Genomic DNA, 48,255 nt, shown 5'->3' with positions numbered 1-48,255 from the left:
CGGCGCCGTGCCGCCCGGCGCCGGGGGTTATGTCCTGCCCGCGCCGGGCACCTTCACCTCCGGTTTCGGCAGCCGGTGGGGCACCTTCCACCGCGGTATCGATATCGCGGGCCCGATCGGGACCCCGATCTACGCCGTCGCGAGCGGCACCGTGATCGACGCCGGTCCCGCTGCCGGTTTCGGCCTGTGGGTGCGGATCCGACACGACGACGGCGCAATCTCCGTCTACGGCCATATGTACGACTTCTTCGTCTCGGTCGGGGAACGCGTTCCCGCCGGAATGCAGATCGCGCGCATGGGCAACCGCGGTGATTCCACCGGACCACATCTGCATTTCGAGATCATCTTGGACGGGCAACACGTCGATCCGCAGCGCTGGCTCGCACTGCACGGCCTCTCGTACAGCTGAATCGTCTTCATCATGGCAATTAACCAGAACTCGAAAGATCACCGACGGGATCACGGGCGAAGCTCGGGATTACATCCATGTAACTCCAGGTAGGCCGAGTTTTCTCAGCAGAATAAAACCCGAGGTTATTTTTTAGTTCACCTTTCGTTAATATTCCGCAATCAATCTGTGATCTGCTCGCAACGAATCGCAAGTTCGTTTGCCGCACGGTTATCAGTTCGTCCGAACATTCCGATGCGAAGGCTCGCCCCGGTGCTGCGATACGCCGTCCGGCCGCGGACAACTGAATCCCACTTCCACAACACAAGTCATGAAGAAACAGCGCAACGACAGCGCCGGCGGCCATGATCCACGGCGGCGGATACCCTGCGCGCTGAAGGAGAGCCGTCCCATGCGTTTACGAAACCTGTTACCGCTCGTCGCCGTTGCCGCTGCCGTCGTGGTCCCCACCCAGGCCCACGCCGACGCACCCATCGCCGGTGTGCCCGCAGTCCTCCAGGCCCCCGCCCAGCAGGCACAGCAGCAGATCCGCCAATGGCAGCAGCAACTGCCGCAGCCGCTCCCGGAAACACTCGGCACACCGTCCTACTCCAACGACCTGGACGGCTGGATCCGCAACGCCCTGGCGGTACTCGGCCAGCACGGTATCCCGGCCAGCTACGACGGCATCCACCGCAATGCCATGCGTGAGTCCGGTGGTGACCCCCGAGCGATCAACACCTACGACTCCAATGCCGCGGCGGGCACCCCGTCGAAGGGGCTCATGCAGGTCATCGATCCCACCTTCGCCGCCTATCACGTGGACGGCACCGCGTGGGATATCTACGACCCGGTCGCCAATATCGCCGCCGCCTGCAACTACGCCGCCCACCGCTACGGCTCCATCGACAACGTCTTCGGGGCCTACTGATCGGTCGGCCGGGAGACCGGCCGACCCCGGTGCGGGCGAGCGCGCGCCGCGGCGCCGGCCGCACCGCCGGTCTCAGAGCGAGATACGGCCCTCGACAGCGGCCAGACCGATATCGGAGCGGTAGTGGCTCCCGGTCAATTTGATACCGGCCAGACGGTCGTAGGCGGCCTCGCGCGCCGCCGCCAGATCGACACCGGTGCCGACGATATTGAGCACCCGTCCACCCGCGGAGATCAGCGCGCCGTCGTCCCGCAATGCCGTCCCGGCATGCAGTACCGTCGCCGCGTCGTCGGTCGCCGCGTCACCGGCTCCGCTGATCACATCACCGGACCGCGGCCGACCCGGATAGTTCTCCGCGGCCAGTACGACGGTGACGGCGGCACCGGTGCGCCAGCGCGGCGCGGGTGTTTCCGCCAGGGTGCCGGTGGCGGTGGCGTACAGCAGCTCTCCGAGCGGACTGTCCAGCAGGGCGAGCACCGCCTGCGTCTCCGGGTCACCGAACCGGCAGTTGAACTCCACCACCGCGGGCCCGGCCGCGCCCATCGCCAGCCCCGCGTACAGCAGCCCGCTGAAAGCGGCTCCGCGCCGGACCAATTCGGCGGCCACCGGAGCCACCACCTCGTCGACGATCTGCTCGACCGTACCGTCCGGCAGCCACGGCAGCGGGGTGTAGGCACCCATTCCACCGGTATTGGGCCCGGTATCGCCGTCGCCCACCCGCTTGTGATCCTGCGCGGGCAGCAGCGGCACCACCGTCTCCCCGTCGACCAGGCAGAACAGCGAAACCTCCGGGCCGTCCAGGAACGATTCCAGCAGCACCGGATGCCCCTGTTCGAGCAGTTCGGCGGCATGCCCGCGGGCCACCAGACGGTCGGGTGTGACCACCACGCCCTTACCCGCGGCGAGCCCGTCGTCCTTGACCACCCAGGTCGGGCCGAAACGGTCCAGCGCCGCGTCCAATTCGGCGGGCGAGTCCACCACCTCGCTGTGCGCGGTACGCACCCCGGCGGCCGCCATCACATCCTTGGCGAACGCCTTCGATCCCTCGATCCGGGCCGCCGCCGCGGACGGACCGAAACAGGCGATCCCCGCCGCGCGCACCGCGTCGGCCACGCCCAGGACCAGCGGCACCTCCGGACCGACCACCACCAGATCCGCGGCCACCTCCCGGGCCAGCACGACCACCGATTCCGCGGAACTCGCGTCCACCGGCCGCACCTGCGCGTGCTGGGCGATACCGGCGTTGCCGGGCGCGGCGACGAGCGCGCTCACCGCCGGATCACGGCGCAGCGCAAGGACGAGGGCGTGTTCACGGGCTCCGGAACCGATGACGAGTACTCGCACCCGGACAGCTTATAGGTGCCGTATCGATCCCCGGCGGGGTAGGTTCACCGCCGATCCCGGCCCGGTACCAGCGACTTCGCCCTATCGGTGGCCATCTGTGGATGATGGAGGAAACACCTTGAAGGGGTGGACAACCCGCGTGCCGGGGCCCAGCGCTCTCGGTGCGCGCATACGGGAGGACGTGCGCAATGGGTCTGATGGACGGAATCATGGGGAATGCCGGACAGGTGGAGCCGGCCCGGGCCCAGCAGGAATACCAGCGGCTACTCGGCAACGGCGAACAGGTCTACTCCGCCTACATCCTGGTCCGCGACGCCATGCTGTTCACCAACCGACGGCTCATCCTCATCGACAAACAGGGCCTGTCCGGCCGCAAGGTGAGCTACCACAGCATCCCCTACCGCTCGATCACCCATTTCGCGGTGGAGACAGCGGGCACCTTCGACCTCGACGCGGAGCTGGTGCTGTGGATCTCGGGCACCGACACGCCGTTGCAGAAGAAGTTCAACCGCCAGGTCGACATCTACGAGGTGCAGGGAATCCTGTCGCATTTCGTCGGATCGTGAGGGTGTGGACCTCCTGGTGTCCCACTGCCCCGTAACGCCACGGACGGCGCGGCAACACTAGTCTCGCCCCATGGCATCTGTTTTCAGTGCGATCATCGCCGGTGACCTGCCGGGCCGGTTCGTGTGGGAGGATGACGAATTCGTCGGGTTCCTCACCATCGCTCCGGTGACGCAGGGGCACACCCTGGTGGTGCCCCGCAAAGAGATCGATCAGTGGCAGGACCTCGAGCCCGAGGTCTTCGCGCGCCTGAACGGGGTCGCGCAGAAGATCGGACAGGCTGTGCGCGCGGCCTGGGACGCGCCGCGGGCGGGCCTGCTGATCGCGGGGCTCGAGGTCCCGCATCTGCATGTGCACGTCTTCCCGGCGTTCACCATGGGGAATTTCGATATCTCCGGCGCCGACCCGAACCCGGAGCCGGAATCCCTCGACGACGCGCAGGCACGGATCAAGCAGGCGCTGCGCGACCTCGGCTACGGCGCGAACGTTCCCGCCTGAGTCAGATCCGGCTCCCGCTGTCGTCCCCGGCGGCGGGGTCGGCCGGCTCCGGCCGGTCGCGCGGTAACCGGACCGTGAAGGTGGTGCCCACGCCGGGTTCGCTGCGTACCTCCACGGTGCCGCCGTGCGCGGCGACCAGTGCCTGCACGATCGACAATCCGAGTCCGGTACCACCGCTGCCCCGGCTGCGCGAATCGTCGGCCCGGTAGAACCGCTCGAAAACCCGCGCGGCCTGCTCCGGTGACATCCCAGGCCCGGTATCGGCCACCTCGAGCCGGACCTCGTCCCGGTCGGGCGTCAACCGGACCGTCACCACGGCCTCGGGTGGCGTGTGCACGAGCGCGTTGTTCAGCAGGTTCGCCAGCACCTGCCGCAGCCGGGCCGCGTCGCCCGGTACCTCCGCGGTCCCGGAACCGGGCCGTACTTCGAACCGGACCGTACGCTCCGGATCCCGCCGGCCCTGCGCGGTCGCGACCGCGCGCGCACTGTGCACCGCGTCACTGGTCAAGGCCAGCAGATCGACCGGCGCGTGTTCCACCGGACGCTCGGCCTCGAGCCGGGCCAGCATCAGCAGATCCTCGACCAGCAGGCCCATCCGCTTCGATTCGCGTTCGATCCGGTCGAGCAGCATATCGGTGTCCCCGGTGGCGCCCTGCCGGTACAGCTCGGCGAAACCCTTGATCGTGGTCAGCGGCGTCCGCAACTCGTGGCTGGCGTCGGCGACGAAACGGCGCATCTTCTCCTCGGACTGCCGCGCGGCCTCCTCCGAGGCCTCGGTCGCGGCGAACCCGCGCTGGATCTGGGCGAGCATCGAGTTCAGCGATTGCGCCAGCCGGTCGACCTCGGTGTTGGTTCCACGCATCGGCACCCGCCGGTGCAGATCCCCCGCCGCGATATCGGCGGCGGTCTCCTCCACTTCGACCAACGGGCGCAGACTGCGCCTGATCACGAAATACGCGGCCACCGCCAGCACCGCCAGCACCAGCGCGCCGATCACCACTTGGAGCACCACCAACCGCTCGACGATCGCCTCGGTCTCGTCCAGCCGCTGCGCCACCACACTGGTGCCTTTGGCGTTCACCGTGTACCGGACCCGCCACTGCCCGGAATCGCCGTCGGCCGATCCGGTGGTGAAGGTCCCCGGGCGCATGGTCTGCGGTAGCTCCGGTGCGCCGTTGCCCACATCGGACTGCAGGTACAACTTGCCCGACTCGTCCTCGACCCGCGCGTAGTACGGCACCGGCGGCCGTTCTCGCCCCGGCTCCCCCGGTAGTGGTATCGGCGGCCGGCTGCCGGGCCGCGCCCACGTCTGCGCCTGCTCCTGGAGCTGCTGATCCACGCGATCGATCAACGCGGCACGCAGCGCCGAGGTCACCGCCGCTCCGGAAGCCAGCAATCCCGCGGCGGCCAGCGCGACCAGCGCCAGCACCAGCGTCACCCGCAACGGGACGGCCGCGAGCCGACCCGCCATCCCTCCGCGCCGGGCCGGAACGGCTGCCGGCGCGCGCGGCGCGGTCTCGGCCGTCACGACCGGCCGGCGGATTCGCGCATCACGTACCCGACCCCCCGCAACGTGTGGATCAGCCGCCGCGGACCGGTGTCGACCTTCTTACGCAGATACGACACATACGTCTCCACCACACCGACCTCCCCACCGAAGTCGTAACGCCACACATGGTCGAGAATCCGGGGCTTGCTCAGCACCGTCCCCGCGTTCACCATGAAATACCGCAGCAGCGTGAACTCGGTCGGCGACAACGCCACCGGCTCCCCGGCCTTGAACACCTCGTGCGTATCGTCGTCCAGCTCGATATCGGCGAACCGGATACGCGAATGCTCGCGCGCCGGCGCGGTGGTCCCCGCGCGGCGCAGGATCACCCGCAACCGCGCGACGACCTCCTCGAGACTGAACGGCTTGGTGACATAGTCGTCGGCGCCCAGCGTCAGCCCGGTCACCTTGTCCTGGATATCGTCGCGGGCGGTCAGGAACAGCACCGGCGCCTGGATACCGTCGGCCCGCAACCGCCGCAGCAGCCCGAACCCGTCCATCCCCGGCATCATCACGTCGACGATCAACGCGTCGGGCCGGAACCCGCGCGCCACATCCAGCGCCTGGGCCCCCTCGGCGGCGGACGCCACCTCGAATCCCTGGAACCGCAAACTCACGGTCAGCAGTTCCACGATCATCGCCTCGTCGTCGACAACCAGCACCCGTGCCTCGGGTGCACCGCCCTGCGCCCCACTCATGCCACCCATACTGACCCACCCCGCTGGCATCACCCTGCGCACTCGCTGTGAACAAGCTGTGTTCAATCGGGGCGCCACCGGCGCCGCGGGATCGAGGCCCCCTCGGTCCCGCGGTTCAGGGCCTCGCCGAACCCGGCATCGAGCGGGCACTGCTGTTCGTGAAAGCGATCAGACCCGAGGCCTGCCATTCACGAGCCGGCCTCGGAACCCCTAGTCCCGGTAGTCCTCGTCGTCATGGTTCCCGTCGGGCATCAGCGCCTTCCCGGCGACCTGACCCTGGGCCAGCGCGTCCAGGAACGCCCGGGCCCACCGGTCCACATCGTGGGCCAGGACCTGGCGGCGCAGCGAGCGCATCCGCCGGCGGCGGGTTTCGCGGTCGTCGGTGAGGGCGGCGACGATGGCGTCCTTGACGCTGTCCAGGTCGTGCGGGTTGCACAGGTAGGACTGGCGCAGCTCGGCCGCGGCACCGGTGAACTCGCTGAGCACCAGGGTTCCGTTGAGGCCGGAGTGGCAGGCGACGTACTCCTTGGCGACCAGGTTCATCCCGTCGCGCAGGGGTGTTACCAGCATGACGTCGGCGGCCACGAAGAAGGAGATGAGTTCTTCGCGGGCGATCGGCCGGTGCAGGTAGTGGACCACGGGGTAGCCGACCCGGGCGAACTCGCCGTTGATGCGGCCGACCTGCCGTTCGATATCGCCGCGCATCTGGATATAGCTCTCGACCCGCTCCCGGCTGGGCGTGGCCAGCTGCACCATCACGGTTTCCGACGGGTCGACACGACCTTCGGCCAGCAGTTCCTCGAGGGCGTTGAGCCTGATGTCGATGCCTTTGGTGTAGTCGAGGCGGTCGACACCGAGGAGGATGTTCTTGGGACTGCCGAGTTCGGCGCGGATGCGCGCGGCGCGTTCGCGCACCGAGCGCCGGCGGGAATGTTCGTCGAGGCCGGCGGAGTCGATGGAGATGGGGAAGGCCCCGACCCGGACCGTCCGGAATCCGACCTGGACCACCCCCATCTTCGACCGCACCCCGACGGTGCCGCGCGATGTGGGCTGACCGGCCAGGCGCCGGGCCAGGTACAGGAAGTTCTGGGCGCCGCCGGGGAGGTGGAAGCCGATCAAATCGGCGCCGAGCAGTCCCTCCACGATCTCGGTGCGCCAGGGCATCTGCATGAACAGTTCCACCGGCGGGAACGGGATGTGCAGGAAGAAGCCGATGGTGAGGTCCGGCCGCAGCATCCGCAGCATCTTGGGCACCAGTTGCAGCTGGTAGTCCTGCACCCACACCGTGGCGCCCTCCGCGGCGACCTTCGCGGTCTCCTCGGCGAAACGCCGGTTCACCTGGACGTAGGCCGACCACCAGGTCCGGTTGTAGACGGGACGGACGATGACATCGTGGTACAGCGGCCACAGGGTGGCGTTGGAGAAGCCCTCGTAGTAGTCGGCGACCTCCTGCGCGGACAGCGGTACCGGATGCAGTTCCAGCCCGTCCTCGACGATGGGGTCGACCTCCACATCGGGGACACCGGCCCAGCCGACCCAGGCGCCCCGGTTGCTGCGCAGCACCGGCTCCAGCGCCGTCACCAGACCACCCGGGCTGCGTTTCCAGCGGCTGCTGCCGTCGGGCAGCTTCTCCAGATCGACCGGCAACCGGTTGGCCACCACCACGAAGCCGGAACCGGCTCCGCGTTCGCGCAGCGGTTCGGCATCCACCGCCTCGGGGACAGCCTCCGCCGGGTCGATGGGACTACCTGCCGGCCCGGAGCCGTTATGCTCTCCGGGCCGGTCCGCGGACACGGCGCTTTCATCCTCGAAGGTGGAATCGCTGGACGGCTGATCGGTCATCTGGTCCACTCACGCATCCTTTGCGCGGCGCTGAACGCCATGTAGTTGTGTGTGGGATCCGCCGACGTCGCCGTTGGCGCCGGCGGCTGTTTACTCGGTGCGAGCCCCGGGGCCGATACCGAGCATCGACAGGAGCATCCGGCATTCGTCGGCATCGGCGGCATAGGCGGCCACGACCCGCTGCGCCTGACGAGCGGTCTCGTCGGCGAGGGGTTCCAGATCGTCGTCGGCGATACCGTTGGCGCTGCTCTTCGCGGCCATCTCAGTCCTCCCGGCAGGTGCGCTTGTATGTGAAATGTCAATGGTATCTGTCCGGGGAAGTGGTCGCTTCCGGCGCGGGTAACGTGGCGGGGCCCCCCGGGCTATACCTTTGGCAGCAGAAACGATGAGGAAGGGGCCCGCAGCATGCCGTTGGCCACGGTGAACGGAATATCGCTCAACTATCAGGTCAAGGGAGACCGCGCCAAGGGCACCGACGTCAAAGGCGGCGGTCCGCTGGTGGTGCTCGTCATGGGTACCGGTAGCCCCGGCCGGGTGTGGGAGCTGCACCAGGTGCCGGCGCTGCTCGCGGCCGGATACCGGGTGTGCACGTTCGACAACCGGGGTATCGCTCCCACCTACGAGGCCGCCGACGGGATGACCATCCACGAGATGGTGGCCGATACGGCGGCCCTGATCGAATTCCTCGACGAGGGGCCCGCGCTCGTGGCCGGTACCTCGATGGGCGCCCGGGTGGCACAGGAGCTCGCGCTCGCGCGCCCCGAACTGGTGCGCAAGGCGGTGTTCCTCGCCGGGCACGGCCGGCTGGACCAGTTCCAGAAGACACTGTCGCTGGGCGAGCACGAGATGGACGCGAACGAGGTGCGGTTGCCGGCCAAGTACGAGGCCGCCCTGACCGCGGTGATGAATCTCTCGCCGGCCACCATGGCCGATACGAACAAGGCCCGCGACTGGCTGGATCTGTTCGAGTTCACCGGTGGACCCGTGCCGCCCGGAATCCGCGCGCAGCGCCGGATGGACCACGAGTTCGACCGCCTGCACGCCTACCGCGATATCCGGGTGCCGTGCCTGGCCGTCGGTTTCGCGGACGACCGGATGATCCCGCCGTACCTGGCCAGAGAGGTCGCCGACGCGATCCCGGGCGGCCGCTACCAGGAGGTTCCCGACGCCGGTCACTACGGCTATCTGGAGCGTCCGGACGCGGTGAACAAGATCTTGCTGGAATTCTTCGCCGCCTGAGGGGAGGGCCCACAGCTAACGCCGAGCTTGCTAGTGTCGACACATCGTTTGGGTTCGCGACACGGCAGCCGGATATCAGACCCGAGCCGCCGGGGTGGGCCCACACAGATCCGAATCCACAACCCATGAGCACCCCAGTGAGGTGAAATGAGCACCAACCCGTTCGACGACGAGGACGGCCGCTTCTTCGTACTGGTCAACGACGAAGAACAGCACTCCCTGTGGCCCGCCTTCGCCGAAGTGCCGGCCGGCTGGCGGGTGGTCTTCGGTGAGGACAGCCGCGCCGCCTGTGTGGAGTACGTGGAGCAGAATTGGACCGATATGCGGCCCAAGAGCCTGCGTGACGCCATGGCGGCCGACGAGGCGGCCCGCAAGTAGGCCGGATCTCCACGGGCCCGGCCGACGCGGGCTCCGCCTTTGGCGTGCGACTCCCTTCGCGGGCTCCGCGCGCCGAAGGCGTGAGCCCGCTGGCCGGGCTTTACATTTCGCGAACTCCCGAACCGCACCGTATGATCGGCTGCCGGGCGACCGTGTTCGCGGGCCCCTCCGCCGCCTTGGCGCAACTGGCAGCGCAACGTACTTGTAATGCGTAGGTTGTGGGTTCGAGTCCCACAGGCGGCTCCGCTCATTCCGGCCCACCGACATGTCGGTGGGCCGGAGTACTTTTCGCGCCATGAGGCACTGCCGGGGGTGTTCCGCGCTGTTGACCAAACGCAGCCAGAAGTTGTACTGCACGACGAGCTGCCAGCAGGCCACGCAGCGTGCGGATAAGACTCGCCTGTGGCTGGCGACAGGCGAGGCCGAGGTGGGTAGCTACCAGGGCCATTACATACGCGACTATCTCGCGCTGGCTCAGGACGGTCGCTGCGCGATATGCGGGATCGGCGGCGAATGGCGCGGAAAGCCCCTGGCGTTCGTACTCGATCATATCGACGGCGACCCGACCGCAAACCGGCGGGAAAACCTACGCCTCGTCTGTCCGAACTGCGATTCACAGCTGCCGACCTACAAGAGCCGTAATCGTGGTCGGGGCCGACATCTGCGTCGTACCCGCTATGCACGTGGCGAGTCGTACTGACCCATTCGGGTCGTCTTCTACCGGCCAGATCGGCCCTGCGACCCCACACCGGCAGCAGCTAGCGATCCAAAGGCAACTGAGACAACATTGCTGGCCTCAGCTTCAGTTCCCTGACGGGGAACGGACGCGACCCCGAGCCAGCGGCGGATGAGGTTCGGATCGATGCCGTGCTCATCGGATGCACGCGAGACAAAATGACGGCCATAAACTTTTTCAACTGCCTGTAAAAATAGCCGTGGCGCCTCGCGGGCTACCTCCACGGGCTCATTCGTCCGCCAGCCCTGGGAAGACATTTGAATGCTCAAGCTACGATACCGCGCTGGTGAGATGACTCCGATATCCTTGGCCCGCCGGACGATAGCCGCCACCGAGATGCCATAATCTGCTTTTATACGCAGGTAGCCGTGCAGCGAGAGCGTTTCAGACACTCGCTCGGCAACTACCCGTTGTGGCAGCAGCAACGCGCCACCAAAACGAAAAGCGCGAGATTCCTCTAGACTCCGCGTGCTTCCTATAGGCGAAGCAAGCTGCCGGTCAAAAATCCAATGAGCGGCTTCATGCCCGAGACTTAGGCGCTGCACAGCCCCTGGCAGCTGAGTCGTCAAGGCGATCAACGGTCGCTCGGTACCGGCATTTGGCCGCGAAACTCCAACATGATCCGATGCGCCCTCAAAGCTGTCGTCCAGGTCGTTGACCACACCGACGCCATGGCGTTCCAACAGCCGGGTGACGTTCTTAACCGGCTCGTCAGGGCCAAGCCCAGCCGAGCGCCGCAGCGCTTCGGCGCACTCCTCGGGGTCATTGTCGAACTCTTTTGGATCCGGAAGTCCGCTCGTGCGGAATCCGGATTCAGCGGATATCGCATTGAACAGCCGAGCAGCTTCGGAATATAGACGTTTGACACGCCGCTCATCACGAGCACTGGCGCGAGCACGTTTGCGGAATGTGAACTGCCCTACGTCGGTGACACCGTCCGTCACGGCGAAGAAGGACATAGGCAACGAGTACGTCCGGCACAACTCGAGAGCAAGTCCCTGCGGTAAGCCACGGGTGCCGTTCTGAACGCGCGACAAAAATGTCTGCGATACTCCGGCAGCCAGGGCGAGATCCTGCTGCGTCAACTCCTTCAGATCACGTAGGGCTTGAAGACGTGAGCCTAGGAGTGCACAGTTATCCGCACCGGTCATCCGTCATTTTCTTCGCGGTCGATTTGCGCAGTGCCGAAAAAGTCTTCGTCATCTACATCGCCTACGAACGTCATGCTCGTGAATATATCGCCACCCGGCTTCAACGCGATATCGAGGTCGAAGGGCACAGCTTTGCCATAGACGCCAGGGGCGAGCGGCCGGACTATGCGCAACGTAAAGCCCTCGCTGACCGAAGCGCTTTTCGCGTAGTCCCAGAGGAGCAGAAGTTCATACACCGATAGCTCGGCGTCCGCCGGGCGCAACTCCGACCGACTGAACAACACTCCCTGGCGCCACGCTTCTCGCCGGGCGCGGTTCTTACCTGCAACAGGCACTCCGCTGGGATATGTTCTCCGGCGTTCCTTCAGGAAGCGCAGCTTGAGACCAAGCGCCGGTGCCGAGAGGTACAACTGCCCCATGGCGGCAGGATTGCCGTCAACATTCCACTGTGGAGGAAGCCCCTCTTTCTCGAGGTACTCGCGGAAGGCGATCCGCGCAGCCAAGGGCCGGAAGTGAGGGTACTTGGCGTGCCCAAATCCCCTCGCCCGCGCCTCGGCGTCAGCCAACGCGGACGCAACGCCCTCATACATGCGAGGCGCCAAGACTTCGGCCTGACTCACCACAACGCTCCGCATTTCATTGGGCGTCATATTATGACCTCTCTGCCGTGTCACGTCATAATATGGTAGCCGATGAAAGACTGCGAATCTTGAACCGCGGTGTCCGCCGCCGACCCTCACCCGGCTCGATCGACAGCACCTCCACATGGCAAGAGCATCGAGCCGTTTATCGACCAGGGCTTGAACTCGGTGCCGGGCTTGCTGCCCGAGTAGAGCTATCGTCGATTTACTGGCCAGGTAGTCGGTTAACGGTCAGATCGGGGTGACCGAGGCGACCAGCCAGCGATCGTCGGATTTGTCGAGCGCGACCCGCACCCGGCTACCGGTGGTGGTGCCCTGCGGGCTTTCCTTGCTGGTGGTGACCTGGTTGAGGAAGAGCAGCACCACGGCGTGCGCACGGTCGGCCGAAACCACTCCCCCGGCCTGTGTGGTGGCCTTGACGGTGAGTTCCTTCTCCTTGGCCCCCGGCACGATCGCCTTGTCGATCAGCTCGAGATAGTCGGCCTTGAAGTCGGGTGCCAATTCCTCGGCGGTTTTCGGGAGTTCCTGGTCCACCGTTTGGAATTCGTAGCTGAACATGGCCGATACCGTGCGGGTCGCCGCGGCCACGGCATCGGTGCGGGACTGCTCCGACTGCCGATAGTCCCAGTACCGGTAGCCGCCGATCCCGGCCACCACCGCCGCCGCCACCACGACCACCGCGGTCACGCCGGCCAGGATCTTGTTACGCACGCTCATTCTCGGTTCCTGTGTTCGATTGCGCCGCCTCCGGCGCCGCGGGTCGGGGCCCTCGTGACCCCGGTTCTTCACTCCGACGCTCAGTCGCTGCGCTCCCTCGCTCTGTCGCTCCAGAACCGGGGCGGGCCCCGACCACGTATGCCGACCATCCGGAGAAGGTGAAAGGGGCTTGCAGAAGCGCACCCTGACCAGCCTGGGTAGGCTCACGACACTGTAAGTGCTCAACCCCGGTCATGCCACGAACTTGACGTCCGAGGCGGTCAGCGTGCCGTCCTCGGCCCGCTGCACGGTCACCCGGAACCGGTAGAACCGCTGCTGCTGTTCCTGCGACCCCGCGTTGGTGAGCGTCTGCTTCGCCGCCACCAGGATCACCGCCGAGTTCCCGTCGTCGCGTTCGACCGCGGCCTCCACCACCTCGCCAGTGGAGACGACCTTGGCCTGTTTCACGATTTCGGTGAACGGGTCCACCCGGCCGTCGAATTCGGTTTTGAATTCACCGGAGGCCATGGTGAGGATGCGGTCGATATCCTCCTTGGCGGTATCGGCGCGGATGGTGGTCAGGTTGAGTACCGTCTGCCGCGCGGTGGCCACGTATTCCGACCGGCGTTCGTCGCGCTGCTGGGTGGACTGCACGGCGAACACCGAGACCACGGCGGCGCCGACCAGCCCGATCACCAGCACAGCCGCCGCGGCGAGGGCCACGGCCCGTTTCCACGACCGGCCGGACGCCGGAGTCTCCGTGGTTCCGGCCTCGTCGGCCGCGGAGTCGTCGCCGGCCTGCTCTGTCGAATCGGTGGCCGCACCGGCTTTCGTCAGCCGCACGGTGTCCGCCGAACTCTCCGCTGCCCCGGCGGACTCCGGCGCCCCTTCGGCAGCTTCATCCAGGGTGACCTTGTCGGTGACGGGCTCGGCAGTGGATTTCTCGCCGGCCCCGACCGTCTCTTTCTCGGTCGTCGCGGCGGCGGGCTCCGTTTCCGCAGTCTTCGCGGACGCTGCTCCGGCCTTCGGGGCGGCGGTTCCGGTCTGCTCGGCGGAACCCGTTGTTTTCCCGGTGGCGACCGTCGCCGCGGCCGCTTCCTCCGCCGCGCCGGGGTCGGTGGCTCCGGTTTCGAGCTTCTCGGTCGCCGGGGACTCGGCCGGGGGCGGGCCCGCGGTGCGGCTGGCCCGGCGGCGGGTGCGGCGCGGGTCCTTGGTTTCGCTCATCGTTGCTGCTCCTCGAACATTGCCTGCCAATCCGCGGGTACGGTGCCCGAACCGCCGGGGGCGATATCGCCCTGACGGTAGCTGCGGCCGTCGCTGCTGGTGTAGACCCCGGTGGCCGGATCGTAGGAGAGAGCGGCAGCGGGGGTGCTTGCGCCCGAGAAACTAGCAGGTGCCGGGGGTACTCCCGCAACCCCCGGCGCCGTGTCGGGGGCGGCCGCGGGCGCCACCGGCGCCGGCGGTTCGGTCGGGGCGACCGGCTGCGGCGGCCCGAAGGGCGGGTTGGTGCCGAGCGGAACGTAGCCGGTGCGGCACAATTCGGGGCTCGGTGCCCGGCGGCCGGGATATTCCATACAGGGCGTATTGCGGATACCGCGGACCGCGGTCTTGTCGTCCTGCGGCACCTTGCAGTACAGGCCCTCGGGCGTGTCGATGGTGTCGAGTTCGCTCGGATCGCGGCGCTGGTCGGGCGGCAGGAAGCCGGTGGTGCACGGCGGCGGGTCGTTGAGCACGGTCATGAAGTCGACCAGCGCGCCGTATTCCATCGGCCCGCGGACCGCAGTGAGCAGGGCCGCGATCAGCGGCGGATACACCACCAGGATCTGTTCCAGGCCGGAGTGGTAGGTGACACCCACCTGGCCCAGACTCACCAGATTGTTCAGCAGCAGTGGCAGTGTCGGCCGCAGATCCTCGAACTGCCGGGTCACTCGCTGGAGCGCGGCCGGCCCGTTGGCGAGAATATTGCGCAGCGCTGGATCATGGGCGCGCAGCGTGTCGGTGACGGTCGCCAGATCCCGGGTCCAGGAGCGGATCGCGGCATCGGAGTTCACCTGGGTGTCCAGCAGCGGCCCGATCTGCTCGATCAGCTGTTTGGTCGGGCCCACATTGTCGTTGGCCTCCTGTACCAGCAGCGACGCGGAGTCGATGAAACGCTGCAGATCCGGTCCGGCGCCGTTGAATGCCCGGAACGCCTCGTCGATGACCTGCCGCAGCCGGGTGTCGGCGACGCTGGCCAGCAGGCGGTCGGCCTGGTCCAGCAGCGCCCCCACGTCCTGTGGGAGTTCGGTGCGGTCCACCGGGATGACGCTGCCGTCGTAGAGGTTGGCGTCTCCCGGATCCGGGGGCGGCACCAGGTCGACGTACTGCTCGCCGATCGCCGAGACGCTACGGATCAGCGCCGAGGAGTCGGCGGGGATCTTGTAGTCGCTGTCGACCGACAGCTTCGCTTCGACGCCCTCGGTGGTGAGCCGGACCTCGCGGACCACCCCCACGTTGGTGCCCCGGTAGGCGACATTGGCGTTCTGGTAGAGCCCGCCGGTGGCCGCCAGTTCCACCGTGACCTCGTAGCGGCCGATCCCGAGCAGTGCGGGCACGCCCACATAGGTGCCGCCCATGACGGCCAGCCCGACCACGGTGAGGATCGCGAAGATCGTCAGCTGGATCCGGACGAAACGGGTGAGTGTCACGGGCCCTCGCCCCCTTGCGGCTGCGGCCCGGGCACCGGCACCGTGAGCCCGGGGATGGCGGGCAGGCCGGGAATCGGCGGCAGCCCTGGAATGGTCGGTTGCGGCTGTTCCCCGGCGGCCGGCGCGGGCGGCGGCGGTGCCAGCGGGGTGGTCAGCGGGTTGCCCTGCTGGCCGGCGGGTCCGGCGACCTGCCCGAGCGCGACCTCGACGCCGCCGAACATACCGCCGAGACCGGTTCCGGTGAGGAAGTTGGAATCCAGCCGGGCGCCGGTGAGGTCGACGGTCATGAACAGGTTCAAATAGTCGCCCTTGATCGCCTTGTCCAGGTTCTTCAGCGGGAACGGGAAGGAGGCGATGATCTTCAGCGATTCGGTGAGATCGGCGCCGGTGTCGGCGAGGGTCTGCAATACCGGGGCCAGGTTGGCCAGGTTCGCTTTCAGGTTGTCACCGCTCGCGGCGATCAGGCGGTTCACCACATCACTGAGCTCACCGAGTTTCGTGATGGTGGTCGTGATGTTCTGCCGCCGGTCGGCGAGCACGGTGAGCGCCGGATGGATCTCTTCGATGGCCGCGGCCACCACATCGGTCTGCTGGACGAACTGCCCGCTGACCCGGTCCAGGCCCTCCATCGCGGCGATGATGTCGCCCCGCTGCGCGTCGAGATTGCGGATCAGATCGTTCATCTGCGGAATCAGGTCGCGCACCTCGTCCTCGTTGCCGACGAGCGCTTTGTTGAGTTCGGTGGTGATGTTCTCCAGTTGCGAGATACCGCCGCCGTTGAGCACGACCGACAGCGAGGACAGCACCTGTTCGGTGGTCGGGTAGACCCCGGCCCGGTCCAGCGGGATCACATCGCCGTCGGCCAGGCGGCCTTCCGGCGGCACTCCGGTCGGCGGTGCCAGCTCCACATGGTTGCTGCCGAGCAGGCTGGTCTGACCGATCTTGGCGGTGGAGTTGGCCGGCAGCACCACGCCGGGATTCAGCGATACCGTGACCAGCGCGTGCCAGTCCTCGATCTCGATATCGGTCACCGAGCCGACCGCCACGTCGTCGACGCGCACCGGTGAGTTCCGGGTCAACGTGGTCACATTCGGCATCTGGATCCGGACCTTGTAGGAACCTTCGCCGGTGCCCTCGGTACCGGGCATGGGCAGCGAGTTGAGTCCGTCGTACTGGCAGCCCGTGGCCGACAGCGCCAGTGTCAGCCCCGCGGCCACCGCGGCGATCCGGCGCCGGGCCCCCGGGCCCCGCAGCTCGAGCCGGCGCATCATCGCCCTCCTCCGGGCAGACCGGGAATCCCGGGCAGTTGCACACCGGGGATGGCCAGCCCCGCGACACCGGCCGGCACGGTGATCGGCGCCGGTTCGGGCGCGGCCGGCGGGCCCACCTTCTGCGGATCCACTTTTCCGGCCAGATCCGGTGTCGTGTATTGCAACTGGTTCGGGAACGCCGTGACACCGGTCGCGGGGTTGGTCATGATGGGCAGGTAGTTCATGGCCAGCGAACTGAGCACCGGGGCGAGATACTGAGCGCACAGGTCCGCGCTGGTCTCGGACTCGTTCTGTTCGAGCGCGCGGACCGAACCGCACAGGAAACTCAGTGGATCGGCGAAGTTGTTCAGGGAGATGGCGCCGGTCAGCGTGCCCTGGGCGGGTTTGTAGATCTGGTAGAAGTTCACCAGCGCGGTCGGGCCCGAATGCAGCGCCTGTTCCAGTTGCGGTCGCTTGTCGACCAGGATCTGGGTGACATCGGCCAGCCGCTGCACGCCTTCGGTGAGTTCGGTGCCGCTGCTGTCCAGGAACCGGTGCACATCGCCCAGCGCCAGATCCAGGTTGTCCAGTCCGGCGCCGAGATCCTGCGATACCCCGGCCAGTACCGACGACACCGAGGCCAGCCGGCCACCGAACTCCACGATCTGATCGTTGCTCTTGGACAGCACGTCCACGAACTTCTGCAGATTCCGGATGGTGCCGAACAGGTCGGTGCGGCCGTCGGACAGGGTGGTCAGGGTGGCCGAGAGCTCGTGCAGAGTGGCGCGGAACCGGTCGCCGTTACCGTCGAGGTTGTCGGCGGCGGTGTCGACGAACCGGCCGAAGGAGCCCTGCGGGTCGTCCCCGACCGGGCCGAGAGCGGTGGACAGTTTGTTCAGCTCGGTTTTGATGTCGTCCCATTCGACCGGGACCGCGGTGCGGTCGATCGGGATCACAGCGCCGTCCCCGAGGGTGTCGCCGCCGGTGTAGGCGGGCGCGATCTGGATGAACCGGGCCGAGACCAGCGACGGCGCGATGATCACCGCCCGCGCGTCGGCGGGCAGGTCGATGCCGCCGTCCACCGACATTGTGACCTTCACCTGGTCCTTGCCCGGTTCGATGGTGTCGATCCGGCCGATCGGCACACCCAGCACCCGCACCTCGTCGCCCGCGTACAGGCCACTGGTGGAGGTGAAGTAGGCGGTGACCTCGTTCTTGGTGATCCGCTGGTAGGCCGTGTACCCACCGAAGGCGACCAGCGCCACCACCACGACACCGGCAACGATCGCCACCCACTTACGTGGCACGGCCCGAACCTTGTCCGTCAGAGTCGACACAGAATCCTCCTCGGAGCAGATTCACGCGGCCCGCAATGCCCGGAACGAGACGAAGTCATCGCGGCATCACTCCTTCTCGAAGCAGATTCACGCGGTCGGCGGAGGACGTGGCGAAGGCGGAGGTATCGCACCTCATCGCGGCGGCTCCTGGACGGATGGGCCGATCTTGGGACCGGGTTCGAGCAGATAGGCGCGCAACGATTCGGGCAGATGCTGCGGCCACACCAGCGCGTCCACCAGCGGGTGCAGCGTCTCACTGCTGGCATTGACGACGTAGGCGTTGAAGTACGGTCCGCTGCCGACCTGTTCACCGAGCGCCGCGGCGAAGGGGCCCAGGCCGTCGAGCGCGCCGTTGATGTTGTCCCGGTTGCGTTCCAGCAGGTCCAGCACCGAGTTGAGTTTGTCCAGCGCCGGCTGCAGCTGGGCCTCGTTGTCGTGCACCAGCCCGGACAGCTGCTGGGCGAGCGCGTTCACGTACACGATCATCTGGCTGATCGCGGTCCGCCGCCGGTCCAGTTCGCCGAGCAGCTGATTACCGTCCACCAGCAGGGCGTTGATGGAATCGGCGCGGTCGGCCAGGATCTTGGTGACGTCCTGGGCGCGGGTCAGCAGATCCGACAGCGCCTGGTCGCGGGCGTTGATACTGCGGGAGAGCGCGGTGACGCCGTCCAGCGCGGACCGCAGCGGCGCGGGTGTATCGGCGAAGGCGGCCGACAGCGTGTCCAGTGTCTGGTTCACCTTCTCCAGATCCAGGTCGCCCACCGTGCCGGCCAGATCGCTGAGTGCTTCGTTCAGCGAGTACGGCGAGGTGGTGCGGCCGAGCGGGATGGTGTCGGTGACCTTCAGTGCCCCGTCGCCGGCCGGGGCGACGGCCAGCGATTTACGGCCCAGCACCGTATTGGTCTTGATGGCGGCCGAGGTCTTGTCGCCGAGCACGATCGATTCGTCGAGGCTGAACCGTACCAGCACCTGCGCGCCGTCCAGGCTCACATCCTCGACCTTGCCCGAACGCACCCCCGCGACCTCCACGTCGTCACCGGTCACCAGACCGCCGGCGTCGGCGAAGTAGGCGGTGAACGTGGCACCGCCGCGGATGAAGGGCAGACGTTCGAACTGCAGGGCCGACAGCGCGACCGCCACGGCGAGCACCAGTCCGACGACGCCGATGGTCACCGCGCGCGATTGCTCTCTCATTCGCTGGCACACCTTCCGGTCGTCTGCTCACCGGGTAGTTCGAGCAGCAGCGGTTTCCCGTCCGGACCGTCGATCAGGAAGTTCGTCCGGCATACGTACAGCTGCAGGAAAGAACCATAGGAACCGATGCGGATCAGCTTGCGGTAGGTGGCCGGCAGTTTGTCCAGCACCCACTGCACGGTGTCCGAACCGTTGTCGAGGTTGGTGGCCAGCCGGCCGGTCTGCGCGACGGTCGCCGCCAGATCGGGGCGGGCCTGCGCCAGCAGATCGGTGGTGGCGGCGGTGGCGTCGGCGATACGCGGCAGCGCGGCACCGATCGGGTCGCGGTCGGCGGCCAGCCCGCTCACCAGGCGGCGCAGTTCGTCGATGGTGGTGGCGAACTGGTCACCGCGGTCGTCGATGGTTTTCAGCACCGAGTTCAGGTTGTCGATGACGCTGCCGATGAGCGCGTCCCGGTCGGCGAGGGTTCTGGTGAACGATCCGCCGCTGTTGAGCAGTTCGACCAGCGTGCCGCCCTGACCCTGGAAGATCTGCAGCAGCGCGTTGGTCAGATCGTTGACCTGCGCCGGATTCAGCCCGCGCAGTAGCGGTTTGAACCCGCCGAGCAGCATGTCCAGATCGAGTGCGGGTGCGGTCTTGTCCAGTCCGATGGTGCCGCCCTTGTGCAGGGTGGTCGCCTCACCGGGCCCCTCCATCAGTTCCAGATAGCGGTCGCCGACGAGGTTCTCGTAGCGGATGGTCGCGCGGGTACTGGTCAGCAGCTTGTATTTCGTGTCGACATCGAACTTCACGTGCGCGTGGTATTCGTCGTCGACCTTCACCGACGACACCGACCCGACCGGCACACCGGCAATCCGGACCTTGTCGCCGGGCAGCATGCCCGAGGCGCTGGTGAAGACCGCGTGGTAGCCGGTCTCCCGGGAGAAACGCATCTGCGAGAAGACCACCGCCAACCCGGCGAAGATCAGGGTCATCACCAATGTGAAGACGGCGAGTTTGACGGTGGTACCGGTGTTCCTCATGGCTGTCCCACCCCCGGGAGTCCGGCGAACAGTACCTGGAAAACCTTGGGGGCGTTGAGTTGCAGCTTCGTCACGGGCGTGTACGGATGCCCCTCCGACGTGTCGGTGACGACGTAATCGGAATGACTGTCCGGCACCCGGTCGAGCAGACCCGCGCACCGCGGCCCGCCGGTGGCGTTCACCTTCGGCAGATCGTTCGGATAGGTGTAAGGCGGAGACCCGTACATGAATCCCGTGTTCAGGGCGACACCTTCCTGTCCGCCGCCGAAGACCGCCTCACCGAGCGGCAGCGCCTTGGCACTACCGCCGATCAGGCAGAACAACGCTTCCTTGTACCCGTTCAGCAGCTCACCGGTCGGACGCAGCAGATCCAAGGCCGTATTGATCTGCGCCTCGTTGTCGCGCAGCACCGCACCCGTGGTGTCGGCGAGACCGGTGATATTCGCCAGCAGGGAGTCGACATCGGATTCGGATTCGGTGAGCGTGCGGCTGCTGACCGTCGCGCCGTCCGCGGTCCGCAGCAGATCACCGGAGACATCGGCGTAGAGGTTGCTCACCGCGGCCGTGGTGTTCAGGTCGCGCTGCAGGGTGGGCAGCATCGGGTTGATCTCCCGCAGGTAGGCGTCGCTGTCGGCGAGCAGCTGCCCGAGGCTAACGCCGCGGCCCTGCAGTGCCGTGCCCAGGGCGGTCAGCGTGGCGCTCAATTTCTCCGGCTGCACATCGGCGAGGACATCGCTGAGGTGCTGGAACAGCGTGTTGAACTCGACGGTCACCTGATCGGCCGCCAACAGCGCGCCCGGTTGCAGGGATTTCGCGGCGGGCTCCTGCGGGATCACGAAGTTGATGTACTTGGCCCCGAATACCGTGGTCGAACGAATATCGACGGTGGAATTGGCCGGGACCAGGTGCAGCAGGTCCGGGTTCAGCGCCAGTCGCAGATTCGTACCGTCGGGCGTGCGGTCGATTCCGGCCACCCGCCCGATCTGCACCCCGCGCACCTTCACCTTGGCGTCCGGGTCGAGGACCAGGCCGCTGCGCGGCGCGGACACGGTCACCTCGACGCTCGGGGTGAAACCGCCGAAGAACATGGTCAGCGAGACGGTCACGGCCGCCACGGCCGCCAGCACCATCCCCACCCCGGCCAGTTTCAGCCCGGCCTTCTCGCGGACCGCCGTCCAGCGATTCGCCCCGATGGGGGCCCAGGGGTCTTCGCCACCGCGAGACGACCCACCCGCGGTGGCGTTCGACGCCCCTGTCCCCTTGCTGTTCGCTCGCATCAGTCCCGTCATCGCGGCTATCCGGAAAGGTTGAAGTTGCCGGAGGTGCCGTAGACGGCGAGGGAGATCAGCAGGGTCACCGTGACCACGGCGACCAGCGAGCTGCGCACCGCGTTACCCACCGCGACGCCCACCCCCACCGGGCCGCCGGCCGCGTTGTAGCCGTAATAGGTATGGATCATCATCACCGCCAGCGCCATGAAAATGGCTTGGGCGAACGACCACAGAATGTCGCTCGGAATAAGGAATGTGGAGAAATAGTGGTCGTACACACCGGCCGACTGACCGTAGATGACGACGGTGGCGAATCGGCTGGCGATGAACGACGCGATCACGGCCAACGCGTAGAGCGGCACGATCGCGATCATTCCGGCGAGCACCCGGGTGCCCACCAGGTACGGCACCGGCCGGATCGCCATGGATTCCAGGGCGTCGATCTCCTCGGCCACCCGCATGGCCCCCAGCTGCGCGGTGGAGCCCGCCCCGATGGTGGCCGCCAGGCCGATTCCGGAGATCACCGGGGCGGCGATGCGGACATTGAGGAACGCCGCGAAGAAGCCGGTCAGCGCCTCGACACCGATATTGCCGAGCGAGCTGTAGCCCTGCACGGCGATGGTGCCGCCGGAGAAGAGGGTCAGGAAGCCGACGATCACCACGGTGCCGCCGATCACCGCCAGCGCGCCGCTGCCCATGCTGATCTCGGCGATGAGCCGGATCGTTTCGGTGCGATAGTGCACCAGCGCGCGCGGCATCGAGCCGATCGCCTTGCCGTAGAACACCGCCTGCTTGCCGAGGTTGTCCAGGGAGGTGGACCAGCGACGGACGCGGCGGACGAATTTCGGGAAGCGGGACTGGATGATCACCGAGGCCGACATATCACCGCACCGCGAATTTGAGGCCGACGGCGGTGACCACGACGTTCACCACGAACAGCGCCATGAAGGCGAAAACCACTGTCTGGTTCACCGCATCACCGACACTTTTGGGACCACCTTTGACATTCAAACCCAGATAGCAGGCCACCAGGCCGGCGATCAAGCCGAAAAGGCCGGCCTTGACCGCGGAGATGAGCAATTCGGGAAGATGGGTCAGCAGGGTGATGCCGTTGACGAACGCGCCGGGATTCACGTCCTGCAGATAGACCGAGAAAAGGAACCCGCCCACGATGCCGATGGTGCACACCAGGCTGTTCAGCAGCAGCGCCACGAACATCGACGCCAGCACCCGCGGGACCACCAGGCGGTGGATGGGGTCGATACCGAGCACCTTCATGGCGTCGATCTCTTCACGGATGGTGCGGGCCCCGAGGTCCGCGCAGATGGCGGTGGCGCCGGCCCCGGCCACGATCAGCACGGTGACGATCGGGCCGACCTGGGTGACCGCGCCGAAGGCCGCACCCGCGCCGCTGAGATCGGCGGCGCCGATCTCGCGCAGCAGGATGTTCAGGGTGAAGCTCACCAGCACGGTGAAAGGTATGGCCACGAGCAGTGTCGGGATGATGGACACTCGCGCGACGAACCACGACTGATCGATGAACTCGCGCATCTGGAACGGCCGGCGCAGACTGGCCCGGGCCACGGCCGCGGCGAGTTCGAAGAATCCGCCGACGGCCCGCAATGGCACGGTAAGGACCTCGGTCACTGATGATCCTCCTTGCCCGACTACTGGTCCCGCTGGCGGCAGCTCGGAGTACAACCCGGCGCACGCCCCGCTAAGTAGAACACGTTCATTTCCTATTTGGGGCCATTTTGAGGCTTCTGAACTGGAAACTTGTCTCAATCCCAGACAGCGGGATTGAAACAGGATTCATACGCCTTGAGCATCATTGTGCGAGGCCGGGCACAGTCGATCACTCTGTTTACCAATGACTGGACGGTTGTTCAACTCTCGCCGGGCGCATCCGGGGCCGAAACCCCGCGACGCGCGCCGACGCCGGCGCTCAACCCAGTTCGTGCAGAGCCGTTGCAGAGAACGTACGACCTTCTTCGCGCCCGGCGAAGTAACCGGTCAGCGTGGTGGCCAGATCGTCACCTGACCACTGCGCGCCCGCGGCGTCGAACCGCTGCTCGACCTCCGGCGCGGCCATCAACGCGACCATGGGTCCGTACACCACGAACACCTGGCCGTTGACCGCGTCGGCCGCGGGAGAGGCCAGGTAGGCCACCAATCGCGCCACATGCTCGGGCGAGAGCGGATCGACCTCGCCTTCGGGGGCCGCGCTGAAGACCTGTTCGGTCATGGCGGTGCGCGCCCGCGGGCAGATGGCATTGGCCCGGACACCGAACCGGTTCAGCGCGCGCGAGGCCGACAGCGTGAGGGCGGTGATACCGGCCTTGGCGGCGGCGTAGTTCGCCTGACCTTCCGGACCGAGCAGCCCGGCCTCCGACGAGGTGTTGACGATCCGGCCGTAGACCGGCGCACCGGCTTCCTTCGACTTCGCCCGCCAGTAGGCGCCGGCATTGCGGGTCAGCAGGAAATGCCCACGCAGATGTACCGCGAGGACCGCGTCCCAGTCCTCGTCGGACATATTGAAGAGCATCTTGTCGCGGGTGATACCCGCGTTGTTGACCACGATGTCCAGGCCACCGAAGGATTCGGTGGCCGCGGTGATCAACGCGTCGGCGGTCGACCGCTCGGCGACACTGCCGGCCACGAACTCGGCCTTGGCGCCGAGTGCTCGCACCTGCTCCAGCGTCTCGGACACGGCGTCGGACTCGGCCAGATCGTTGACCACGACCGAGGCACCGGCTGCGGCCAGGGCGAGCGCTTCGGCCTTACCGAGGCCCGCACCCGCTCCGGTCACGATCGCAACTCGCCCGGCAAGGCTGGTATCTGTATCGCTCACCGGGCCGACTCTAGAACGTGTTCTTATTCACGGCAAGAGCCGATTCACAGCAAACGCAACGCCGCTTTCGGGCATTGCGCGACCGCTTCGGCCACTTGCGACTCCTGATCGGGCGCGACCTCGCCCTCGGCGACGTGCAGCATGTCCTCGTCATCGAGTTCAAAGACGTCGGGAGCGATTCCCGCACAGATTCCGTTCGCTTCGCACTGATCGAAGTCAACGCTGACCTTCATCGAAACTCCTTTTCCCGCCCTTTGGCCGAAGCCTAACAAGCGACGGCCGACGAGACTGGCTACATGGGCTGATTACCCTTCAATACTGGAACATGTTTCAGTGCATATGCAATGATCGGAGCAAGGTATCGGAGATCCATTCCGCGCTCTCAGAGGGTGAGCGCGGCGCGATCCCACATCCCGGCCCATCTCCAATCCCGTAGAACGAAGGCTCGAGGTACCGCTATGCGCATTGCGTATACCCCGGAACATGACCAGCTACGCGCCGAGTTGCGCGAATACTTCGCGCGGCTGATCACCCCCGAACGGCGGGCCGCGCTCAGCTCCCAGACCGGCGAGTACGGCCAGGGCAATGTGTACCGCGAGGTCGTCGCGGAGATGGGCCGCGACGGCTGGCTGGCGCTGGGCTGGCCCGAGGAGTTCGGCGGCCAGAACCGGCCCATGCTGGATCAGTTGATCTTCACCGACGAAGCCGCCATCGCGGGCGCCCCGGTGCCGTTCCTGACCATCAACTCGGTCGCGCCGACGATCATGCACTACGGCAGCGACGAGCAGAAGAAGTTCTTCCTGCCCAAGATCGCCGCCGGTGAACTGCACTTCGCCATCGGCTACTCCGAGCCCGGCGCGGGCACCGACCTGGCGAGTCTGCGCACCACCGCGGTGCGCGACGGCGACGACTACGTGATCAACGGCCAGAAGATGTGGACCAGCCTCATCGCCTACGCCGACTACGTCTGGCTGGCCGTCCGTACCGACCCCACCGCCAAGAAGCACAAGGGCATCAGCATGCTGATCGTGCCCACCGACGCCGAGGGCTTCTCCTGGACCCCGGTGCACACCATGGCCGGCCCCGACACCAGCGCGACCTACTACCAGGATGTACGCGTTCCGGTCAGCTCACTGGTCGGTCCGGAGAACGGCGGCTGGCCGCTGGTCACCAATCAGCTCAACCACGAGCGGGTCGCGCTGACCTCCGCCGCCGCGCTGCAGCTGGCCCTGGCCCAGACGACCGCGTGGGCCAAGGAGACGAAGGCCGCGGACGGCTCCCGCGTCTTCGACCGCGAATGGGTGCAGCTCAACCTGGCCCGCGTGCACGCCAAGGTCGAATATCTGAAGCTGATGAACTGGGAGATCGCCAGCCGGGCGGACGCGGGCGGGGACGCCGCACCGCGCCCGTGGGATGCCTCGGCCTGCAAGGTCTACGGCACCGAACTGTCCACCGAGGCGTACCGGTTGCTCATGGAGGTGCTCGGCCCGCAGGCCTCGCTGCGGCAGGACTCCCCCGGCTCGGTCCTGCGCGGCCGGCTCGAGCGGATGCATCGCGCCGCCCTGATCCTCACCTTCGGCGGCGGCACCAACGAGGTGCAGCGCGACATCATCGCCATGACCGCTCTGAAGCAGCCCGCCTCCGGCCGCTGACACCCGATTCAGGAGTTCACCATGGATTTCACCCCCACCGAAGCCCAGTCGGATCTGGCCCGGCTCACCGGCGAGGTCTGCGACAAACTGGTCACCGCCGATCGCCTGCGCGAATTGGACGCAGGTACCGCGAAGTTCGACGAGCCGCTGTGGAAATCGCTCGCGGAGACCGGCGTGCTCGCCGCCGCCCTGCCCGAGGAAGTGGGCGGCAGCGGCTTCGGTTCGCTCGAACAGACCGCGATCCTGCGCGAACTCGGCAAGGCCGTCGCCGCGGTCCCCTACCTGTGGTCGGTCGTCCTGGGCGCGGGCGCACTGTCCGAGTTCGGGTCCGCCGAGCAGAAGCAGCTCGCCACCGACGCCGGCGCGGGCACCGCGATCCTGACCGTGGCGCTGGCCGAGGAACACAACTGGGAACCGGCCCGCCCCACCACGACGGCCACCGAGACCGACGGCGGCTGGCGCGTCACCGGCACCAAGACCACGGTCCCGGTCGCCGACCGGGCGGCCCGCATCCTGGTCCCCGCGACAGTGTCCGGGGTCGCCGCCGTCTTCCTGGTCGACCCCGCGGCCGACTCCGTCACGGTGACCGCCCAGCAGGTGACCGACCGTAGCGCCGAATCACTCGTCGAGTTCACCGACGCGCCGGCCGAGCTGCTCGGCACCGTCGAGGACGGCGCCCGGATCCTGGACTGGCTGCTCGACCGGGCCTGGCTCGGCCTGGCGGCCCAGCAGCTGGGCACCCTCGAACGCTCGCTGGAACTGGTCGCCGACTACGCCCGCGAACGCGAGCAGTTCGGCCGCGCCATCGGCAGCTTCCAGGCCGTGGCCCAGCGCCTGTCCGACAGCTACATCAGCCTCCAGGGTCTGCGCCTGACGGTCACCCAGGCCGCCTGGCAGCTCGCCGAGGGCCTCGACGCCACCGGGGCCGTGCACACCGCGAAGTTCTGGGCCGCCGAGGCGGGCCATCAGATCGCCCACACCCTGGTCCACGTACACGGCGGCGTCGGTATCGACCGCGATCACATCGCGCACAACTATTTCACCGCCGCCACCCGCAACGAGTTCGCCCTGGGCGGGGCCACCAACCACCTGCTCCCCCTGGCGCAGTTCGTCCCCGAATCCGCCTGAGCTGCCACCTTGTCGAGCGGTCTCACCGCGCGCAATATCACGTAGTACACGTCATACGTACGACGGGAGCGCGCGGTGATAATCGACAGCAAAGGCCAGATCACCATTCCTTCGGCCTTACGAGCGAAGTTCGACCTGCACGAAGGAGACGACGTGGAGGTGATCGAGGTCGATGGCACGCTCCGTATCGTCCGGAGCGGTGACAACCCTACTCGCGGCGAGCAGCTGGTTGATCGATTGCGCGGCACTGCCGACAGTAGAGGGATCGAGGGTATGAGCACCGACGAAATCATGGACTTGCTCCGTGGCAACCGACCTGCGCCCGAGCGGTAGCCCAGCGACCCTGATCCACTCGTCGCTTCGAATGGCTCTCCGCCGGCTGCGCCGACCGAGGCCCGTCATCCTTCGAAGCTTGTCAGTCCTTCGCCGATCTTTGCCAGGTCGAGCTGCCCCTGTGCCACCGCCAGGACGAACTCCTCGGCCGCGTCCACATCGAAATCCGCTGCCAGTGGATGCCCGTTGAGATGCAGGAACACCCATGTGGCATACCAGGCAAGCCGCTTGTTCCCATCGACCATCGTATGGTTGCGCGCAATCGACTCCATCAATGCCGCGGCCTTCTGCCATATATCCGGGTAGGCGTCCTGGCCGAATACGCTGGCCCGTGGACGTGCCAGCGCCGACTCCAACAGTCCGTAATCCCGGACCTCCGCGGTACCCAGCCGCTCCGCGAGGTTCATCAACTCGACGAGCGTCAAGTACTCCATCAGGCGAGCCGTCGATTGAGTTCCTCGCTGGCAGCCAGAACATGATCGGCGGCTTCGTTGAACAGTCGCGAATGCTCGTTGATCGCGGATATCACGGCATCGTGCGCGAACTGCTGCATGCTCCGCCCCTCCCGTTCGGCACGCTTTCGCAAGGCCTCCAGCTCTTCATCGCTGAATCTGACGTTCAAACCGGCCATACCGAACGGTACCACCCGGTACCACCAGCGGCCCCCGGACTCAACCGCGCACCAGAGTCACGACACGAGGTGCTTTCGACCGGGCCTGGAGGCAAAGGGCCCGCTGCATGTCCCGACAACCGCGCTCGGCGGCTCGTCGTGGCAAACAGCGGGGTGCCGCAATCTGTCGTGCGGCACCCCTACGTCGTGTCCGGTCCTACGAAGCGTTACCCGCCGACCCGTGCTCGTCGGCGTCGCGCTCCTCGGTCTGCGCCTTGGCCCATTTGTAGTCGGGCTTACCCGCCGGCGACCGCTTGATCTCGTCCACGAACCACAGGCTGCGGGGCAGCTTGTAGGAGGAGATCTCCCGGGTCAGCACCGGGCGCAGTTCCTCCAGGGTGGGGCGTTTGTCGCCGCGACACTGCACCACGGCCGCCACCCGCTGTCCCCAGCGCTCGTCCGGGACGCCGACCACCAGCGCGTCGAAGATCTCGGGATGGCATTTCAGCGCGCCCTCGACTTCTTCGGGGTAGATCTTCTCGCCACCGCTGTTGATGCTGACCGAACCACGCCCGAGCATGGTGACGGTGCCGTCCTCCTCGACCCGTGCCCAGTCGCCGGGGATGGAGTAGCGGACGCCGTCGTACTCCTTGAAGGTCGCCGCGGTTTTCACCGGGTCGTTGTAGTACCCGATCGGGATATGGCCCTTGCGCGCCAGCACACCGGTCTGCCCGGATCCCGGGACGACGGGCTTGCCGTTCTCGTCGATCACCGCGGTGGACGCGTCGATCTTCACCCGCGGACCGCCGGTATGCGTCGCGCCCTTGGCGGCGATGGAGATACCGCCGAAACCGGTCTCGGAGGACCCGATCGAATCGGTGATCACCGTATTCGGGAGCAGGTCGATGTACTCGTCCTTGAGCGCGGGCGAAAACAGCGCCGCGCTGCTGGCCATAGCCCACAGGTTGGCATGCTGATAGGGCTCACCGGTCTCCGGATGGCCGGCCTTCAGCGCGTCCAGCATCGGCCGCGCCATGGCGTCGCCGGTTATGAAGATCATGTTGATGCCGTGCGCGTCCACGGCCTGCCAGACGGTGTGCGCGTCGAACTCCGGGATCATGACGGTCTTGCCGCCGTCGAACAGGCCGTGGAAGACCGCGGTCTGCGAACCGCCGTGGATGAGCGGCGGGATCGGGTAACGCACCATCTGACCGCCGGCCGCGCCGGTCTTGGCCTGCTGCCATTCGTCTTGGACGTACTCACCGGTCATGAAGTTGATACCGCCGCCGAGCACCCGCCACCAGTCCTCGTGGCGCCACATGACGCCCTTGGGCATCCCGGTGGTGCCGCCGGTGTAGATCATGAAGATGTCGTCGTTGGACCGATCGCCGAAATCGCGTTCGCCCGACGATTCCGCCAGTGCCGCTTCGTACTCCACCGCATCCGCGGGCGTGGCGGCGTCCGTGCCGTCGTCGACGATCAGGACCGCTTTCAGATGCGGGACCTTCGACCGGACGTTCACCACCTTGTCGGTGTAGCGCCGCTCGTGGATGAGCGCCACCATGTCCGAATTCTCGAAGATGTACTGCAACTCGTTCTCGACGTAGCGGAAGTTGACGTTCACCATCACCGCCCGCGCTTTGAACACCGCCAGCATCGACTCGACGGCCTCGATGGTGTTGCGTGAGTAGATACCGACCTTGTCGCCCGGCTGGACACCGCGTTCCAGCAGGTAGTGCGCCAGCCGGTTCGCCCGGTCCTCCAATTGGGCGAAGGTCACCGAGCGGTGGTCGTCAGCCAGCGCAACCCGGTCCGGCACAAGGTCGATGGTGTGTTCGACGAGGTCGGCTATGTTGTACGTCACAAGGTCAAAAATAGAACGTGTTACTGTTTCTGGCAAGGGTCCGAGTAACAGGAGAAACAACGATGCCTCAATGCCTCGTCGAGAAGCGCGGCCATGTCCTCATCGTCACCATGAACCGCCCCGAGGCGCGCAACGCGCTCTCGACCGAGATGATGGCGATCATGCGCGATGCGTGGGATCAGGTCGACAGTGATCCCGATATTCGCGTCGCGATCCTGACCGGCGCCGGCGGGGCCTTCTGCGCGGGCGCCGACCTCAAGGGCATGACCCAGCAGCATCCTGGGGATTCGTTCGCGGGCGGGGGCTGGGATCTGTCGAAGATCGAGGCGCTGCTGAAGGGCCGGCGGCTCACCAAACCGCTGATCGCCGCCGTCGAGGGCGCGGCCATCGCCGGCGGAACGGAGATCCTGCAGGGCACCGATATCCGGGTCGCCGGCGAGAGCGCGAAGTTCGGGGTGTCCGAAGCTCGCTGGGGCCTGTTCCCATTGGGCGGCTCCGCGGTCCGGCTCGTCCGTCAGGTCCCCTACACGGTTGCCGCCGATATCCTGCTGACCGGCCGGCACCTGAGCGCCGCCGAAGCCAAGGACATCGGCCTCATCGGCCATGTGGTGCCGGACGGCCAGGCACTGGACAAGGCGCTCGAACTGGCGGAGCTCATCGCGGCCAACGGCCCCCTCGCGGTGCAGGCGATCCTGCAGACCATCCGCGACAGCGAATGCATCCCCGAGGAAGAGGCCTTCCAGATCGACGCGAAACTCGGCATGGCGGTCTTCCAGTCCGCCGACGCCAAGGAGGGCCCCAAGGCGTTCAAGGAAAAGCGCAAGCCGAACTTCAGCGGCAATTGACACCCTCGCCCGCCTGAAGGCGGACGATTCCTACCAGCACCCCGGCAGGGCGCTGTCGGTGGGTTCCTGTTTCACAGGGGCCCGCTTCCCGCTAGGCGGGAAGGCTGACAGCCCCTCCGCAGGCGTTTAACCTCTCGGCGCGTCCCGCCGCGAGAACATTGACAGCCGCATTCAGATCACGGTCGTGGACGATGCCACACGTACACGTCCAGGTGCGCACATGCAGTCGTTTCTTGTCCCCGACCACCCCGCATACCGAGCACATGCGGGTGGAGGGAAACCAGCGGTCCACCTTCGAGAAGGCCCGCCCATACCGGACAGCCTTGTCTTCCAGCATGCGAACGAACATGCCCCACCCGGCGTCATGGACCGACTTCGCCAACCGAGTACGGGCCAGACCTTTCACGCATAAGTCCTCGACGAACACCGCTTGGTTCTCGCGGATAATCGTCGTGGACTGCTTATGTGCCCAATCCCGCCGCATATCGGCCACGCGAGCGTGAGTCTTGGCGACCCGGAGACGAGCCTTGATCCGGTTGGCCGAGCCCCTCTGTTTACGAGACAGCACCCGCTGAGCTTTTTTCAACCGCCGTTCGGCCTGCCGCAGGAAGCGCGGCGAGGCGATCGTCTTGCCGTTGGACAGGACAGCGAACGTCGACAACCCGAGATCTATCCCGACCTCGGTGTCGGCCTCGGGCAACAGCTCGGCACCTACTTCCACCACGAACGACGCGAAATACCGGCCCGCAGCGTCCTTGACGATCGTCACCGACGACGGCTCCGACGGCAGGCCCCGTGACCAGCGCACCGTCACGTCCCCAATCTTCGGAAGACGCAACTTCCCGCCCGCCGTGACCTGGAACCGCGCGTTCTTCGTGAACCGAATCGCTTGCCGATTGTCTCGACGGGACCGATACCGGGGCGCACCGACCCGTGTACCTTTCCGTTTCCCGGTGACCGAGGCGAAGAAGTTCCGGTACGCGGTATTCAGGTCGGCGAGCGCTTGTTGCAGCACCACCGACGACACCTTACCGAGCCACACCCGCCCGGGGTCCTTCTTCGCTGCGGTCAACGCCTTCGACAGCTCAGCATCTGTCACATACGGCAAACCCTCGCGGCGGGCGGTCTCCCGCACGGTGAGTGCGTCGTTGTACACCACCCGCGCGCACCCGAACGCCCGAGCCAACGCTAGCTGCTGGCCGGGCGTCGGATACACGCGGAAGTTGTACCGCAACTGCATAACACGACCCTATCCCCAGGTACCGACAACCATATTTTTTCGATGCACCGACAAGACCGCCGGTCAGGGCATGCTCGACCATCGATGGCCTTTCGCGTCCGCTTTCACCACCGCCGTGAACGGCGGTGCACCAGCGGACATCTTGGTAGCGAGTAGGTGGAGAACGCTGAACGCCCCGGCCGACATTGCGGCCGGGGCGTTCGCGCGCGGTGTGATCAGGCGCTGGGGTAGTCCATGTAGAACGGCTCCCACTGGTGACCGTCGGGGTCCAGGAAGGTCCGGCCGTGCATGCCGACCTGCGCCTCCTGGGCCTGCTTGTCCGTATTGATCTCCTCGGTACCGCCCGCGGCCACCGCGGCCGCGGTCAGCCGGTCGACCTCCTCGGCGCTGCTCAGCGACAGTGCGTAGGCGGCACCGGTGGCGGCCCGGGTATCGGCGATCGGCCGCCGGCTGAAGGTGGCGAAATGCCCATGGGTCAGCAGCATCAGGCAGATATTGTCGTCGACCACGATGCAGGCGGCATTGTCGTCGGTGAAATCGTCGTTGACCTTCCACCCGAGTGCCTCGTAGAACTTCTTGGACCGTCCCAGGTCGGTGACGGGTAGGTTCACGAAAATCATCTTGCTGCTCACGGTGTCGATCCTTTCGGGAGGGTGGTCTGCGTTGCGCCGGCTGCACAGGTTCGGACGCGGGCCATCCCGGAAAATCATCGGTGCCGGACCGATTCCGCCGAAACGACCTCGCCACCGGTCTCGGGACCTCCGCCCGCGGAACGGAGACCCGACCGAACCGGCAGTACGGGCGCGGGCAACCGGCCGGTGCGTTGCGGATTGTGGCAGCTGGGGCCAGGCGATACTTCTGGGAAACCGACCGAAAAAGGGGCGTTTCATCCTCTGTTCACTTGTCGGTGCCCTGTGCCACAGTGGCACGCATGAGCGAGCAGACCGGCACTGTCGACGCCGATGTCATGAGATCCTTCGAGGTGCACCGGCGGGAACTGTGCGCCTACGCCTACCGCATGCTGGGTTCGTCCTTCGAAGCCGAGGACGCCGTCCAGGACGCGTTCACCCGAGCCTGGAAGTCCTACGACTCCTTCGAGGGCCGGGCCAGTCTGCGGTCCTGGCTCTACAAGATCACCACCAATATCTGCCTGGACATGCTCGACGGCCCGCAGCGCCGCGCGCGGCCGATGGATCTGTCCGGCCCGTCGACACCGGACCGGCCGCTCCCGACCCCGCAGCCGGACTACGTCTGGGTCGAGCCCATTCCCAACTCGCTCGCCTTCGGCGCCGACCCCGCCGAGCACGCCACCGCCAAGGACTCTCTGCGCCTGGCGTTCGTCGCCGCCTGCCAGCATCTGCCCGCCACGCAGCGCGCCATCCTCATCATGCGCGAGGTCCTGCGCTTCTCGGCCAACGAGACCGCCGAGGCACTCACCATGAGCACCGCCTCGGTGAACAGTGCCCTGCAGCGGGCCCGTGCCACCATGAGCAAGGTCAAGCCCGCCGATACCGACACCTACGACGAATCCGACGACAACCAGCGTGAACTCGTCGAGAACTTCGTGACGGCGTTCGAGTCCTACGATATGGACGCGCTTACCGCTCTGCTGAAAAGCGATGTGGCGCTGTCCATGCCGCCCTTCGACCTCTGGGTTTCCGGCCCGGAGAACGTGGCCGCATTCATGCTCGGTACCGGTGCGGCCTGCCAGGGCTCGCGTATGGTGCCGCTGGCGGGCGCCAACGGCCATCCCGCGTTCGGCCACTACAAGCCGAGTGGCGAGCCGGGCCGCTGGCTGCCGTGGTCGATCACGGTGCTGGAAATGCGCGACGGCGTGATCACCGGGCTCAATTTCTTCCTCGATACCGAACGCCTGTTCCCGCTGTTCGGTCTGCCGCCGGAATGGACAGAGGAACCGGCGGGCGAACCGGCCTGACGGCCGCCTACCCAGCCACCGGACCGCCTGATCACCGTCCAAGTGACCACCAACCTACCGTCCAGGTGACCACCAACCTACCGTCCAAGTGACCAGCTGCACTGCGTCCAGATGACCATTTCAGTGCCATAATGGCTGGATGAACGAGTTTCGACTCCTTCCCAGGCATGCCGAAGAGCTGGTCACCGAATCACTCGCGGATACCCGCGTGGTGCTGGTCAATGGGGCCCGCCAGGCCGGCAAAAGCACACTCACTCGCCTGGCCGGCCACAAACAGCCGGACACCATCGTCCGGCTGTTGGACGATCCGGCTACCCTGCGGGCCGCCCAGGAGGATCCGGCCGGGTTCGTCGATCGCGACAGCGGGTTGACCATCATCGACGAGATCCAGCTCGCGCCGGAATTGCTTCGCCCGATCAAGATGACCGTCGATCTCGACCCCACGCCGGGGCGATTCCTGCTGACCGGATCATCGCGCGTCCTCGCCCTGCGGACACTCCCGGATGCGTTGCCCGGACGAATGGAGATCATCGAGCTGTGGCCCTTCGCGCAGGGCGAGATCGATGGGCAACCGGACCGATTCGTCGATGCGGCGTTCCGCCACGGCCCCGATATAGACCACTCGTCCACGCTCAGACGCCGGGACTATCTCGAACGCGCTGTAGTCGGCGGATTTCCGGAAGCGGTCCGGCGCAGTCCCCGCCGCCGGTCCGCATTCTTCGATTCCTATCTACAGACCCTTGTCGAACGTGATGTACTCCAACTCGCCGCCATCGAGCGGCACGGCGAAATGTTGAAACTGCTGGCACTGCTCGCGGGGCGGGTGGGCAATCTGCTCGTACCGGGAACCTTGGCCGGCCAGTCCGGTCTTTCCCGGACCACAGTGGTGCGCTATCTCGAGTTGCTGCAATCGGTTTTCCTGATCAAGAGTATCCCCGCGTGGTCACCCGGACCGACCTTCCGGGCGATCGGAACCCCCAAGCTGGCGTTCGTCGATTCCGGAATTGCCGGCCACCTCCTCGGACAGGACGCCGCGCATATGGACGATCCCGGCGGTGCCGCCGGCCCGATGCTGGAAAACTTCGTAGCAATGGAACTCGCGCGACAACTGACCTGGGCGCAACAGCGAGCGCACATGTATCACTATCGCACCAAGGACAAGGTCGAAGTCGACGTGGTGCTGGAGACCCCGGACGGCCGTGTCGTCGGAGTGGAAGTCAAGGCCGGGGCAACAGTACGGACCGAGGATCTCACCGGCCTGCGCAACCTCGCGCAGAAACTGGAGGACAAGTTCGTGGCGGGCTACGTCCTCTACACCGGCAAACAGACCCTGCCATTCGGGCCCAAGCTACGGGCGGTCCCGATGGACGCCCTCTGGCGGCTCGCTCCGTAACTGTTTGTCGCCGGCCGGTACGGCCGGGGCCGATGCCGCCGCGGGCGCTAACCGAAACCCGCCGGGTGCTGCCTCCGGCGGGTAGCGTAGACAAGTATTTCTGAAACAAGTTCACGGGGTGTCGACCAGTGGCGCCAACCGCTTCAGTTGGTCCACATCCGGCACCGAAACCAACAGCATGGTGACACCCGCGGCCTCCCAGACGCCGATCTGCTCGCGCACCTGGCTCTCGTTGCCGATGATCGCGGTTTCCAGTACCAGTTCGTCCGGTACGGCGGCCGCGGCCTCGGCCTTACGACCGGCCTGGAACAGCGTGCCGATCTCGTCGACTTCCTTCTCGTAGCCCATCCGGCGGTACACCTGGGCGTGGAAATTCAGTTCCGGCGCACCCATTCCGCCGATGTAGAGCGAGGTGATCCAGCGCATCCGTTCGATCTCGGCGGCCGGATCGTCGGTAATGATCACCTGCGCGGTGGCGGCGATCTCGAAGTCCGCCCGCGAACGCCGGGCACCCGGGCGGGCGAAGCCCTCGTCCAGCCATTCGTTGTACACATCCGCCATGCGGGGCGTGTAGTAGATGGCCAGCCAGCCGTCGGCGATCTCCGCGGTCAGCGCCACATTCTTCGGCCCTTCCGCGCCCAGCCAGATCGGCAGATCCGCACGTAGCGGATGGGTTATCGGTTTGAGTGGTTTACCCAGGCCGGTCGCGCCCGCGCCGTTGTAGGGCAGCGGGTAGTTCGGCCCGTCGTTGGTCACCGGGCCCTGCCGGGCAAGCACCTTGCGCACGATATCGACGTATTCGCGGGTCCGCTGCAACGGTTTGGCGAACGGCTGCCCGTACCAGCCCTCCACCACCTGCGGACCACTGACGCCGAGGCCGAGAATCGCCCGCCCGCCGCTGAGGTGGTCGAGGGTGAGCGCGTGCATGGCGGTGGCGGTGGGGGTCCGGGCGGACAACTGCACCACCGAGGTCCCCAGTCGTACCCGCTCGGTCGCCGAACCCCACCAGGCCAGCGGCGTGAAGGCGTCCGACCCCCAGGACTCGGCGGCGAACACCGCGTCGAACCCGGCTTCCTCGGCGGCGACGACCACTTCCGCGGCATGCTCCGGTGGCCCGGCGCTCCAGTATCCGAGCTGCAATCCGAACTTCACATCCGACCCCTTTCCGGCCTACTGCTTGCCAGCAGAATAAGAACCTGTTCTACTCGATATCGTGACTCAGGGGAATACTGCACCCACGGTAATTACGCAGGAACGCCCGCCGGGACTGAAACCGAGCGATGTGCTCAGTGCGCCCCTGCGGATGGAGTTCGACTACACGCGCTCCGTGGGACCCATCATCGGCAAGTTCCTTACCGGCCTGCGCGAGCGACGCGTCTTCGGTATCCGCGGTTCGGACGGCCGGGTGCTCGTACCACCGGCCGAATTCGACCCGGTGACCGCCGAACCGCTGTCGGAGTTCGTGGAGGTCGCCGCCACGGGCACGGTGAAGTCGTGGACCTGGGTCCGCGATCCACTGCCCGGACAGCCCTTCGACCGGCCGTTCGCTTACGCGCTGATCCAGCTGGACGGCGCCGACACCGCACTGCTGCACGCGGTCGATGTCGAAAGCCCGGAGCAGATCAGCACCGGTCTGCGAGTGACCGCCCGCTGGGCGGCCGAACTCACCGGCACCATCCACGACATCGTCTGCTTCGAGCCCGGTGAGACCCCGACGGCGGAACCGACCCCCGCCTCGGAGGCCGACCCGGTCACCATCATCACCACCCCGATCGGGATGGACTACAAGCACACCGCCTCTCCAGAGGAGAGCACCTTCCTGCGCGGCCTGAAAGAGGGCAAGCTCATCGGCGCGCGGGCCGATGCGCACAGCAAGGTGTACTTCCCGCCGCGCGGCGTGGACCCCATGGACGGCCGGTCCACCGCGGAAACGGTCGAACTGGCCGAGACCGCTACGGTCACCACTTTCTGCATCGTGAACGTGCCGTTCCTGGGGCAGCGGATCAAACCACCGTATGTGGCGGCGTATGTCCTGCTCGACGGTGCGGATATTCCTTTCCTGCACCTCGTGCTCGGCTGCGACGCGAGCGAGGTGCGGATGGGTATGCGGGTCAAGGTGGTCTGGAAGCCGCGCGAGGAGTGGGACTTCACCATGGCCAATATCAGCCACTTCGAGCCGACCGGCGAGCCGGATGCCGACTACGACACCTACAAGCATCACCTGTGAGAGGGCTCCCCGCGTGACCATCACCGAGCGTTCCATCGACAACGCCACCGAGATCGCCGTCGTCGGCTTCGCGCACGCACCGCATGTGTCGGAGACCTACGGCACCACCAACGGGGTGGAGATGCTGGTGCCCTGCTTCCAGCAGCTCTACGACCAGCTCGGCATCACCAAGTCCGATATCGACTTCTGGTGCTCCGGATCGTCGGACTATCTGGCCGGGCGATCCTTCTCGTTCATCTCCGCCATCGATTCGATCGGCGCCGTACCGCCGATCAACGAATCCCATGTGGAGATGGACGCCGCCTGGGCTCTGTACGAAGCGTGGGTGAAACTGCGCACCGGCCAGGTACAGACCGCCCTGGTCTACGGCTTCGGGAAATCTTCCGCGAGCACGCTGCGCCAGGTGCTGTCCACCCAGCTCGACCCCTACCTGGTCACGCCTTTGTGGCCGGATTCCCTGGCCATCGCCGGGTTGCAGGCCCGGGCGGGGCTGGACGCCGGCCGCTGGACCGAACGCGATATGGCCGCCGTCTCGGCCGCGCACACCGTCGACGGGAAATCGGTCGACGAGTTGCTCGCCAACCCCTATGTCGCCGACCCGCTCCGGGAACACGACTGCGCGCCGATCACCGACGGCGCCGCGGCCATCGTGCTCGCGGTCGGCGACCGCGCCCGCGAACTGACCGAGCGTCCCGCGTGGATCACCGGGATGGCCCACCGGATCGATTCCGGTGTGCTGGGCGCCCGCGACCTCACCACCTCGCCGTCGGCGGCCGCCGCGGGACAGGCGGTGACCACCGGCGACACCAGCGGTATCGACGTCGCCGAACTGCACGCGCCGTTCAGCCACCAGCAGCTCATCCTGACCGAGGCGCTCGGCCTGAAACCGGAGACGAAGGTCAACCCGTCCGGCGGCGCGCTGGCCGGCAATCCCATGTTCGCCACTGGGCTGGAGCGCATCGGCTACGCCGCGCTGCCCATCATGGCGGGCACCGCGGGCCGCACTCTGGCACACGCCACCAGCGGCCCGGCCCTGCAGCAGAACCTTGTGACCGTTTTGAACTCGGAGGCACAGTGAATCACCATCGCGCAGCCATTCGCTGTGCCGACCGGGCGCGGGTGTCCCGCATGACACAGGAGGCCGGCCGATGAGTTTCCCCGCCGCGGTGCTGGGCACCGGACAGACCCACCACGTCGCCAAACGCAGCGATGTCTCGATGGCCGGGATGTGCCGTGAGGCGATCGACCGGGCATTGGCCGATGCCGATCTGACCATGGCCGATATCGACGCCATCGTCATCGGTAAGGCGCCGGACATGTTCGAGGGCATGATGATGCCCGAGCTGTACCTGGCCGACGCGCTGGGCGCCCCCGGGAAACCGCTGTTGCGGGTGCACACCGCGGGCTCGGTCGGCGGTTCCACCGCCTGTGTGGCCGCCAGCATGGTGCAGGGCGGTGTGCACGAGAAGGTGCTCGCCATCGCCTGGGAGAAGCAGTCGGAATCGAATGCGATGTGGGCGCTGTCGATCCCGGTCCCCTTCACCATGCCGGTCGGCGCGGGTGCCGGCGGCTACTTCGCTCCGCATGTGCGGTCCTATATCCGCCGCTCGAATGCGCCCCTGCACATCGGCGCGATGGTCGCGGCCAAGGACCGGCGCAACGGCGCCAAGAACCCGCACGCCCATCTCAAACAGGGCGACAAAACCGCCGACGAAGTGCTCGCCTCGCAGATGCTCTGGGATCCCATCCGCTTCGACGAGACCTGCCCCTCCTCCGACGGTGCCTGCGCCGTGGTCATCGGCGGTGAGAAATCGGCGGCCGCGGTGGAGGCGTCCGGCAAGAAGGTCGGCTGGATCCACGCGACCGCCATGCGCACCGAACCGCTGGCCTACGCCGGGCGCGACCAGGTGAACCCGCAGGCCGGCCAGGAAGCCGCGAAGGCGCTGTGGGCGCAGGCCGGGATCACCGATCCGCTGGCCGAGATCGATGCCGCCGAGATCTATGTTCCGTTCTCCTGGTTCGAGCCGATGTGGCTGGAGAACCTCGGGTTCGCCGCTCCCGGCGACGGCTGGAAACTCACCGACAAAGGCGAAACCGAGATCGGTGGCGCCCTGCCGGTGAACCCATCCGGCGGTGTGCTCTCCTCGAACCCGATCGGCGCCTCCGGCATGATCCGGTTCGCCGAGGCCGCCAAACAGGTCATGGGCCGGGCCGGCGACTACCAGGTCGAGAATGCCCGCAAGGCGTTCGGCCACGCCTACGGCGGTGGCTCGCAGTACTTCTCCATGTGGGTCGTCGGATCGGAACGCCGATGACGCTGCAGTTCAGCCTCGGTATCGCGCTGAGTCCGCTGGACCAGCTGCCCGAACTGGCCCGGACCGCGGAGGAGGTCGGATTCACCTCGATCGCCCTGCCGGATTCGCTGTTCTACATGAAATCCCAGGCGGCGAAGTACCCGTACACCCCCGACGGCAGCCGCTTCTGGGGTCCGGACACGCCGTGGGTGGATCCGCTCATCGCCGCGACCGCCATGGCCGCGGTGACCACCCGGCTGCGCTTCTACACCAATGTGCTCAAGCTCGGTTCCCGAAATCCGCTGCTGCTCGCCCGCCAGGTCGGGTCGGTGGCGAACCTGTCCGGTAACCGGTTCGGGTTCGGGGTGGGGATCGGCTGGGCACCGGAGGAATTCGAATGGTGCGGGGTGCCCTACGCGCGCCGCGGCGCCCGCGTGGACGAGATGATCGAGGTCATCAAAAAGGTCCTCGCGGGGGGCATGGTCGAGTACCACGGTGAGTTCTTCGATTTCGACGAACTGCAGATGAGTCCCGCACCGAGCGAGCCGGTCCCGTTCTACATCGGCGGTCATACCGATGTGGCGCTGCGCCGCGCCGCGAAGGTCGGGGACGGCTGGACCTCGGCCATGATGAAGTTCGACGATCTGCAGACCACCATCGCCCGGCTGGGTGAACTCCGCGCCGAATACGGGCGGGCCGAGGTGCCATTCGAGATCCAGGCGGTCTGCATCGACAAGTTCGGCCGCGACGGCTACCAGGAGCAGTACGACGCGGGTGTCACCGATGCGATCGTGATCCCCTGGCTGGCCGCGGGTATCGGCTTCGACGGTGAACTCGAGGCGAAGAAGGACGCGCTGCGCAAGTTCGCCGAAGACTACATCCAGAACCCGATCAACTGACCTCCGTGTGTGCCGCCACCGGAAGTGGCGGCACACCGGCTGGTCGAGAGGAACCTATGAGCAGCGAGGAACATCCCGCCCGCGCGGCCGGGCTCGCCTCCCAAGCCGCAGTGCGTGCCCGGGACAAGGACGCCTGGCTCGCACTGTTCGCCCCGGACGGTATCGTGGAGGACCCTATCGGCCCTTCCGGTTTCGATCCCGAAGGCAAGGGACACCGTGGACCGGAAGCCATCGGGGCGTTCTGGGACAAAGCGATCGCCGCGACGGATTCCATCGAATTCCTGTTCGGTGATTCGTTCGCCTGTGGCGCCGAGGTCGCGTTCACCGGCACCATCCGCAGCGTTGTCGGTGGCCACCGCATAGATGCCGAGGGCGTGTTCACCTACAAGGTCGACGAAGCCGGCAAGATCCTCGCGTTGCGCGCGTTCTGGGAGGTCGATCGGGCCATGGCGACGGCCGCACCGGCCACCTGAGCGGCGGCCGGCCGGTTTCCCTCCCGGCGCGGCCGCTTCCGCAGTACGGTCCTGCCCCGCACACCACCAGGTGTGCGGGGCAGGACCTTCTACTGTCCGGCGGCAGTGGTTTTACCCGCACGCGATCCGCGGGGATCCCTTCCGGTAGTCGTGGCACCGAGTCCTGGGGAAGGGTCCGGCCCCGCGGACCGTGGTCGCGCGGGGCCGGATGAGCGATGGGTCGCGAGCGTCAGCTTCCGGTCTTACCGGTGACCGGGCAGGTCTTGTAGTCCACTTGGAACTCCTTGACGCCGTTCAGCCACCCCGACCGCAGCCGCTTCGGGTCGCCCAGTTTGGTGATGTCGGGCATATGGTCGGCGATCGCGTTGAAGATCAGGTCGATCTCCAGTTTGGCCAGGTTGGCGCCGATGCAGTAGTGCGCGCCGGTACCGCCGAAGGCCACATGCTGGTTGTCCTCGCGCATGATGTCGAACTTCATCGGGTTCTCGAAGACGTCCTCGTCGAAGTTCGCCGCCCGGTAGACCATCAGCACCCGCTGGCCCTTCTTGATCTGGACGCCGTTCAGTTCGGTGTCCTCGAGCGCGGTGCGCTGGAAGGTGGTGATGGGGCTGGCCCAGCGGATGATCTCGTCGGCCGCGGTCTTGGGGCGCTCCTTCTTGTAGAGCTCCCACTGATCCGGGTTCTCCAGGAAGGCGATCATGCCGTGGGTGATGGCGTTGCGCGTGGTCTCGTTACCCGCGACGGCCAGCAGCATCACGAAGAAGCCGAATTCCTCGGATTTGAGCGATTCACCGTCGAGATCGGCCTCGACCAGGGTGGTGACGATATCGTCGGCCGGACAGGCCTTACGGGCCTCGGCCATGGCGTAGGCGTATCCGAGCAGTTCGGTGGATGCCTGCACCGGGTCCACATCGATGTCCGGATCGTCGTAGCCGGTCATCTCGTTGGACCAGGTGAACACCTTCATCCGGTCCTCCTGCGGGACGCCGATCAGCTCGGCGATCGCCTGCAGGGGCAGTTCGCAGGCGATCTGGGTGACGAAGTCACCGGACCCGGCCTCGGCGGCGGCCTTGACGATGGCCTCGGTGCGCTTGGACAGCTCTTCGCGCAGCGAGTTGATCGCGCGGGGGGTGAAGCCGCGCGAGATGATCTTGCGCATCCGGGTGTGCTCGGGCGGGTCCATGTTCAGCAGGATGAAACGCTGCAGTTCGATCTGCTCACGCTCGATATCGTCGTTGAAGCGCGGCAGCGCCGTGTTCTCGAATGTCGAGAACACGTCGCTGCGCCGCGACACCTCCTTGATATCGGCGTGCTTGGTGACGACCCAGAAGCCGTCGTCGTGGAATCCGCCGACCTCCGGGGATTTCTCCTGCCACCAGATCGGTGCGGTACGCCGGAGTTCGGCAAACTCCTCGACCGGAATCCGCTGCACGTACATGTCGGGGTCCGTGACGTCGAACCCGTCCGGCAGGTTCGGCCGGGCCATGCGCGTATCCACCACCAGATGTCTCCTTCGACAAACTGAAACACGTTCTACAATCATTGAAGCACAGGCGGGAGAACGAGGAAAGAAAGTGGACTGATCACGCCTCGTGCCGTGTGCGGAACACGTTACAGTTTTATGTCCGAAACGAAAGGTTAATGATGGGCACACCCGTTATCGTCGAGGCAGCTCGCACCCCCATCGGCAAACGCAACGGCTGGCTGTCCGGGCTGCACGCCGCCGAGATCCTCGGCCTCGCCCAGCGCGGGCTGCTCGATCGGGCCCACCTCGACCCCGCCAAGGTCGAACAGATCATCGGCGGCTGCGTCACCCAGGCCGGCGCCCAGTCCAACAACATCACCCGCACGGCCTGGCTCGCCGCCGGCCTGCCGTGGCAGGTGGGCGCCACGACCATCGACGCGCAATGTGGTTCGGCCCAGCAGGCCAACCATCTCGTCGCCGGCCTGATCGCCACCGGCGCCATCGATATCGGTGTGGCGTGCGGCGTGGAGGCGATGAGCCAGGTGCCGCTGGGCGCCAATGTCGGCGACCAGGCCGGCCCGCGCCGACCCGCCTCCTGGGATATCGATATGCCCAACCAGTTCGAGGCCGCCGAGCGAATCGCCAAGCGGCGCGGTATCACCCGCGAGGACGTGGACGCGCTCGGCGTGCGGTCCCAGCGCCTGGCCGCCCAGGCATGGGCGGAGGGCCGGTTCGACCGCGAGGTCCTCACCGTCACCGCGCCGGTGGTCGACAAAGAAGGCAATCCGACCGGGGAGAAGCAGGAGGTGAGCCGCGACCAGGGTCTGCGGGAGACCTCCGCGGAGAGCCTGGCCAAATTGAAGCCGGTACTCGAGGGCGGAATCCACACCGCCGGAACGTCTTCGCAGATCTCCGACGGCGCCGCGGCGGTACTGCTGATGGACGAGAAAGCCGCCGAACGCGAGGGGTTGCGGCCGCGGGCGCGGGTGGTGACCCAGTGCCTGGTGGGCTCCGAACCGGAATTCCATCTCGACGGTCCGGTCCAGGCGTGCAGCCGGCTGCTGGAGCGGTCCGGTATGAGCATCGGCGATATCGACCTGTTCGAGATCAACGAGGCGTTCGCTTCCGTAGCATTGTCCTGGGCGCAGGTGCACAAGCCCGATTTCGACCGGGTGAACGTGAACGGTGGCGCGATCGCCCTCGGCCACCCCGTCGGATCCACCGGGTCCCGCTTGATCACCACGGCTCTGCACGAACTCGAACGTTCCGACCGGAACATCGCAATGGTTCTCATGTGCGCCGGTGGCGCACTCGCGACAGGAACGATCATCGAACGCCTGTAGCGGATCGCCGAATTCCCTAATACAACGGGACATGGGCCCGTGTGGATCCCAGCCGCACCCGCACGGGCCCCGTGTCCATCACAAATTCGACCCGGTAGGTTGAACGTTCATCTCAACTTTCGGCAGACGTGTCGTACGCCACACAATGGCCTTGACGCGACTACGGAAGGGATACCAGCTATCCAGAGGCTACTGGCCCCCCGCCCGGGAAGACCCCCGCGACGGGCGGCTACCTGGCCGTATCAGAGGTCCACAAGTCCGGTGCGGGTAACCCGCAAACGCGGTACCCCGGTCCACTTCCCCTGATATGCGCCTGGAAGCTTCAAGGAAATCCTGATTCAGGCGTAGGTTTTCAGCTACTGAGCCGCTAATATCAATGATAGGTATCCGAGATAACGACTCTTAGTACAATGAAGGGAATTGGGCGGCTCACAATGGCTGATTTCGCGGCGCGGCTGAACAAGCTGTTCGAAACCGTGCATCCCCCGGGGCGCAAGCCGCATACCAATGCAGAGGTAGCGGCCGCTCTGACGGCATCCGGTCATCCGATCTCCAAACCGTATCTGTCGCAGTTACGGTCGGGCCAGCGTACGAATCCTTCCGATGAGACGGTTGCGGCGCTGGCCAAGTTCTTCAAGGTGAAGCCCGACTACTTCTTCAACGACATCTACGCCGCGAAGATCGACCACGATCTGGAACTTCTCTCGCAGCTACAGGGTTACGGTCTGCGCCGGCTGTCCAGCCGGGCCTTCGACCTGTCGGAGGAGTCGCAGAACCTGCTCACCTCCATGGCGGAAAAACTGCGTGCGAGCGAAGGCTTGCCCGAAATTCCGCCGGACGGCACCGAATAGCAGACAACCGTCGGCACGGTGTGATCTCCCTCGGGGTCGCGCCGTGCCGTCGTCTGCGCCGTGGAAATCCACACGCAATGTTCCCGGAGGCGGGAAGAAAATCCTTCGGCGAAGCTCTCTAAGCGCTTGAAGTTCTGCGGCCCGGAAGAATACAGACCGACCGCTCGGCACGATTACCGAGCTTCCTCAGGGATAATCACAGTGACGTAACGGGTGGTCCGCATACCTCGGGCAACTACGTAACCGTGACCGCTGAGCGATCGGTCGGTTCCGGTTCCGCTTCGAAGGCCACAGCGATCGCCCGCACCCATCCGCGCGGACTCACGCCCTCGGGCGGTGCGATCCAACGAGAGTCCACCACGGCCCGACCCAGCGGGTTCCGGGCCCACCGCGCCACCCGTTCCGCACGGTCGCCCACCGCCGCGGGAGGCTCTCCGGCAGCGGCGATCTCGACACCGCCGCCCGACTGCAGGTAAAGCGCGTCCATGATCTGCGCCACCCGGTCCGACGCCCTGAGCTGGGTCGATGTCCCAGTCTCCTCTTGGACGACCTCCGGGAAACGTTCGACCAGCACTGTGTGCAAGGCCCGCACCCGGCGCAGCAGTAAGCGTGCCCGCACCCACATCTCCACCACGATCCACACCGCGCCGAAGGCGACGAGGAGCGCGGCCAGCTGCCAGAACGGCCAGGCCCACGCCGGTTCACCCGGCCCGGGACGAGAAGCACCGGTGATCCCCCGGTGCACCTGGCCGACAGACGAGCCGACGACCAGCGCGGTGCCGGTGATATAGACGGAGATGCCCCGGCCGAGCGCGGTCCAGCTCAGGTTGCGCAGCCCGGTCACCACGATGAAGACACCGGCCGCCGCGGTGACCGCCCACCCCGCGGTGAACGACCCGCTGAGGGTTCCGGCGACGGCGAAGACCCAGGTTCCGTATATGCCCCCGGCGATCTGGCGCAGATTACGGCGCGAGACCACGGGCCAGGCCGCGGAGGCGACCACCGACGTAGCGGCGGCGAAGAGCAGCCAGGCGGATACCACCAGCCCCTCCGACAACGGCCCCGGCGGCAATCCGCCGGGCAGCAGATTGTCGATGGCCAGTGCCACATCGGGTACCGCCGCGGTACAGGCCAGCGCGACCGCCGAAACGGCCACCACTATCGCCACCCGCGCGGTGGTCGCGGGTTTGACGAGCACCCGTCCCACCCGCGCACCCGCGGCGACCCAGACGATCAGGGCGGTCAACCAGAACGTCATCCCAGAGCCTCATCGAATCGAAGGACCGAGACGCCCGCGCCCCGGCTGTTGAACACGCGCAGCCGCGTCATCAGCATGGCGGCGAAAGTTTCGGCCTCCCATTCGGCCTGGTCGTCGTCGCCGTCCTCGAGCGCAGTCTGATGGGCGCGCTGACTCAGCATGTAGGCGATGAGCTCGTCGCTCACCTCCAGTGTCACCTCGGGTGCCGGGGCCCCCTCGTGGTCGAAGATGATATGGCCCAGCTCGTGGGCCAGCGTATGGTCCCGGCTCGGCAGCGCACTGGCGAGCACGATGATGTCCTTGGTCGGGTAGCACCGACGCTGGCCGCAGACGCCGGGACCGAGGTCGGCATCGGCGATTTCGATCGGGCGGCCCCGCTCGGCGGCCACCGCGTCCACCACTGCCTCGAGCGTGGTGGCGTCGGCATCGGCGGCGATCGCGCACACCGCGTCGACCGCGGCCGCGACCCGTCGATAGGCCCGGGCGCTCTGTGTCCGGCTCTGGGTCATGGCGATCACGCACCCGTTCCGAAGAATTCGGCACGCGCGGCGTCGACCCGCGCCTGCGCCTGGGCGGCGCTGTGGTAACTCATCACGGCCGAACCGGTTCCGGCGATGGCCAGGGCGATCAGCCCGCCGATCACCGACAGGACCTTGGGCTCGGGCAGCAGACCCTCGGCATTCGTCGGACGCACCGCGTGATTCGGCGGCGCGGCGACGACCTCCGGCGCGGACCCACCGGCGGCGGGCGTTCCGGGGACAACGGGCGCGACCACCGGCACCGGAACGGCGACCCCGAGCGCCGGTGCCGCGGCGCCACCGCCCGCACCGCCACCGGGGGCCGGTAATGCCAGCGGCGGCCCGACGGGCGGCGCCGGAACCGGTGGCAGCGGCAGCAACAACAGCAGCAGCGGGGCCGCCGAACCCACCCCGGCCGAACCGACCGCGGCCGAACCCGTCGCCGCCGAACCGGCCGCGGCCGAACCCGTGGCCGCGGAACCCACAGCAGCCGAACCCACTCCGGCCGAACCGGTGCCGAGTATCCCGGCTCCGGCCGAACCGGTCGCGGCCGAACCGGTCCCGAGTACGCCGACACCTGCCGAACCGAGCGCGGCCGAGCCCGTCCCGAGTACGCCGACGCCGGCCGAACCTACGGCGGCCGAACCGGTTCCGAGAGCTGCCGAACCCGTGCCGAGTGCGGCCGAACCGGTCGTACCGACGCCGAGGCCGGCCGAACCCACAGCGGCGGAACCGGTTCCGAGGACGGCCGATCCGGTACCGAGCGCGGCGGAGCCGGTGACACCCAGGGGTGCCGCGGCCGCCGAGCCGACGGCGGCCGAGCCGGTGGCCAGAATGGTGCCGAGGGCGGTGCCCAGCCCCACCGGCCCGAGGGGTTCGGCGACCGGCGCCGGATCCGATCGCGGGGCAGCGACCGGCGCCGGTTCGCCGGTATCGACCGGTTCCGGCTCCTGCGACCGACCGGGAATGTCCAGGGGCTGCCACTGCGCGACATCACCGGAATCCGCACCGCTGCTACCGGTCCCGGACTCCGTGCCCGCCGCCGGACCGGGGACCGGCCCCGGTGCGCTGCTACCGGTCCCGAGATCGGTGGGTGGGCGGGATTCGGCGGGAGGTCGCTCGCCGGACGCGTCGGCCGGTTCGGTTTCGCTGCCCGGTATTGCGAGTGGACCGCCCGTGGGAGTGCCCGCATCCGGCAGAGGCGGGGCGACACCTTCGCCTCCGCTGCCGGAGGGGCCCTGTTCGGTTACCGGCCCCCGGCCCGGATTCGCTTGAGCGAGTGTCGGCCCACCGAGTAGTCCCAGGCATCCGGCCGCTCCGGCTACTGCGAGCAATCGCTTGATGCGACCCACGGCCATGCGCCAGTCAACCCCTCGATCGATATTGCGGATTCGCCCGGCGGTGACGTCTTCCGGGCAGAACGAACAGATGGTTGCTCATGGTAAACCAGCGGACTCACCGGTGCATAACGAAGTGGCGACATCGCCCGGCCGGTCCTGGCTATCCGCTGCTCGAGCGCCAGGGCACAGCGGAAGACAGTTCCCGGAGCATGGAGCAGATCACATCTGCCGGGTGCGATATCCAGTAGCTGGACAGCCTCGGATACCTGACGAAACGGGTCCGTCCCGCCGTCGGCCGACGGCGGGACGGACCCGTTGG

At 66.8% G+C, this 48,255-nt stretch carries 49 protein-coding genes and 1 tRNA gene; 21 read left to right on the top strand and 29 right to left on the bottom strand.

Annotated elements, in window-relative coordinates; translation table 11 throughout:
- Both ABZV91_RS22395 and ABZV91_RS22390 read left to right on the top strand, forming a co-directional pair.
- Positions 1-409: M23 family metallopeptidase (locus tag ABZV91_RS22395; RefSeq protein ID WP_355244862.1), on the top strand; the 409-nt coding region annotated here is incomplete at its 5' end.
- Positions 410-800: 391 nt separating this feature from the next.
- Positions 801-1,319, top strand: coding sequence for a transglycosylase SLT domain-containing protein (locus ABZV91_RS22390; protein WP_355244859.1), 519 nt, complete (start codon positions 801-803; stop codon positions 1,317-1,319).
- 72 nt (positions 1,320-1,391) lie between these two features.
- On the opposite strand, the gene purD is transcribed toward ABZV91_RS22390, so the two are convergent.
- Entirely contained in the window at positions 1,392-2,663 is a 1,272-nt protein-coding gene (gene purD, locus ABZV91_RS22385) for a phosphoribosylamine--glycine ligase (protein WP_355244856.1), read from the bottom strand.
- Positions 2,664-2,851: 188 nt separating this feature from the next.
- Between purD and ABZV91_RS22380 the strand changes: the two genes are divergently transcribed.
- The gene (locus ABZV91_RS22380; RefSeq protein ID WP_355244853.1) at positions 2,852-3,229 is read left to right on the top strand and encodes a PH domain-containing protein; all 378 of its coding nucleotides are present in this window, start codon (positions 2,852-2,854) and stop codon (positions 3,227-3,229) included.
- 70 nt (positions 3,230-3,299) lie between these two features.
- Positions 3,300-3,725, top strand: a complete 426-nt coding sequence (locus ABZV91_RS22375) for an HIT family protein (RefSeq protein WP_355244851.1) — start codon at positions 3,300-3,302, stop codon at positions 3,723-3,725.
- A 1-nt stretch (position 3,726) separates the two neighbouring features.
- Here ABZV91_RS22375 and ABZV91_RS22370 read toward each other — a convergent pair whose 3' ends face one another.
- From ABZV91_RS22370 to ABZV91_RS22355, 4 genes are all read right to left on the bottom strand, one after another.
- A complete protein-coding gene (locus ABZV91_RS22370; RefSeq protein ID WP_355244848.1) occupies positions 3,727-5,196 on the bottom strand; it encodes a HAMP domain-containing sensor histidine kinase in 1,470 nt (489 codons plus the stop codon).
- A 53-nt stretch (positions 5,197-5,249) separates the two neighbouring features.
- The gene (locus ABZV91_RS22365) at positions 5,250-5,981 is read right to left on the bottom strand and encodes a response regulator transcription factor (protein ID WP_355244845.1); all 732 of its coding nucleotides are present in this window, start codon (positions 5,979-5,981) and stop codon (positions 5,250-5,252) included.
- 201 nt (positions 5,982-6,182) lie between these two features.
- On the bottom strand, positions 6,183-7,814 hold the full coding sequence (locus ABZV91_RS22360; protein ID WP_355244889.1) for a trehalose-6-phosphate synthase: 1,632 nt from the start codon (positions 7,812-7,814) through the stop codon (positions 6,183-6,185).
- Positions 7,815-7,904: 90 nt separating this feature from the next.
- A complete protein-coding gene (locus ABZV91_RS22355) occupies positions 7,905-8,075 on the bottom strand; it encodes a hypothetical protein (RefSeq protein ID WP_195055567.1) in 171 nt (56 codons plus the stop codon).
- A 144-nt stretch (positions 8,076-8,219) separates the two neighbouring features.
- On the opposite strand from ABZV91_RS22355, the gene ABZV91_RS22350 reads away from it, so the two are divergent.
- From ABZV91_RS22350 to ABZV91_RS22335, 4 genes are all read left to right on the top strand, one after another.
- Positions 8,220-9,053 carry an alpha/beta hydrolase gene (locus tag ABZV91_RS22350; protein WP_355244842.1) on the top strand — a complete coding sequence of 278 codons (834 nt, stop codon included), beginning with the start codon at positions 8,220-8,222 and terminating at the stop codon, positions 9,051-9,053.
- A 147-nt stretch (positions 9,054-9,200) separates the two neighbouring features.
- Positions 9,201-9,431: an MbtH family protein gene (locus ABZV91_RS22345; RefSeq protein WP_030522889.1), complete on the top strand. Its 231-nt coding sequence runs from the start codon at positions 9,201-9,203 to the stop codon at positions 9,429-9,431.
- Between the two features lie 170 nt (positions 9,432-9,601).
- Positions 9,602-9,674 (top strand) — tRNA-Thr (locus ABZV91_RS22340).
- A gap of 52 nt (positions 9,675-9,726) precedes the next feature.
- Positions 9,727-10,131: an HNH endonuclease signature motif containing protein gene (locus ABZV91_RS22335; protein ID WP_355244839.1), complete on the top strand. Its 405-nt coding sequence runs from the start codon at positions 9,727-9,729 to the stop codon at positions 10,129-10,131.
- A 17-nt stretch (positions 10,132-10,148) separates the two neighbouring features.
- Here the strand turns inward: ABZV91_RS22335 and ABZV91_RS22330 are convergent, their stop codons facing one another.
- The 14 genes from ABZV91_RS22330 to ABZV91_RS22265 all read right to left on the bottom strand — a co-directional run bounded on the left by ABZV91_RS22330 (position 10,149) and on the right by ABZV91_RS22265 (position 24,500).
- Positions 10,149-11,318: a helix-turn-helix transcriptional regulator gene (locus ABZV91_RS22330; protein WP_355244836.1), complete on the bottom strand. Its 1,170-nt coding sequence runs from the start codon at positions 11,316-11,318 to the stop codon at positions 10,149-10,151.
- On the bottom strand, positions 11,315-11,968 hold the full coding sequence (locus tag ABZV91_RS22325) for a hypothetical protein (RefSeq protein ID WP_355244833.1): 654 nt from the start codon (positions 11,966-11,968) through the stop codon (positions 11,315-11,317). Before ABZV91_RS22325 ends, ABZV91_RS22330 begins: the two co-directional genes overlap by 4 nt.
- 222 nt (positions 11,969-12,190) lie before the next feature.
- A complete protein-coding gene (locus ABZV91_RS22320; protein ID WP_355244830.1) occupies positions 12,191-12,676 on the bottom strand; it encodes a h domain protein in 486 nt (161 codons plus the stop codon).
- A 231-nt stretch (positions 12,677-12,907) separates the two neighbouring features.
- Positions 12,908-13,879, bottom strand: coding sequence for a hypothetical protein (locus ABZV91_RS22315; RefSeq protein WP_355244827.1), 972 nt, complete (start codon positions 13,877-13,879; stop codon positions 12,908-12,910).
- Positions 13,876-15,342 carry an MlaD family protein gene (locus ABZV91_RS22310; protein ID WP_355244824.1) on the bottom strand — a complete coding sequence of 489 codons (1,467 nt, stop codon included), beginning with the start codon at positions 15,340-15,342 and terminating at the stop codon, positions 13,876-13,878. The genes ABZV91_RS22315 and ABZV91_RS22310 overlap by 4 nt, the downstream gene beginning before the upstream one ends.
- Positions 15,339-16,610: an MCE family protein gene (locus ABZV91_RS22305; protein ID WP_355244886.1), complete on the bottom strand. Its 1,272-nt coding sequence runs from the start codon at positions 16,608-16,610 to the stop codon at positions 15,339-15,341. The genes ABZV91_RS22310 and ABZV91_RS22305 overlap by 4 nt, the downstream gene beginning before the upstream one ends.
- On the bottom strand, positions 16,610-17,878 hold the full coding sequence (locus tag ABZV91_RS22300) for an MCE family protein (RefSeq protein WP_355244883.1): 1,269 nt from the start codon (positions 17,876-17,878) through the stop codon (positions 16,610-16,612). Before ABZV91_RS22300 ends, ABZV91_RS22305 begins: the two co-directional genes overlap by 1 nt.
- Positions 17,879-18,061: 183 nt before the next feature.
- Entirely contained in the window at positions 18,062-19,123 is a 1,062-nt protein-coding gene (locus ABZV91_RS22295) for an MCE family protein (protein ID WP_355244821.1), read from the bottom strand.
- A complete protein-coding gene (locus ABZV91_RS22290; protein WP_355244818.1) occupies positions 19,120-20,145 on the bottom strand; it encodes an MCE family protein in 1,026 nt (341 codons plus the stop codon). Before ABZV91_RS22290 ends, ABZV91_RS22295 begins: the two co-directional genes overlap by 4 nt.
- Positions 20,142-21,275 carry an MCE family protein gene (locus ABZV91_RS22285; RefSeq protein ID WP_355244880.1) on the bottom strand — a complete coding sequence of 378 codons (1,134 nt, stop codon included), beginning with the start codon at positions 21,273-21,275 and terminating at the stop codon, positions 20,142-20,144. Before ABZV91_RS22285 ends, ABZV91_RS22290 begins: the two co-directional genes overlap by 4 nt.
- Positions 21,276-21,439: 164 nt before the next feature.
- Positions 21,440-22,297: an ABC transporter permease gene (locus ABZV91_RS22280; RefSeq protein ID WP_063062248.1), complete on the bottom strand. Its 858-nt coding sequence runs from the start codon at positions 22,295-22,297 to the stop codon at positions 21,440-21,442.
- Between the two features lies 1 nt (position 22,298).
- Entirely contained in the window at positions 22,299-23,063 is a 765-nt protein-coding gene (locus tag ABZV91_RS22275; protein ID WP_030522899.1) for an ABC transporter permease, read from the bottom strand.
- Between the two features lie 298 nt (positions 23,064-23,361).
- The gene (locus ABZV91_RS22270; RefSeq protein ID WP_355244814.1) at positions 23,362-24,267 is read right to left on the bottom strand and encodes a 3-oxoacyl-ACP reductase; all 906 of its coding nucleotides are present in this window, start codon (positions 24,265-24,267) and stop codon (positions 23,362-23,364) included.
- Between the two features lie 44 nt (positions 24,268-24,311).
- On the bottom strand, positions 24,312-24,500 hold the full coding sequence (locus ABZV91_RS22265) for a ferredoxin (RefSeq protein WP_030522901.1): 189 nt from the start codon (positions 24,498-24,500) through the stop codon (positions 24,312-24,314).
- A gap of 225 nt (positions 24,501-24,725) precedes the next feature.
- Here ABZV91_RS22265 and ABZV91_RS22260 point away from each other — a divergent pair, with 225 nt between their 5' ends.
- The 3 genes from ABZV91_RS22260 (at position 24,726) to ABZV91_RS22250 (ending at position 27,380) form a co-directional block, all read left to right on the top strand.
- The gene (locus tag ABZV91_RS22260; RefSeq protein WP_355244811.1) at positions 24,726-25,919 is read left to right on the top strand and encodes an acyl-CoA dehydrogenase family protein; all 1,194 of its coding nucleotides are present in this window, start codon (positions 24,726-24,728) and stop codon (positions 25,917-25,919) included.
- Between the two features lie 21 nt (positions 25,920-25,940).
- Complete coding sequence (locus ABZV91_RS22255; protein WP_355244808.1) at positions 25,941-27,047, top strand: acyl-CoA dehydrogenase family protein; 1,107 nt, start codon at positions 25,941-25,943, stop codon at positions 27,045-27,047.
- 75 nt (positions 27,048-27,122) lie between these two features.
- Positions 27,123-27,380 carry an AbrB/MazE/SpoVT family DNA-binding domain-containing protein gene (locus ABZV91_RS22250; RefSeq protein ID WP_355244805.1) on the top strand — a complete coding sequence of 86 codons (258 nt, stop codon included), beginning with the start codon at positions 27,123-27,125 and terminating at the stop codon, positions 27,378-27,380.
- Between the two features lie 65 nt (positions 27,381-27,445).
- Here ABZV91_RS22250 and ABZV91_RS22245 read toward each other — a convergent pair whose 3' ends face one another.
- From ABZV91_RS22245 to ABZV91_RS22235, 3 genes are all read right to left on the bottom strand, one after another.
- Positions 27,446-27,814 (bottom strand): type II toxin-antitoxin system death-on-curing family toxin, encoded by a 369-nt coding sequence (locus tag ABZV91_RS22245; RefSeq protein WP_355244802.1) that lies wholly within the window; start codon positions 27,812-27,814, stop codon positions 27,446-27,448.
- The gene (locus ABZV91_RS22240; RefSeq protein ID WP_355244799.1) at positions 27,814-28,011 is read right to left on the bottom strand and encodes an antitoxin Phd; all 198 of its coding nucleotides are present in this window, start codon (positions 28,009-28,011) and stop codon (positions 27,814-27,816) included. Before ABZV91_RS22240 ends, ABZV91_RS22245 begins: the two co-directional genes overlap by 1 nt.
- Before the next feature lie 196 nt (positions 28,012-28,207).
- Positions 28,208-29,854: an acyl-CoA synthetase gene (locus ABZV91_RS22235; protein WP_355244796.1), complete on the bottom strand. Its 1,647-nt coding sequence runs from the start codon at positions 29,852-29,854 to the stop codon at positions 28,208-28,210.
- Between the two features lie 62 nt (positions 29,855-29,916).
- Here ABZV91_RS22235 and ABZV91_RS22230 point away from each other — a divergent pair, with 62 nt between their 5' ends.
- On the top strand, positions 29,917-30,699 hold the full coding sequence (locus ABZV91_RS22230; protein ID WP_355244877.1) for a crotonase/enoyl-CoA hydratase family protein: 783 nt from the start codon (positions 29,917-29,919) through the stop codon (positions 30,697-30,699).
- A gap of 91 nt (positions 30,700-30,790) precedes the next feature.
- Here ABZV91_RS22230 and ABZV91_RS22225 read toward each other — a convergent pair whose 3' ends face one another.
- Positions 30,791-31,939 (bottom strand): transposase, encoded by a 1,149-nt coding sequence (locus ABZV91_RS22225; RefSeq protein ID WP_355244793.1) that lies wholly within the window; start codon positions 31,937-31,939, stop codon positions 30,791-30,793.
- Between the two features lie 215 nt (positions 31,940-32,154).
- Entirely contained in the window at positions 32,155-32,571 is a 417-nt protein-coding gene (locus ABZV91_RS22220; RefSeq protein WP_355244790.1) for a VOC family protein, read from the bottom strand.
- 299 nt (positions 32,572-32,870) lie between these two features.
- On the opposite strand from ABZV91_RS22220, the gene ABZV91_RS22215 reads away from it, so the two are divergent.
- Both ABZV91_RS22215 and ABZV91_RS22210 read left to right on the top strand, forming a co-directional pair.
- Positions 32,871-33,875 (top strand): sigma-70 family RNA polymerase sigma factor, encoded by a 1,005-nt coding sequence (locus tag ABZV91_RS22215; RefSeq protein ID WP_355244787.1) that lies wholly within the window; start codon positions 32,871-32,873, stop codon positions 33,873-33,875.
- A 139-nt stretch (positions 33,876-34,014) separates the two neighbouring features.
- Positions 34,015-35,268, top strand: coding sequence for an ATP-binding protein (locus ABZV91_RS22210; protein ID WP_355244785.1), 1,254 nt, complete (start codon positions 34,015-34,017; stop codon positions 35,266-35,268).
- A 111-nt stretch (positions 35,269-35,379) separates the two neighbouring features.
- Here the strand turns inward: ABZV91_RS22210 and ABZV91_RS22205 are convergent, their stop codons facing one another.
- Entirely contained in the window at positions 35,380-36,420 is a 1,041-nt protein-coding gene (locus tag ABZV91_RS22205; RefSeq protein ID WP_355244782.1) for an LLM class F420-dependent oxidoreductase, read from the bottom strand.
- A 151-nt stretch (positions 36,421-36,571) separates the two neighbouring features.
- Here ABZV91_RS22205 and ABZV91_RS22200 point away from each other — a divergent pair, with 151 nt between their 5' ends.
- From ABZV91_RS22200 to ABZV91_RS22180, 5 genes are all read left to right on the top strand, one after another.
- On the top strand, positions 36,572-37,495 hold the full coding sequence (locus ABZV91_RS22200) for an OB-fold domain-containing protein (protein ID WP_355244874.1): 924 nt from the start codon (positions 36,572-36,574) through the stop codon (positions 37,493-37,495).
- 13 nt (positions 37,496-37,508) lie between these two features.
- Positions 37,509-38,573 carry a thiolase domain-containing protein gene (locus ABZV91_RS22195; RefSeq protein ID WP_355244779.1) on the top strand — a complete coding sequence of 355 codons (1,065 nt, stop codon included), beginning with the start codon at positions 37,509-37,511 and terminating at the stop codon, positions 38,571-38,573.
- A 70-nt stretch (positions 38,574-38,643) separates the two neighbouring features.
- Positions 38,644-39,810: a thiolase domain-containing protein gene (locus ABZV91_RS22190; RefSeq protein ID WP_355244776.1), complete on the top strand. Its 1,167-nt coding sequence runs from the start codon at positions 38,644-38,646 to the stop codon at positions 39,808-39,810.
- 2 nt (positions 39,811-39,812) lie between these two features.
- Entirely contained in the window at positions 39,813-40,688 is an 876-nt protein-coding gene (locus ABZV91_RS22185; RefSeq protein WP_355244871.1) for a TIGR03619 family F420-dependent LLM class oxidoreductase, read from the top strand.
- Between the two features lie 56 nt (positions 40,689-40,744).
- A complete protein-coding gene (locus ABZV91_RS22180; RefSeq protein WP_039821889.1) occupies positions 40,745-41,161 on the top strand; it encodes a nuclear transport factor 2 family protein in 417 nt (138 codons plus the stop codon).
- Between the two features lie 229 nt (positions 41,162-41,390).
- Here the strand turns inward: ABZV91_RS22180 and ABZV91_RS22175 are convergent, their stop codons facing one another.
- Entirely contained in the window at positions 41,391-42,647 is a 1,257-nt protein-coding gene (locus ABZV91_RS22175; RefSeq protein WP_355244868.1) for a cytochrome P450, read from the bottom strand.
- Between the two features lie 158 nt (positions 42,648-42,805).
- Between ABZV91_RS22175 and ABZV91_RS22170 the strand changes: the two genes are divergently transcribed.
- Positions 42,806-43,969 (top strand): steroid 3-ketoacyl-CoA thiolase, encoded by a 1,164-nt coding sequence (locus ABZV91_RS22170; RefSeq protein ID WP_355244773.1) that lies wholly within the window; start codon positions 42,806-42,808, stop codon positions 43,967-43,969.
- 434 nt (positions 43,970-44,403) lie between these two features.
- Positions 44,404-44,820 carry a helix-turn-helix domain-containing protein gene (locus ABZV91_RS22165; protein ID WP_011207048.1) on the top strand — a complete coding sequence of 139 codons (417 nt, stop codon included), beginning with the start codon at positions 44,404-44,406 and terminating at the stop codon, positions 44,818-44,820.
- Positions 44,821-45,055: 235 nt separating this feature from the next.
- Here the strand turns inward: ABZV91_RS22165 and ABZV91_RS22160 are convergent, their stop codons facing one another.
- The 3 genes from ABZV91_RS22160 to ABZV91_RS22150 are packed head-to-tail and all read right to left on the bottom strand — an operon-like array spanning position 45,056 to position 47,954.
- Positions 45,056-46,078, bottom strand: coding sequence for a hypothetical protein (locus ABZV91_RS22160; protein WP_355244771.1), 1,023 nt, complete (start codon positions 46,076-46,078; stop codon positions 45,056-45,058).
- On the bottom strand, positions 46,075-46,587 hold the full coding sequence (locus ABZV91_RS22155) for an ImmA/IrrE family metallo-endopeptidase (RefSeq protein ID WP_355244865.1): 513 nt from the start codon (positions 46,585-46,587) through the stop codon (positions 46,075-46,077). Before ABZV91_RS22155 ends, ABZV91_RS22160 begins: the two co-directional genes overlap by 4 nt.
- Positions 46,588-46,592: 5 nt before the next feature.
- On the bottom strand, positions 46,593-47,954 hold the full coding sequence (locus ABZV91_RS22150; RefSeq protein ID WP_355244768.1) for a hypothetical protein: 1,362 nt from the start codon (positions 47,952-47,954) through the stop codon (positions 46,593-46,595).
- Positions 47,955-48,255: the final 301 nt, after the last annotated feature.

The organism is Nocardia sp. NPDC004568, assembly GCF_040609955.1.
Taxonomy (GTDB): Bacteria; Actinomycetota; Actinomycetes; order Mycobacteriales; family Mycobacteriaceae; genus Nocardia.
Note: the sequence above shows the minus strand (reverse complement) of the source record. Positions and strands in the feature narration are given on the sequence as shown.

Excerpts from the sequence above, each read along its gene's own strand:
- ABZV91_RS22390 (WP_355244859.1), top strand. The coding sequence starts at position 801 with ATGCGTTTACGAAACCTGTTACCGCTCGTCGCCGTTGCCGCTGCCGTC.
- ABZV91_RS22380 (WP_355244853.1), top strand. The coding sequence starts at position 2,852 with ATGGGTCTGATGGACGGAATCATGGGGAATGCCGGACAGGTGGAGCCG.
- ABZV91_RS22375 (WP_355244851.1), top strand. The coding sequence starts at position 3,300 with ATGGCATCTGTTTTCAGTGCGATCATCGCCGGTGACCTGCCGGGCCGG.
- ABZV91_RS22370 (WP_355244848.1), bottom strand. The coding sequence starts at position 5,196 with ATGGCGGGTCGGCTCGCGGCCGTCCCGTTGCGGGTGACGCTGGTGCTG.
- ABZV91_RS22365 (WP_355244845.1), bottom strand. The coding sequence starts at position 5,981 with ATGGGTGGCATGAGTGGGGCGCAGGGCGGTGCACCCGAGGCACGGGTG.
- ABZV91_RS22360 (WP_355244889.1), bottom strand. The coding sequence starts at position 7,814 with ATGACCGATCAGCCGTCCAGCGATTCCACCTTCGAGGATGAAAGCGCC.
- ABZV91_RS22355 (WP_195055567.1), bottom strand. The coding sequence starts at position 8,075 with ATGGCCGCGAAGAGCAGCGCCAACGGTATCGCCGACGACGATCTGGAA.
- ABZV91_RS22350 (WP_355244842.1), top strand. The coding sequence starts at position 8,220 with ATGCCGTTGGCCACGGTGAACGGAATATCGCTCAACTATCAGGTCAAG.
- ABZV91_RS22345 (WP_030522889.1), top strand. The coding sequence starts at position 9,201 with ATGAGCACCAACCCGTTCGACGACGAGGACGGCCGCTTCTTCGTACTG.
- ABZV91_RS22335 (WP_355244839.1), top strand. The coding sequence starts at position 9,727 with ATGAGGCACTGCCGGGGGTGTTCCGCGCTGTTGACCAAACGCAGCCAG.
- ABZV91_RS22330 (WP_355244836.1), bottom strand. The coding sequence starts at position 11,318 with ATGACCGGTGCGGATAACTGTGCACTCCTAGGCTCACGTCTTCAAGCC.
- ABZV91_RS22325 (WP_355244833.1), bottom strand. The coding sequence starts at position 11,968 with ATGACGCCCAATGAAATGCGGAGCGTTGTGGTGAGTCAGGCCGAAGTC.
- ABZV91_RS22320 (WP_355244830.1), bottom strand. The coding sequence starts at position 12,676 with ATGAGCGTGCGTAACAAGATCCTGGCCGGCGTGACCGCGGTGGTCGTG.
- ABZV91_RS22315 (WP_355244827.1), bottom strand. The coding sequence starts at position 13,879 with ATGAGCGAAACCAAGGACCCGCGCCGCACCCGCCGCCGGGCCAGCCGC.
- ABZV91_RS22305 (WP_355244886.1), bottom strand. The coding sequence starts at position 16,610 with ATGCGCCGGCTCGAGCTGCGGGGCCCGGGGGCCCGGCGCCGGATCGCC.
- ABZV91_RS22295 (WP_355244821.1), bottom strand. The coding sequence starts at position 19,123 with ATGAGAGAGCAATCGCGCGCGGTGACCATCGGCGTCGTCGGACTGGTG.
- ABZV91_RS22290 (WP_355244818.1), bottom strand. The coding sequence starts at position 20,145 with ATGAGGAACACCGGTACCACCGTCAAACTCGCCGTCTTCACATTGGTG.
- ABZV91_RS22285 (WP_355244880.1), bottom strand. The coding sequence starts at position 21,275 with ATGGTGCTGGCGGCCGTGGCGGCCGTGACCGTCTCGCTGACCATGTTC.
- ABZV91_RS22280 (WP_063062248.1), bottom strand. The coding sequence starts at position 22,297 with ATGTCGGCCTCGGTGATCATCCAGTCCCGCTTCCCGAAATTCGTCCGC.
- ABZV91_RS22265 (WP_030522901.1), bottom strand. The coding sequence starts at position 24,500 with ATGAAGGTCAGCGTTGACTTCGATCAGTGCGAAGCGAACGGAATCTGT.
- ABZV91_RS22260 (WP_355244811.1), top strand. The coding sequence starts at position 24,726 with ATGCGCATTGCGTATACCCCGGAACATGACCAGCTACGCGCCGAGTTG.
- ABZV91_RS22255 (WP_355244808.1), top strand. The coding sequence starts at position 25,941 with ATGGATTTCACCCCCACCGAAGCCCAGTCGGATCTGGCCCGGCTCACC.
- ABZV91_RS22245 (WP_355244802.1), bottom strand. The coding sequence starts at position 27,814 with ATGGAGTACTTGACGCTCGTCGAGTTGATGAACCTCGCGGAGCGGCTG.
- ABZV91_RS22240 (WP_355244799.1), bottom strand. The coding sequence starts at position 28,011 with ATGGCCGGTTTGAACGTCAGATTCAGCGATGAAGAGCTGGAGGCCTTG.
- ABZV91_RS22230 (WP_355244877.1), top strand. The coding sequence starts at position 29,917 with ATGCCTCAATGCCTCGTCGAGAAGCGCGGCCATGTCCTCATCGTCACC.
- ABZV91_RS22225 (WP_355244793.1), bottom strand. The coding sequence starts at position 31,939 with ATGCAGTTGCGGTACAACTTCCGCGTGTATCCGACGCCCGGCCAGCAG.
- ABZV91_RS22215 (WP_355244787.1), top strand. The coding sequence starts at position 32,871 with ATGAGCGAGCAGACCGGCACTGTCGACGCCGATGTCATGAGATCCTTC.
- ABZV91_RS22210 (WP_355244785.1), top strand. The coding sequence starts at position 34,015 with ATGAACGAGTTTCGACTCCTTCCCAGGCATGCCGAAGAGCTGGTCACC.
- ABZV91_RS22200 (WP_355244874.1), top strand. The coding sequence starts at position 36,572 with ATGGAGTTCGACTACACGCGCTCCGTGGGACCCATCATCGGCAAGTTC.
- ABZV91_RS22190 (WP_355244776.1), top strand. The coding sequence starts at position 38,644 with ATGAGTTTCCCCGCCGCGGTGCTGGGCACCGGACAGACCCACCACGTC.
- ABZV91_RS22180 (WP_039821889.1), top strand. The coding sequence starts at position 40,745 with ATGAGCAGCGAGGAACATCCCGCCCGCGCGGCCGGGCTCGCCTCCCAA.
- ABZV91_RS22175 (WP_355244868.1), bottom strand. The coding sequence starts at position 42,647 with ATGGCCCGGCCGAACCTGCCGGACGGGTTCGACGTCACGGACCCCGAC.
- ABZV91_RS22170 (WP_355244773.1), top strand. The coding sequence starts at position 42,806 with ATGGGCACACCCGTTATCGTCGAGGCAGCTCGCACCCCCATCGGCAAA.
- ABZV91_RS22165 (WP_011207048.1), top strand. The coding sequence starts at position 44,404 with ATGGCTGATTTCGCGGCGCGGCTGAACAAGCTGTTCGAAACCGTGCAT.
- ABZV91_RS22160 (WP_355244771.1), bottom strand. The coding sequence starts at position 46,078 with ATGACGTTCTGGTTGACCGCCCTGATCGTCTGGGTCGCCGCGGGTGCG.
- ABZV91_RS22155 (WP_355244865.1), bottom strand. The coding sequence starts at position 46,587 with ATGACCCAGAGCCGGACACAGAGCGCCCGGGCCTATCGACGGGTCGCG.
- ABZV91_RS22150 (WP_355244768.1), bottom strand. The coding sequence starts at position 47,954 with ATGGCCGTGGGTCGCATCAAGCGATTGCTCGCAGTAGCCGGAGCGGCC.